The 55,186-nt window shown below is 63.8% G+C and carries 54 protein-coding genes, 4 pseudogenes and 1 riboswitch (1 of these 59 cut by a window edge); of the genes and pseudogenes, 39 read left to right on the top strand and 19 right to left on the bottom strand.

What is annotated here, in order from left to right; all coding sequences use genetic code 11:
• The 5 genes from lgt to YUO_RS0131195 form a co-directional block, all read left to right on the top strand.
• On the top strand, positions 1–831 hold the 3' portion of the coding sequence (gene lgt / locus YUO_RS0131215; RefSeq protein WP_028350752.1) for a prolipoprotein diacylglyceryl transferase. 30 nt of this gene lie to the left of the window's left edge; only the last 831 of its 861 coding nucleotides appear in the window; its start codon lies off the left edge, out of view; the stop codon is at positions 829–831.
• A gap of 8 nt (positions 832–839) precedes the next feature.
• A complete protein-coding gene (locus YUO_RS0131210; protein ID WP_028350751.1) occupies positions 840–1,961 on the top strand; it encodes a class I SAM-dependent methyltransferase in 1,122 nt (373 codons plus the stop codon).
• Positions 1,958–2,725, top strand: a complete 768-nt coding sequence (gene pgeF, locus YUO_RS0131205) for a peptidoglycan editing factor PgeF (protein WP_028350750.1) — start codon at positions 1,958–1,960, stop codon at positions 2,723–2,725. Before YUO_RS0131210 ends, pgeF begins: the two co-directional genes overlap by 4 nt.
• Before the next feature lie 245 nt (positions 2,726–2,970).
• Entirely contained in the window at positions 2,971–3,591 is a 621-nt protein-coding gene (locus YUO_RS0131200; protein WP_028350749.1) for a hypothetical protein, read from the top strand.
• Between the two features lie 172 nt (positions 3,592–3,763).
• Positions 3,764–4,717 carry a ribose-phosphate pyrophosphokinase gene (locus tag YUO_RS0131195; RefSeq protein ID WP_028350748.1) on the top strand — a complete coding sequence of 318 codons (954 nt, stop codon included), beginning with the start codon at positions 3,764–3,766 and terminating at the stop codon, positions 4,715–4,717.
• 135 nt (positions 4,718–4,852) lie between these two features.
• On the opposite strand, the gene YUO_RS0131190 is transcribed toward YUO_RS0131195, so the two are convergent.
• Positions 4,853–5,668 (bottom strand): SDR family NAD(P)-dependent oxidoreductase, encoded by an 816-nt coding sequence (locus YUO_RS0131190; RefSeq protein ID WP_028350747.1) that lies wholly within the window; start codon positions 5,666–5,668, stop codon positions 4,853–4,855.
• A 186-nt stretch (positions 5,669–5,854) separates the two neighbouring features.
• The gene (locus YUO_RS0131180) at positions 5,855–6,433 is read right to left on the bottom strand and encodes a 6,7-dimethyl-8-ribityllumazine synthase (RefSeq protein ID WP_028350745.1); all 579 of its coding nucleotides are present in this window, start codon (positions 6,431–6,433) and stop codon (positions 5,855–5,857) included.
• Positions 6,434–6,510: 77 nt separating this feature from the next.
• Positions 6,511–6,663, bottom strand: a riboswitch (FMN riboswitch).
• Positions 6,664–6,848: 185 nt separating this feature from the next.
• Here YUO_RS0131180 and YUO_RS49085 point away from each other — a divergent pair.
• The 4 genes and pseudogenes from YUO_RS49085 (at position 6,849) to proC (ending at position 11,477) form a co-directional block, all read left to right on the top strand.
• Positions 6,849–7,827, top strand: a pseudogene (locus tag YUO_RS49085) (Bug family tripartite tricarboxylate transporter substrate binding protein).
• Positions 7,828–7,960: 133 nt separating this feature from the next.
• Entirely contained in the window at positions 7,961–9,580 is a 1,620-nt protein-coding gene (locus YUO_RS42350) for a glycosyltransferase 87 family protein (RefSeq protein ID WP_235782893.1), read from the top strand.
• A gap of 337 nt (positions 9,581–9,917) precedes the next feature.
• Positions 9,918–10,418, top strand: coding sequence for a type III secretion system chaperone family protein (locus YUO_RS0131160; protein WP_028350744.1), 501 nt, complete (start codon positions 9,918–9,920; stop codon positions 10,416–10,418).
• A 240-nt stretch (positions 10,419–10,658) separates the two neighbouring features.
• Positions 10,659–11,477, top strand: coding sequence for a pyrroline-5-carboxylate reductase (gene proC, locus YUO_RS0131155; RefSeq protein WP_028350743.1), 819 nt, complete (start codon positions 10,659–10,661; stop codon positions 11,475–11,477).
• A gap of 100 nt (positions 11,478–11,577) precedes the next feature.
• On the opposite strand, the gene YUO_RS0131150 is transcribed toward proC, so the two are convergent.
• The 5 genes from YUO_RS0131150 to YUO_RS0131130 all read right to left on the bottom strand — a co-directional run bounded on the left by YUO_RS0131150 (position 11,578) and on the right by YUO_RS0131130 (position 16,066).
• Positions 11,578–11,973 carry a thioesterase family protein gene (locus YUO_RS0131150; RefSeq protein WP_028350742.1) on the bottom strand — a complete coding sequence of 132 codons (396 nt, stop codon included), beginning with the start codon at positions 11,971–11,973 and terminating at the stop codon, positions 11,578–11,580.
• A gap of 124 nt (positions 11,974–12,097) precedes the next feature.
• The gene (locus YUO_RS0131145) at positions 12,098–12,310 is read right to left on the bottom strand and encodes a tautomerase family protein (RefSeq protein WP_028350741.1); all 213 of its coding nucleotides are present in this window, start codon (positions 12,308–12,310) and stop codon (positions 12,098–12,100) included.
• Positions 12,311–12,424: 114 nt separating this feature from the next.
• On the bottom strand, positions 12,425–13,825 hold the full coding sequence (gene hisS / locus YUO_RS0131140) for a histidine--tRNA ligase (RefSeq protein ID WP_430649573.1): 1,401 nt from the start codon (positions 13,823–13,825) through the stop codon (positions 12,425–12,427).
• A 152-nt stretch (positions 13,826–13,977) separates the two neighbouring features.
• Positions 13,978–14,868, bottom strand: coding sequence for a branched-chain amino acid aminotransferase (locus YUO_RS0131135; protein WP_028350739.1), 891 nt, complete (start codon positions 14,866–14,868; stop codon positions 13,978–13,980).
• 121 nt (positions 14,869–14,989) lie between these two features.
• Entirely contained in the window at positions 14,990–16,066 is a 1,077-nt protein-coding gene (locus tag YUO_RS0131130) for a branched-chain amino acid aminotransferase (protein ID WP_028350738.1), read from the bottom strand.
• A 333-nt stretch (positions 16,067–16,399) separates the two neighbouring features.
• Here YUO_RS0131130 and YUO_RS0131125 point away from each other — a divergent pair, with 333 nt between their 5' ends.
• Genes YUO_RS0131125 through YUO_RS0131115 form a run of 3 tightly spaced genes read left to right on the top strand, consistent with a single transcriptional unit; the run spans position 16,400 to position 19,078 of the window.
• The gene (locus tag YUO_RS0131125) at positions 16,400–16,948 is read left to right on the top strand and encodes a MarR family winged helix-turn-helix transcriptional regulator (protein ID WP_028350737.1); all 549 of its coding nucleotides are present in this window, start codon (positions 16,400–16,402) and stop codon (positions 16,946–16,948) included.
• The gene (locus YUO_RS0131120) at positions 16,945–17,685 is read left to right on the top strand and encodes a response regulator transcription factor (protein ID WP_028350736.1); all 741 of its coding nucleotides are present in this window, start codon (positions 16,945–16,947) and stop codon (positions 17,683–17,685) included. Before YUO_RS0131125 ends, YUO_RS0131120 begins: the two co-directional genes overlap by 4 nt.
• A gap of 7 nt (positions 17,686–17,692) precedes the next feature.
• Complete coding sequence (locus YUO_RS0131115; RefSeq protein WP_028350735.1) at positions 17,693–19,078, top strand: ATP-binding protein; 1,386 nt, start codon at positions 17,693–17,695, stop codon at positions 19,076–19,078.
• 158 nt (positions 19,079–19,236) lie between these two features.
• On the opposite strand, the gene YUO_RS0131110 is transcribed toward YUO_RS0131115, so the two are convergent.
• Positions 19,237–19,767, bottom strand: a complete 531-nt coding sequence (locus tag YUO_RS0131110) for a DUF3617 domain-containing protein (protein WP_035728049.1) — start codon at positions 19,765–19,767, stop codon at positions 19,237–19,239.
• A gap of 102 nt (positions 19,768–19,869) precedes the next feature.
• Entirely contained in the window at positions 19,870–20,175 is a 306-nt protein-coding gene (locus tag YUO_RS0131105) for a hypothetical protein (RefSeq protein ID WP_028350733.1), read from the bottom strand.
• Positions 20,176–20,341: 166 nt separating this feature from the next.
• Here YUO_RS0131105 and YUO_RS0131100 point away from each other — a divergent pair, with 166 nt between their 5' ends.
• The 4 genes from YUO_RS0131100 to YUO_RS0131085 all read left to right on the top strand — a co-directional run bounded on the left by YUO_RS0131100 (position 20,342) and on the right by YUO_RS0131085 (position 23,247).
• On the top strand, positions 20,342–20,803 hold the full coding sequence (locus YUO_RS0131100; protein WP_028350732.1) for a hypothetical protein: 462 nt from the start codon (positions 20,342–20,344) through the stop codon (positions 20,801–20,803).
• Between the two features lie 113 nt (positions 20,804–20,916).
• Entirely contained in the window at positions 20,917–21,597 is a 681-nt protein-coding gene (locus YUO_RS0131095; RefSeq protein WP_028350731.1) for a ribonuclease T2 family protein, read from the top strand.
• A gap of 311 nt (positions 21,598–21,908) precedes the next feature.
• Positions 21,909–22,769, top strand: coding sequence for a 23S rRNA (adenine(2030)-N(6))-methyltransferase RlmJ (locus YUO_RS0131090; RefSeq protein ID WP_028350730.1), 861 nt, complete (start codon positions 21,909–21,911; stop codon positions 22,767–22,769).
• Positions 22,770–23,031: 262 nt separating this feature from the next.
• Entirely contained in the window at positions 23,032–23,247 is a 216-nt protein-coding gene (locus YUO_RS0131085) for a cold-shock protein (protein WP_028350729.1), read from the top strand.
• Positions 23,248–23,412: 165 nt separating this feature from the next.
• Here the strand turns inward: YUO_RS0131085 and YUO_RS0131080 are convergent, their stop codons facing one another.
• Positions 23,413–24,039, bottom strand: a complete 627-nt coding sequence (locus tag YUO_RS0131080) for an outer membrane protein (RefSeq protein ID WP_028350728.1) — start codon at positions 24,037–24,039, stop codon at positions 23,413–23,415.
• A 221-nt stretch (positions 24,040–24,260) separates the two neighbouring features.
• Here YUO_RS0131080 and uvrC point away from each other — a divergent pair, with 221 nt between their 5' ends.
• The 9 genes from uvrC to YUO_RS0131035 all read left to right on the top strand — a co-directional run bounded on the left by uvrC (position 24,261) and on the right by YUO_RS0131035 (position 33,377).
• Complete coding sequence (gene uvrC / locus YUO_RS0131075) at positions 24,261–26,321, top strand: excinuclease ABC subunit UvrC (RefSeq protein ID WP_028350727.1); 2,061 nt, start codon at positions 24,261–24,263, stop codon at positions 26,319–26,321.
• Positions 26,322–26,421: 100 nt separating this feature from the next.
• On the top strand, positions 26,422–27,036 hold the full coding sequence (gene pgsA, locus YUO_RS0131070; RefSeq protein ID WP_028350726.1) for a CDP-diacylglycerol--glycerol-3-phosphate 3-phosphatidyltransferase: 615 nt from the start codon (positions 26,422–26,424) through the stop codon (positions 27,034–27,036).
• Complete coding sequence (gene moaD, locus YUO_RS0131065; protein WP_028350725.1) at positions 27,033–27,284, top strand: molybdopterin converting factor subunit 1; 252 nt, start codon at positions 27,033–27,035, stop codon at positions 27,282–27,284. Before pgsA ends, moaD begins: the two co-directional genes overlap by 4 nt.
• Before the next feature lie 6 nt (positions 27,285–27,290).
• On the top strand, positions 27,291–27,758 hold the full coding sequence (locus tag YUO_RS0131060; RefSeq protein WP_028350724.1) for a molybdenum cofactor biosynthesis protein MoaE: 468 nt from the start codon (positions 27,291–27,293) through the stop codon (positions 27,756–27,758).
• Positions 27,758–28,723 carry a 50S ribosomal protein L3 N(5)-glutamine methyltransferase gene (gene prmB / locus YUO_RS0131055; protein WP_028350723.1) on the top strand — a complete coding sequence of 322 codons (966 nt, stop codon included), beginning with the start codon at positions 27,758–27,760 and terminating at the stop codon, positions 28,721–28,723. Before YUO_RS0131060 ends, prmB begins: the two co-directional genes overlap by 1 nt.
• 104 nt (positions 28,724–28,827) lie before the next feature.
• The gene (gene aptA, locus YUO_RS0131050) at positions 28,828–30,174 is read left to right on the top strand and encodes an omega-aminotransferase AptA (RefSeq protein ID WP_028350722.1); all 1,347 of its coding nucleotides are present in this window, start codon (positions 28,828–28,830) and stop codon (positions 30,172–30,174) included.
• Positions 30,175–30,275: 101 nt separating this feature from the next.
• Positions 30,276–30,857 (top strand): phage holin family protein, encoded by a 582-nt coding sequence (locus YUO_RS0131045; protein ID WP_028350721.1) that lies wholly within the window; start codon positions 30,276–30,278, stop codon positions 30,855–30,857.
• 189 nt (positions 30,858–31,046) lie between these two features.
• Positions 31,047–32,507, top strand: a complete 1,461-nt coding sequence (locus YUO_RS0131040; RefSeq protein ID WP_028350720.1) for an EAL domain-containing protein — start codon at positions 31,047–31,049, stop codon at positions 32,505–32,507.
• A gap of 15 nt (positions 32,508–32,522) precedes the next feature.
• A complete protein-coding gene (locus YUO_RS0131035; RefSeq protein ID WP_028350719.1) occupies positions 32,523–33,377 on the top strand; it encodes a TIGR01459 family HAD-type hydrolase in 855 nt (284 codons plus the stop codon).
• A gap of 168 nt (positions 33,378–33,545) precedes the next feature.
• Here the strand turns inward: YUO_RS0131035 and YUO_RS0131030 are convergent, their stop codons facing one another.
• Positions 33,546–33,941: a response regulator gene (locus YUO_RS0131030; RefSeq protein WP_028350718.1), complete on the bottom strand. Its 396-nt coding sequence runs from the start codon at positions 33,939–33,941 to the stop codon at positions 33,546–33,548.
• A 211-nt stretch (positions 33,942–34,152) separates the two neighbouring features.
• On the opposite strand from YUO_RS0131030, the gene YUO_RS0131025 reads away from it, so the two are divergent.
• From YUO_RS0131025 to arfB, 8 genes and pseudogenes are all read left to right on the top strand, one after another.
• Positions 34,153–35,124: a bifunctional riboflavin kinase/FAD synthetase gene (locus tag YUO_RS0131025; RefSeq protein WP_028350717.1), complete on the top strand. Its 972-nt coding sequence runs from the start codon at positions 34,153–34,155 to the stop codon at positions 35,122–35,124.
• Entirely contained in the window at positions 35,121–35,675 is a 555-nt protein-coding gene (locus tag YUO_RS0131020) for a sugar O-acetyltransferase (protein ID WP_028350716.1), read from the top strand. Before YUO_RS0131025 ends, YUO_RS0131020 begins: the two co-directional genes overlap by 4 nt.
• Positions 35,676–35,870: 195 nt before the next feature.
• Positions 35,871–38,888, top strand: a pseudogene (gene ileS, locus YUO_RS42345) (isoleucine--tRNA ligase); the annotation flags it as partial.
• A 534-nt stretch (positions 38,889–39,422) separates the two neighbouring features.
• Positions 39,423–39,920 carry a signal peptidase II gene (gene lspA, locus YUO_RS0131005; protein ID WP_028350715.1) on the top strand — a complete coding sequence of 166 codons (498 nt, stop codon included), beginning with the start codon at positions 39,423–39,425 and terminating at the stop codon, positions 39,918–39,920.
• 92 nt (positions 39,921–40,012) lie between these two features.
• The gene (locus tag YUO_RS0131000) at positions 40,013–40,729 is read left to right on the top strand and encodes a hypothetical protein (protein WP_028350714.1); all 717 of its coding nucleotides are present in this window, start codon (positions 40,013–40,015) and stop codon (positions 40,727–40,729) included.
• A gap of 165 nt (positions 40,730–40,894) precedes the next feature.
• Positions 40,895–42,283 carry a M16 family metallopeptidase gene (locus tag YUO_RS0130995; protein ID WP_035728057.1) on the top strand — a complete coding sequence of 463 codons (1,389 nt, stop codon included), beginning with the start codon at positions 40,895–40,897 and terminating at the stop codon, positions 42,281–42,283.
• On the top strand, positions 42,205–43,650 hold the full coding sequence (locus tag YUO_RS0130990; protein WP_083754791.1) for a M16 family metallopeptidase: 1,446 nt from the start codon (positions 42,205–42,207) through the stop codon (positions 43,648–43,650). The genes YUO_RS0130995 and YUO_RS0130990 overlap by 79 nt, the downstream gene beginning before the upstream one ends.
• A 228-nt stretch (positions 43,651–43,878) precedes the next feature.
• A complete protein-coding gene (arfB, locus tag YUO_RS0130985) occupies positions 43,879–44,295 on the top strand; it encodes an alternative ribosome rescue aminoacyl-tRNA hydrolase ArfB (RefSeq protein WP_028350711.1) in 417 nt (138 codons plus the stop codon).
• A gap of 18 nt (positions 44,296–44,313) precedes the next feature.
• On the opposite strand, the gene YUO_RS0130980 is transcribed toward arfB, so the two are convergent.
• The 3 genes from YUO_RS0130980 to YUO_RS0130970 all read right to left on the bottom strand — a co-directional run bounded on the left by YUO_RS0130980 (position 44,314) and on the right by YUO_RS0130970 (position 45,532).
• Positions 44,314–44,847, bottom strand: coding sequence for an RNA polymerase sigma factor (locus YUO_RS0130980; RefSeq protein ID WP_035728046.1), 534 nt, complete (start codon positions 44,845–44,847; stop codon positions 44,314–44,316).
• Positions 44,844–45,068 carry a YgaP family membrane protein gene (locus YUO_RS0130975; protein WP_028350709.1) on the bottom strand — a complete coding sequence of 75 codons (225 nt, stop codon included), beginning with the start codon at positions 45,066–45,068 and terminating at the stop codon, positions 44,844–44,846. Before YUO_RS0130975 ends, YUO_RS0130980 begins: the two co-directional genes overlap by 4 nt.
• A gap of 176 nt (positions 45,069–45,244) precedes the next feature.
• Complete coding sequence (locus YUO_RS0130970) at positions 45,245–45,532, bottom strand: hypothetical protein (protein ID WP_028350708.1); 288 nt, start codon at positions 45,530–45,532, stop codon at positions 45,245–45,247.
• A gap of 472 nt (positions 45,533–46,004) precedes the next feature.
• Between YUO_RS0130970 and YUO_RS0130965 the strand changes: the two genes are divergently transcribed.
• Genes YUO_RS0130965 through YUO_RS0130950 form a run of 4 tightly spaced genes read left to right on the top strand, consistent with a single transcriptional unit; the run spans position 46,005 to position 48,911 of the window.
• Positions 46,005–46,325 carry a c-type cytochrome gene (locus YUO_RS0130965; RefSeq protein ID WP_028350707.1) on the top strand — a complete coding sequence of 107 codons (321 nt, stop codon included), beginning with the start codon at positions 46,005–46,007 and terminating at the stop codon, positions 46,323–46,325.
• Positions 46,326–46,721, top strand: a complete 396-nt coding sequence (locus YUO_RS0130960) for a VOC family protein (protein ID WP_028350706.1) — start codon at positions 46,326–46,328, stop codon at positions 46,719–46,721.
• Positions 46,722–46,754: 33 nt separating this feature from the next.
• Positions 46,755–47,303, top strand: a complete 549-nt coding sequence (locus YUO_RS0130955; RefSeq protein ID WP_028350705.1) for a hypothetical protein — start codon at positions 46,755–46,757, stop codon at positions 47,301–47,303.
• 39 nt (positions 47,304–47,342) lie between these two features.
• The gene (locus YUO_RS0130950) at positions 47,343–48,911 is read left to right on the top strand and encodes a GMC family oxidoreductase (protein ID WP_028350704.1); all 1,569 of its coding nucleotides are present in this window, start codon (positions 47,343–47,345) and stop codon (positions 48,909–48,911) included.
• A gap of 70 nt (positions 48,912–48,981) precedes the next feature.
• Here the strand turns inward: YUO_RS0130950 and YUO_RS0130945 are convergent, their stop codons facing one another.
• Positions 48,982–49,302, bottom strand: coding sequence for a ribbon-helix-helix domain-containing protein (locus YUO_RS0130945; RefSeq protein ID WP_028350703.1), 321 nt, complete (start codon positions 49,300–49,302; stop codon positions 48,982–48,984).
• A 249-nt stretch (positions 49,303–49,551) separates the two neighbouring features.
• On the opposite strand from YUO_RS0130945, the gene mutL reads away from it, so the two are divergent.
• The gene (gene mutL, locus YUO_RS0130940; protein ID WP_028350702.1) at positions 49,552–51,357 is read left to right on the top strand and encodes a DNA mismatch repair endonuclease MutL; all 1,806 of its coding nucleotides are present in this window, start codon (positions 49,552–49,554) and stop codon (positions 51,355–51,357) included.
• Positions 51,358–51,524: 167 nt separating this feature from the next.
• Here the strand turns inward: mutL and rsmD are convergent, their stop codons facing one another.
• A complete protein-coding gene (gene rsmD, locus YUO_RS0130935; protein WP_028350701.1) occupies positions 51,525–52,079 on the bottom strand; it encodes a 16S rRNA (guanine(966)-N(2))-methyltransferase RsmD in 555 nt (184 codons plus the stop codon).
• 182 nt (positions 52,080–52,261) lie between these two features.
• On the bottom strand, positions 52,262–54,265 hold the full coding sequence (locus YUO_RS0130930; RefSeq protein WP_028350700.1) for a pseudouridine synthase: 2,004 nt from the start codon (positions 54,263–54,265) through the stop codon (positions 52,262–52,264).
• Between the two features lie 153 nt (positions 54,266–54,418).
• Here YUO_RS0130930 and YUO_RS0130925 point away from each other — a divergent pair, with 153 nt between their 5' ends.
• On the top strand, positions 54,419–54,877 hold the full coding sequence (locus YUO_RS0130925) for a nucleoside deaminase (protein WP_035728043.1): 459 nt from the start codon (positions 54,419–54,421) through the stop codon (positions 54,875–54,877).
• A 43-nt stretch (positions 54,878–54,920) separates the two neighbouring features.
• Here the strand turns inward: YUO_RS0130925 and YUO_RS42340 are convergent.
• Together YUO_RS42340 and YUO_RS49080 are read right to left on the bottom strand one after the other, a co-directional pair.
• A pseudogene (locus YUO_RS42340) lies at positions 54,921–55,106 on the bottom strand (IS3 family transposase); the annotation flags it as partial.
• A pseudogene (locus YUO_RS49080) lies at positions 55,088–55,186 on the bottom strand (integrase core domain-containing protein); the annotation flags it as partial. The pseudogenes YUO_RS42340 and YUO_RS49080, both read right to left, overlap by 19 nt.

Raw genomic sequence — 55,186 nt, 5'->3', positions numbered from 1 at the left:
ATCGATCCGGTCGCCATCTCGATCGGACCGTTCGCGATCCGATGGTATGCGCTGGCTTATATCTGCGGCATCGTGCTCGGATGGATCTATGCGCGCGCGCTGATCAGGAAAGAGAAATTGTGGGGCGGGCCGGCGCCGATCGCACCCGTGCAGCTCGACGACTTTATTCTCTGGGTTACGATCGGCATCATCGTCGGCGGCCGCACTGGCTATGTGCTGTTCTACAACCCGGCCTTCTTCATCCAGAATCCAGCCGCCATTCTCAAACTCTGGGAAGGCGGCATGTCCTTCCATGGCGGCTTTCTCGGCTGCGTCGCCGCGGTGATGCTGTTTGCGCTCAAGAACAAGATCTCCATCCTGTCGCTCGGCGACATCACGACCGCCGTCGCTCCGATCGGAATATTCCTCGGGCGGCTTGCCAATTTCATCAAGGGGGAGTTGTGGGGGCGTGAGGCGGATGCCAGCGTGCCCTGGAGAATGGTCTTTCCCGATGACCCGCTTCAACTTTTCCGCCATCCAAGCCAGCTCTACGAAGCGGCGCTTGAGGGTTTCCTGCTGTTCGCGGTACTGGCGGTGATGATCCGGATGGGCGCGCTGAAGCGGCCCGGCCTGATCCTCGGCAGCTTTATCGCGATTTACGGTCTTGCGCGCATTGCCAGCGAATTCTTCCGCGAGCCCGATCCCCAGCTCGGATTTTTGTGGGACCCCCAGCTCGGATCTTGGCTGACCATGGGTATGCTGCTGTCGGTACCGATGATCATTGCCGGAGCCGTCCTGATCATGACGGCATGGCGCCGCGAGACGCCGCAGCACATAGAGAAGTCGATTTAAGGCAGGCCGTGACCGAATTTTCGCCGTTACAGACGGAGATCCACAAGCTGATCAGATCGTCAGGCCCAATGCCGGTCTGGCGGTACATGGAACTGTGCCTGATGCATCCCGAGCACGGCTATTACGTGTCGCGCGATCCATTGGGCCGTGAGGGCGATTTCACCACTGCGCCCGAGGTCAGCCAGATGTTCGGCGAACTGCTCGGGCTATGGACGGCCTCGGTCTGGAAGGCGATCGGCTCGCCGCCGATGCTGCGGCTGGTCGAGCTCGGCCCCGGCCGCGGCACCATGATGGCGGACGCGCTCCGCGCGGTCCGGGTGCTGCCGCCACTCGATCAATCGATCCAGATCCATCTCGTCGAGATCAATCCGGTGCTGCGCGAGAAGCAGCAGGCAACGCTATCCGGCGCGCGCAACATCACCTGGCATGACAATATCGATGACGTGCCGGAGGGCCCCGCGGTCATCCTCGCCAACGAATATTTCGACGTGCTGCCGATCCATCAGGTGGTCAAGCGCGAAACCGGCTGGCACGAGCGCGTCGTCGAGCTCGACGCCAATGGCAAGCTGGTATTCGCCGCCGCGGATGACCCGATCCCGCGCTTCGAGGTGCTGCTGCCGCCGCTGGTGCGCGCGGCCCCGATCGGCGCCGTGTTCGAGTGGCGGCCGGATAGCGAGATGATGAAGATCGCGGCGCGGGTGCGCGACCAGGACGGCGCGGCGCTGATCATCGATTACGGCCATCTGCGCAGCGACGCCGGCGATACCTTCCAGGCGATCGCCCGGCACAGTTTTGCCGATCCCCTGAAAAATCCCGGACAGGCCGACGTCACCGCCCATGTCGATTTCCAGGCGCTGGCGCGCGCGGCGGAAGACGTCGGCGCGCGCGTTCATGGCCCGGTGACGCAGGGCGAATTCCTCAAGCGGCTCGGCATCGAGACCCGGGCCGCCACGCTGATGGCAAAAACCACGCCGGAAGTTTCCGCCGACATTTCCGCCGCGCTCAAGCGCCTGACCGACTCTGGCCGCGGCGGCATGGGATCGATGTTCAAGGTGCTTGCGGTGACCGAACCAAATCTCACCTCGGTCGCAGGCCTCAGCGACGAACCGCCGGGAGACGAAAAAGCATGATGTTCGGATCGTCGCTGCTCGCAGCCATTCCAGGGCTGCGCCACGCGTTCTTCACCCGCGAAGGCGGAGTATCAGGTGGAATTTACGAAGGCCTCAATGGCGGCCTCGGCTCCAATGACGATCCGGCCAATGTGGCGGAAAATCGCCGCCGGATGGCCGAGCAGATGGGGGTTACGCCCGAGCACTTGCTCAGCGTGCACCAAATCCATTCGCCCGACGCCGTGGTCGCGACCGGACCATGGCAGGGCGACAAGCCGCGCGCCGACGCGCTCGTCACCCGCACCGAAGGCATCGCGATCGGCGTCACCACGGCGGATTGCGGGCCGATCCTCTTCGCTGACCCCGCCGCGCGCGTGATCGGTGCCGCGCATGCCGGTTGGAAAGGCGCGCTGACGGGTGTTTTGGAATCCACCATCGACGCAATGGAAAAACTCGGCGCCGACCGCACTCGTATCGTTGCCGCCATCGGCCCGTTGATCCGCCAGCACTCCTATGAAGTCGGCAGTGAACTCGTCGAGCGCTTCATGGATGCCGATGCGGAGAATGGCGTGTTCTTCATCCCGTCAGTGCGTGCGGGTCATTCGATGTTTGATCTTCCCGGATTCATCCGCATGCGGCTGGAGAATGCCGGCATCCTGATGATCGACGACCTCGGCGTCGACACCTATTCCGACGAGCGCTTCTACAGCTATCGCCGCTCAGTGCACCGGAAGGAGCCGGACTACGGCCGCCACGTGCACGCGATCGCGCTGGCGAGCGAGTAATTCTACTTCACCCGCAGCACCACCTTGCCCCGCGCCCGGCCGGCTTCCAGGAGGTGAGCGCCGCCGGCAATTGCGCGAAGGTAAATTCGCGATCGAGGACAAGGGCTCGCATGGATGATCCTGCGGAGTTGACGAATTCTGGCAACAAGAAGGAGAGACGGGACAAGCCGGACGCAATCTTTTTGGCGAGCTTATCCACGCACTGCCCTAGACCTTAACACATTTTAACGATATCGCAGGGAGCAATGAGGAACACCTTGATTGCTTCGTGCCTGCAAACCCCGCGCGCCATGATTGCCGCGGCGCTGCTTGTCGTTTCTTGCGCGCTCGGTGGCTGTGCCGGCGGCGGCGCGGCCAGCGGCTCGTATGCGATGGCACCGAGCGCAGGCGGCGGTCCCACCTTGGCGTTCGAATCGATCGACGGTCCGCCGCCGCAGGTGTTCGACCGGATGGTCAGCGTGCTCGACAGCGAATCGAAGCTCCGAAACCTGTCGATCGTCTCACGCGAGGGCGGGGCATCCTACCGCGTGCGCAGCTATCTCTCGGCACAGGTGGTTCGCGGCAAGACCGTGATAGCCTGGGTCTGGGACGTCTACGACAACAACCAGCAGCGTGCGCTGCGGCTTTCCGGCGAAGAGCCCGCCGGCAAGGCTGGCCGCGACGCCTGGGCGGCGGCCGACGACCTCGTGTTGCGGAAAATCGCGCAGGCCGGCCTCAGCGGTCTGTCCGGCATGGTCAACGGAAGCCCGGATGCAGCGCCTGCGCCGGCCCCGGAGCCCCGCGGTCCCGCGGTCGCGAGTGCGGAAGAAACAGTACCCGCCCAGGATGCGGCCGGCGTCACGGCGCTCAGCTTCAGCGCCCAATAAACAGCCCTGTTAAAGTCCGGTATCGGCCGATTTTTGACCGGGAAAACGACATCAATGGGTTGCCAGCCGAGCCACCCGCCTGATATCTCCTCGCTCGTAAAAAGCGCCGGTTCCCGAGGACTTTCTCGATATGCTGAACGTCGTATCCAGCAAGGCGCGAGGAGAAGCGTTGATGGCGGCCAAGAACGGCTCGATCAAACTGGTCGCCGGCAATTCCAACCCCGCGCTGGCCCAGGAAATCGCGAACTGGCTGCACCTGCCGCTGACCAAGGCGACGGTCCGCCGGTTTGCGGACATGGAAATCTTCGTCGAAATTCAGGAAAACGTCCGCGGCTCCGACGCGTTCATCATCCAGTCGACCTCGTATCCGGCCAACGACCATCTGATGGAACTGTTGATCATCACCGATGCGCTGCGCCGGTCGTCCGCGCGCCGCATCACGGCGGTGATCCCGTATTTCGGCTATGCTAGGCAGGACCGCAAGGTCGGCTCGCGCGCGCCGATCTCGGCCAAGCTGGTCGCCAACATGATCACCCAGGCCGGCATCGACCGGGTCATGACACTCGACCTGCACGCCGGCCAGATCCAGGGCTTCTTCGACATCCCGACCGACAACCTCTTCGCCTCGCCGGTTATGGTGCGCGACATCAAGGAGCGCTTTGATCTTAGCAACCTCATGGTGGTGTCGCCCGACGTCGGCGGCGTGGTTCGCGCGCGCGGGCTTGCCAAGCGCATCAACACCCCGCTCGCCATCATCGACAAGCGGCGCGAGCGCGCCGGTGAATCCGAGGTCATGAACGTGATCGGCGACTGCGCCGGCTACACCTGCATCCTGATCGACGACATCGTCGATTCCGGCGGCACCCTGGTGAACGCGGCCGACGCCCTGATCGCCAACGGCGCCAAGGAAGTCTACGCCTATATCAGCCACGGCGTGCTCTCCGGCGGCGCTGCCGCCCGCATCGCCTCGTCGAAATTGAAAGAGCTCGTGATCACCGACTCGATCCTGCCGACGGAAGCGGTCAACAAGGCCGCCAATATCCGCACGCTGTCGATCGCGCCTCTGATCGCGGAGGCGATCAGCCGCACCGCCTCGGAAGAATCGGTATCGAGCCTGTTCGACTAGAAGACTTCGTAGGGTGGGCAAAGCGCAGCGTGCCCACCATGTCTCCTCGAACGTGAACCTGAATGGTGGGCACGCGGAGCCTGTCATCGGGCGCGCATTCGCGCGACCCGTTGGCTTTGCCCACCCTACGGCTTCTCATTCAAATCCCGGTCGCGGCACCAAATTCATCAACATATTGGCGTAGCCGCCATCGACCATGATCTCCTCGCCGTTGACATAGGACGCGCGGTCGCTGGCGAGAAACAAGATCGCATCGGCCATGTCCTGCGGCATGCCGACCCGCCGCAACGGCACGACTGCGGCGCGCCGCTCGGTGACGCCGGGCGTATCGTAGAACGCCTGGCTCATCGGCGTGATCACCATGCCGGGACTGACGACATTGCTGCGGATGCCGTGCGGCCCCCATTCATTGGCGAGCTGCCGCGACAGCATGATAACGCCGGCCTTGCTGACGCTGTAGGCGCCGCTCTGCCCCTGCGCGTTGCTGCCGGCGATTGACGCGACGTGAACCATACTGCCGCGGCCAAGCGCGCGCATCTGCCGGCCAAACACCTGCGCGCAGAGGAAGTAGCCGGTCAGGTTGACGGAGAGAACCGCGTTCCATTCGGCAAGCGTCAAGACGTCGAGCGCGCCGGGCCGCAGCACCGCGGCGGTGTTCACCAGCACGTTGCATGGCCCCAGCGATTTCTCGATCGTCGCGGCCGCAGTCGTGACGCTCTCGACATCCGTCGTGTCGCAGCGCGCTATCACATGATCGGCGCCGAGCTTGCCGAGCTCGGCGCGCGTTATCTCAAGGCCACGTTCATCGAGATCGATCGCGGCCACGCGGGCGCCGGCCTGGGCAAAACTGAGGGCAACGGCGCGGCCGATCCCGCCTCCCCCGCCCGTCACCACGCAGACGCGGCCTGACAAGCCGAGCCAATCGGAAGATTCCTGCGAGCTGTTGACCATCGATGACTCCAATCGAGAGTTCATTCGTCATTGCGAGCCACCGGGGTCGCGCGAATGCGCGCCTGATGACAGGCTCCGCGAAGCAATCCAACGAACCGCAAAGAAGGATGGATTGCTTCGTCACGGAGTTTATCATCGGGCCGGCCGAAGGCCGGACCCGGTGGTTCCTCGCAATGACGGGTTGAGCTACCCCCCAATCCCTGCCGCGACCTGACCGCGCAGCCGCTCCAGGCTGTGCAGCGTGTTGGCGCAGGCTTCCGCGACCTCGATGCCCTTGATGACGAAATGCTTGCGGAAGAATTCGTGGTGCACGGCGCTTTCATGGAATTGCTGCGGCGTCAGCACCGCCGAGAATACCGGCACCTCGGTCCTGAGTTGCACGTCCATCAGCGCCTTGATCACGGTGTCGGCGACGAATTCGTGGCGATAGATGCCGCCGTCGACGACGAGGCCGGCGGCCACGATCGCGGTGTAGCGCCGCGTCTTCGCGAGCAGTTGCGCATGCAGCGGTATTTCGAACGAGCCCGGCACCTCGAACAGATCGACCTGCGCACGCGTGATATGGCGCGCTTCGATCTCTTCAAGGAAGGCAATGCGGCATTCCTCGACCACGTCGCGGTGCCACGACGACTGCACGAACGCGATGCGCTGCGGCTTGACGAAACGCGGATGCACCAGCGCCGGCGGACGCTCGGGCACGTCAGGAACGTGATGGGCTTCGGCTGCTTGGGATTGGACTTCAGGCTCTTGCAACATCTGATTCATGGCTTTCCTCTTTCAGGACCAGAATCAGGGCATACGGAACGACGCCGGCCCACGCGCAAAGGTGCGAGGCCGCCGCAAACCGTTCTCTTTCATCCGGACTGTAACCGTCGGCTTCGGAATCACACCGAATCTGCTGACCCTTCTGCTCAGGCGAGAAGAAGGCGCTCGCGGGCTTGGGCTACGTCACCCTTACCGCCGGTGGGGATTTTCACCCCGCCCTGAGAACATCGGCCGCCCGGAATGGACGACCTGGCGAAGGATATGACCAAGGCCGGGGCGTCAGCAAGAGTCTTTGGCATGGGGAATCGGCATGTCCCCATGCTGCCGAAACAGGGCATGTGGCCTGCCGGATCGCTGCCTTTACTCAAACCGCGGCAATTGGGATAGGCTTGCTAAGAACAGGGGGACGCTCAACATGAAAATTCTTCGTCGGAATTTCCTCAAGCTGGCCGGCGCACTCATCGCCGCGCCTGCCTTGCCGCGACTGGCTTCCGCGCTCGATTATCCGACGCGGCCGACGAAGATCGTGGCCGGCTTCGCCGCCGGAGGCGGCGTCGATATTACGGCGCGGCTGATCGGCCAGTGGCTGGCCGACCATCTCAAGCAACCCTTCGTCGTCGAGAACCGCACCGGCGCCGGCGGCAATATCGGCACCGAGGCGGTCGTGAACGCGGCGCCTGACGGCTACACGCTATTGCTGGCGACGGTGCCGAACGCGGTCAACGCCTCGCTCTACGAAAAGCTCAGTTTCAATTTCGTCCGCGACATTGCGCCGGTGGCCGGCGTCATTCGTGTGCCGATGGTGGTGCTGGTGCACCCCGCGGTGCCGGCGCAGACCTTGGCCGAATTCATCGCTTACGCCAAAGCCAAACCCTGGAAAGGTTAACATGGCCTCCGCCGGCAGCGGCAGCGCGCCGCACATGGCGGGCGAGCTGTTCAAGATGATGACCGGCGTCGACATGGTCCACGTCCCCTATCGCGGCCAGGGGCCGGCGATGACGGATCTGATCAGCGGCCAGGTGCAAATCCTGTTTGCCGCCGCGCCCGGCACCGCCGATCACATCAAGACCGGCAAGCTGCGCGCGCTCGCGGTGACGACGGCCACGCGCATGGCGGAGCTGCCGGAGGTTCCGACGGAAGGCGATGTCGTAGCAGGCTACGAAGCCAGCCAGTGGTACGGCTTCGCGGCACCGAAGAACACGCCGGCCGAGATCATCGACAAGCTCAACAAAGAAATCAACGCGGCGGTCGCCGATCCCGGCATGAAGGCCCGGCTTGCCGCGATCGGCGGCGACCCGATGCCGGGCTCGCCTGCCGATTTCGGCAGACTGATCGCAGACGAGACCGAGAAGTGGGGCAAGGTAGTCCGCGCAGGTGGGCTAAAGCCGGAGTGAGCGCGCGCGATTTGCGAACGATCCGAGAGGCATCGATGCACGGCAAAACATTCACGAATCCTTAAAGCCGGCATCCTAGAGGTGTCTGACGTGCCCAACTCCAGATCGCCCGGGCGACGCACATGGAACAAGCGTGACACACGCCGCTGACGTTGCCGGCACGGATGCAGCAAGGCCCGCGCAGCGGGCCTGGCGAACGTCAATCCTTCAGACCAATGTCCTGGTGCCAATGGCCATCGCGCTCGGCTCGTTGCTGGCCGGCGCGTTCTACACCTGGTTTGCCGGCGAGGACGTCAACTGGGATTGGCAAAATTACCACGAGTATAATGTCTGGGCGGTCATCAACGGCCGCTACGGCATCGATGCCTTGCCGGCCGGCTTTCAGACCTACTTCAATCCGGCCGTCTATTTCCCGCTTTACTATCTGCGCCATCTGCTGCCGGCACCCTACGGCCTGATGATCATCGGCGCGATACACGGCCTTAATCTGCTGCTGATTTATTTTCTCGTCCGCGTCCTGCTGCGGGAAGCGGCGACGGCAAGCGCGATCGGCGCCGCGATCCTGATTGCGGCCGTCGGACCGATGACGCTTTCGGAAGTGGGCACGAGCTTCTCCGACATCCTCACCGCGCTTCCGATTGTTGCAGGCTGTATCCTGATCCTGTCGGCAAATGGATCGCATCACGGGCGGTACGTCCTCGCCGGGCTGTTGATCGGCGCGGCCGTCGGGCTGAAGTTGACCAACGTCGTCTATGCGCTCGGAGTGGCTGCCGCCGTGCTGCTTGCGGCGCGGCCGCTGCTTGCAACGCTCTGTCTCGGAGTCGGCGGACTGATCGGCGCGCTGGCGACCGGCGGCGCCTGGGGGCTGATGCTCTGGCGCGAGATGGGCAATCCGATTTTCCCGCTCTTCAATGCCGTGTTCCAGTCCAAAGAACTGGTCCCGACGAACATCATGGACTGGCAGTTCATGCCGCGCGGCCTGCTGGACGCGCTGGCCTATCCCTTCTTCTGGCTGGTCGGCGACCACAGGAGCTCTGAATATCCATTTCGTGACGCGCGGTTTGCGGTCGCGATGGTGTTGATCGTGCTCGGCATCGGCCGCTCGCTCGTCAACCGTGCCACGATCTTCACGCGCCGCGACGTTCAATTCCTGCTGTTCTTCGCCGTCTCCTATGCGACATGGCTCGCGCTGTTCGCGATTCAGCGTTACGCAATCGTGCTGGAGCTGTTATGCGCGCCGCTGGTCGTCCTGCTGATCGCGCGCTGTATGGCAGCGACGCCAGGAGCACCGTCAGGCCGCATCTCCGCAGTGCCTGTCAATTCCGTGATGGTCGCGACGGCGTTGTGCGTCGCGTTGTGGTCGCAACCGGGTGACTGGTTCCGCCGCCCCTGGTCCAATCCATTCAACCCCGCGATTCCCGAGCAGCTTCACCAGCCTGCAAACTATCTCATTATCGACAAGCCGATCGCCTATGTCGCCCCGCTGCTGCCGCCGCAGTCGCGGTTCTATCAGATCGCCGACATCGCCTTGCCCATCATGCCCGATGGCAGGTTCGACCGCCGTATTCGGGCCGGGCTGGCATCACCAATGCCGGGCGGCATATGGGAATTGCACATGCAGGGCAAGCCGATCCGCGAACAGTTGCTGGAGCGATATGGTTTGCGCATGGATCCTTCCAGGCCCTGCGTCGAAATCGAGGGCGCGCAGCTCGGGACTGCGATCGAGGCGTGTCCATTGGCTGCGCGCGAGTAGGCCGCGCCTTCTTCGAGGACCGGCAAACGCGAAGAGGCTTTTCTTTAACCGTCCGTTAACCATTGTGGCGGCAAGATTCCTTAATTCCGGAATCTGATTCCGGTTTGTTCTCAAGTTTGCATTTTGTAGCCCCGAACACCTGTGGACGACGCCGCTTTGGCCTGTGGACGGACTCAGGGGTGAGTTGCGCGGATTCCGCAAATCACATCACTTGATCTCGGCAGGCCCCGGGATGATCCGCGAACGGGGGATTGCAGTCGGCGGCGCCACATCGGTTCAACGCGTGCCGTCCCTTGCGTGCGTATCAGAAGAATTCAAGAAACAGGGTCGAGACGGCATGTCCCTCCTCGAAGGCATTATTGATTCCCGGAACAACCCGCTCGCGGCAGTCGAGGACATCGCCGCCGAAAACAATTGGGCGTTCGAGCGCTCCGGCGAAGACGAAGTCACGATCGTCTCCAAGGGGAACTGGACCGACTACCAGCTCTCCTTCACCTGGATGGCCGAGATCGAGGCGCTGCACCTCGCCTCCGCCTTCGACATGAAGATTCCTCCCGCACGCCGTGCCGAAGTGCAGCGGCTGATCGCGGCGATCAACGAACAATTATGGGTCGGCCATTTCGACATCTGGAACCACACCGGCATGATCATGTACCGGCAAGCGCTGCTGCTGCCGGGCGGGCTGACCGCCTCGACCGCGCAATGCGAGGTCATGCTGGCCGGCGCCATCCACGCCTGCGAGCGCTACTACCCCGCGTTCCAGTTTGTGGTTTGGGCGGGAAAGAGCGCCGCGGAAGCCATGAGCGCGGCGATGTTCGATACCGAGGGCGAGGCGTAGGTCTCCTAGTCGCCTCCACACGCATAATGTCGTCCCGGCGAACGCAGGGACCCACACTCCCGTGACCTCACGGCTCAAGCAAACTGCTTGTGGCCCCTTCTGAGCTTTACTAAAACCGCCGGTGGTTATGGGTCCCTGCGTGCCGCCTTCGCTAAAGCTTCGGCGAGCCCAACGCCAAGCCCCGGCGAAGCCTTGGCGAAGACGGGTCGCAGGGGCGACGGCAGAATTCATGGTGACACCGTGAGTAACAACACACTCCAAAACCTCCGCGGCACCATTGCGCTGGCTGGCGCCGGCAAGATGGGCGGCGCGATGCTGACCGGCTGGCTGGCCGGCGGGCTCGACGCAAGCGGCGTGATCGTGATCGAGCCGCAGCCATCCGCTGAGATCGGCGCGCTGGCGGCGCAAGGCATCCGCCTCAATCCGAAGGACGCTGGCACGGTCGACACGCTGGTGATGGCTGTGAAGCCGCAGACGTTCCGCGAAGCGGGGCCGGCGCTGAAGTCCTTCGTCGGAACGAACACGCTCGTCGTCTCGATCATGGCGGGCACGACGATCGCGGCACTTGAAGAAGTCTGCGGCGGCATGGTGGTTCGCGCCATGCCGAACACGCCGGCTTCGATCGGCCGCGGCATCACGGTCGCGGTCGCGGCGAAAAACGTCAGCGCCGCGCAACGCGCCACGGCCGACGCGCTGCTGCGCGCCACCGGCTCGGTCGAATGGGTCGACGACGAAAGCCTGATGGATGCGGTGACCGCCGTGTCCGGCTCCGGCCCGGCCTACGTGTTCCTGCTCGCCGAAGAGCTCGCGCGCGCCGGCGTCGAGGCCGGCCTGCCGGCCGAGCTTGCAACGAAGCTCGCGCGCGAAACCGTCGCCGGCTCCGGCGAATTGCTGCACCGCTCGGAGCTTGCCTCGGCCACGCTGCGCCAGAACGTCACCTCGCCCGGCGGCACTACGGCGGCCGCACTCGAAGTGCTGATGAGCAAGGACGGCCTGCAGCCGCTGATGATCCGCGCGATCGCCGCGGCGACGAAGCGCTCGAAGGAATTGGCTAAGTAGTGGAATCGTAGGGTGGGCAAAGCGCAAGCGTGCCCACCATTTCGAGCACGGTGCCAGATGGTGGGCACGGCGCGAAGTGCGCCTTTGCCCACCCTACGGGTCAGCGGCCTGCAAGCCTCTTCGTGAACGTCTCCACATTGACGAGCCCGCGGGCGTGGCGGCCGTCGCCTATTCTGCGCTCGCCTTCGAAGGCTTCGACCTCAAAGCGGATCACGCGGCGCTCGACTGCCACGACCTTTGCCGCGACGCGCACCGTCGCGCCGACCAGCGACGCGCCGAGATGGCGGATATCGACCTCGGTGCCAACCGTGATCCAGCCCGGCTGAAGATGGCCTCTGATGGCGTCGCTCGAGGCCATCTCCATTTCCAGGATCATCATCGGCGTCGCATAGACCATCGGCATGCCAGGGACGAAATGCCCGACCGTGCGTTCCGCCGGCACCACCAGCGTCCGCTCGGCGTTCATGCCGATCTTGATGAAGTCGCGTGCGTCCATGGATTTGCTCTGTCATTCCGGGGCGCGGGAAGCGCGAACCCGGAATCTCGAGATTCTCAGGTGCGCAATTGCGCACCATAGTTCGCGCTTCCCGCGCCCCGGAATGACGAGACTTATTTGCCCGCTACTTCTTCGCAGCCGCAGCCGCCGCGGCGCGCTCCACAAAGGTCTTGCCGCCCTTCATCTTGTGGGCCAATGGCGCTTCGTTGATCTGGATCACGACCGCATCGGCATCGACGCCGAGGTTTTTGACCAGCGCCTGCGTGATGTCGCGCATCATGCCGGCCTTCTGCTCGTCGGTGCGGCCGGCGGCCATGCTCACGGTGATCTCAGGCATTGGTAGTGCTCCCTTTGTTTTTGCTTACTCGCCAACCGTCATTGCCGGGCTTGAGACCCGGCAATCCATCATTTTGAAGATGGATACGCGGGTCAAGCCCGCGTATGACGAAAATCAGTTGCCCCACTTCACATCATGGCGCGTGAGCACCTCGCGCACTTTTGCGACGATCTCGCCCTCAGCGCACGAAAACTGCGCCGGACGAGTCTCGCGCCATTCCTGGTTGGAGGCGATGGCGGCCGCGGCTTTCGCGCCTTCGATCAGGTCCTTGATCTGGATTTCACCGCGCGCCTTTTCATCCGAACCCTGGATGATGACGCAAGGCGAGTTGCGACGGTCGGCATATTTGAGCTGGTTACCCATGTTCTTGGGATTACCGAGATAGAGCTCAGCGCGGATGTTCTCGTTGCGCAACTGCGCGACCATTTTCTGATAGTCGGCAACACGGTCGCGATCGAACACGGTGACCACGACGGGGCCGAAGTCGGGCCGCGTGTCGAGCTTGCCCAACATCGTCAGCGCCGCCTGCAAGCGCGACACGCCGATCGAAAAGCCCGTGGCCGGCACCGGTTCACCGCGGAAGCGCGAGACGAGGCCGTCATAGCGGCCACCGCCGCCGACGGAGCCGAAGCGCACGGGGCGGCCTTTTTCGTCCTTGGTATCTAGGAGGAGTTCTGTCTCGTAGACGGGGCCAGTGTAGTATTCGAGGCCGCGCACAACCGTCGGATCGATTCGAACGCGGTCGCCATAACCTGAGGCGGCGACGAGTCGTGCGATTGCGGCCAATTCGCCGATACCTTCTCGGCCAATCTCCGTTTCCCCACCTAACTTCGCAATTATTTCTTCATTGGTGCCTGTTTCCGGGCATGTGGCATTGAGCACTCGACGAGCATCATCGTCCTTCAGACCGGCGCCCTTCGTAAAATCACCGCTTTCATCCTTGCGGCCATCACCAAGTAATGCCCGAACGCCATCTTCACCCAGTCGGTCAAATTTATCGACCGCCCGCAGCACTGTGAGTCTGCGTCCTGCATTTTCATCGCCTGCAAGCCCGATGCTCTCCATCACCCCATCTAGCACCTTGCGGTTATTCACCTTCACGACATAGCTGCCGCGCGGAATGCCGAGCACTTCCATCGTGTCCGCCGCCATCATGCACATCTCGGCATCGGCGGCCGGCGAGGCGGAGCCCACCGTATCGGCATCGAACTGCATGAACTGGCGGAAGCGGCCGGGGCCTGGCTTCTCGTTGCGATAGACGTAACCCGCGCGGTAGCTGCGATACGGCTTCGGCAGCGCGTCGAAATTCTCCGCCACATAGCGCGCCAGCGGCGCGGTCAGATCGTAGCGCAACGAGATCCACTGCTCGTCATCGTCCTGGAACGAGAACACGCCTTCGTTCGGCCGGTCCTGGTCGGGCAGGAATTTGCCCAGCGCGTCGGTGAACTCCATTGCCGGCGTTTCCACCGGCTCGAAGCCGTAGCGCTCGTAGACCTCGCGGATTTTCTCGACCATCTGGCGGGTAGCCGCAATCGCGGCCGGACCACGGTCTTCGAGCCCGCGCGGCAGCCGCGCCTTCAGTTTCTGCGGTTTTTTGGGTTTTTCAGCCATGGCGGCTAGGTACCAGCCGAGGCGCGGCAGGGCAACCCGGGCCAAGCACGCTTATCTCACGCCGCCGCGGCCTTGCCCTTGGGCTGCACTTCGGCGCTGTAGTCCGCCATCAACTGCTCGGAGATCTTGCCGGGCGTGAACTTCCAGCTCGCGATCTCGGACACCGGCGTCACTTCGGCCGCCGTGCCGGTGATGAAGCACTCGGTGAAGCCATCAAGTTCCTCCGGCATGATACGGCGCTCGATCACCTCGATGCCGCGGTGCCTGGCGAGGTCGATCGCGATGGCGCGGGTGATGCCGGCGAGGAAGCAGTCGGCGATCGGCGTATGGATCTTGCCGTCCTTGATGAAAAAGATATTGGCGCCGGTGCATTCGGCCACCCGGCCCTGCCAGTCCAGCATCATGGCATCGGCATAGCCGGCACGCTCCGCTTTGTGCTTGCTGATGGTGCAGATCATGTAGAGGCCGGACGCCTTGGCCATCGCCGGGATCGTCGCCGGATCGGGCCGCCGGTATTCGGCCATGCACATCCGGATGCCCTTCAGCTTCTCCGCCGGATCGAAATAGCTCGGCCAATCCCAGGCGGCGATGGCGAGATGGATGGTGTTGGCCGGCGCCGACACACCCATCATCTCCGAACCACGCCAGGCAATCGGGCGCAGATAGGCATCGGGCAGATTGTTCTTGTCGATCACGAGCTGCTTGGCGGCGTCGATCTCGGCCACCGAATAGGGAATCTCGAAATCCAGAATACTGGCCGAATTCTTCAGCCGCTCGGAATGCTCGGTGCTCTTGAAGACCTTGCCGCCATAGGCGCGTTCGCCCTCGAACACGCAGCTCGCATAGTGCAGGCCATGGGTCAGGATGTGGATGTTGGCGTCGGCCCACGGCACCAGCCTGCCATCGTACCAGATGACGCCATCGATCTTGTCGAACGAAACTCCCATGGTCTCCTCCCGATTGGCGCTGTTGCATTGAGCCGCGCGTCAGCCTCGCGCGACTCGACGAGGCGCGCGCTACCAAGCGCTTAAAGTGATCTATAAGCGGCGGGCGTAATTTCGCCGCCGGTCACAGGACCTTTCTGATCCAATCGTGCGGGTCCGCCGCGCGACCGTACTGGATGTCGACGAGTTTCTTGCGCAGCCCCATGGCGATAGGGCCGGCGACGCCGCCATTGATCAGAAAATCACCGCTCGCCGAACACACCTTGCCGATCGGCGAGATGACGGCCGCGGTGCCGCAGGCGAACGCCTCTTTCAGCTTTCCGCTGGCGGCGTCCTTGCGCCACTGCTCGATGGTGTAGGCCTCCTCGCGCACGACCGTGCCGGAATCCTTCGCCAGCGCGATGATCGAATCGCGGGTGATGCCCGGCAGGATGGTGCCGAGCGGCGGTGTCGAGAGCGAGCCGTCGTCGAACACGAAGAAGACGTTCATGCCGCCGAGCTCCTCGATGTAGCGGCGTTCGATCGCGTCGAGAAAAACGACCTGATCGCAGCCGCGCTCGATGGCCTCGGCCTGCGCGCGCAGGCTCGCGGCGTAGTTGCCGCCGCATTTGACGGCCCCGGTGCCGCCGATCGCGGCACGCGTGTAATTCTCCGACACCCAGATCGACACCGGCGCAGGACCGCCCTTGAAATAGGAGCCGACCGGCGAGGCGATGACGGCGAAGATGTATTCCGCCGATGGCTTCACGCCGAGGAATATCTCGCTCGCGATCATGAAGGGCCGCAAATAGAGACTGCCCTCGCCGCCCGGAATCCAGGCGCTGTCGATGCGCACGATCTGCTCGACCGCTTCGATGAAGATAGCTTCGGGCAGCGGCGCCATGGCCATGCGCTCAGCCGAACTGTTGAAGCGCCTCGCGTTGGCATCGGGACGGAACAGGTTCACGCCGTTGTCGCGCTTGTAGGCCTTGAGGCCTTCGAAAATCTCCTGCGCGTAGTGCAGGACGGCCGTGGCCGGATCGAGCGGAAAATTCGCGCGAGCCTCGACCCGCGCGTCGTGCCAGCCGTTCGCCTGATTGTAGCGGACGATGGCCATGTGATCGGTGAAAATCCGGCCGAAGCCCGGGTCCACGAGCTTGGCTGCGCGCTCACTCTCAGGAGTTGGATTCGCCGCAGGCCGGATTTCGAATTTCAAACTCATTCCCCTTTGCCCTTGCTTCCCGCTATTGGAATTCGGCGCCCAAATCGGCGCCGGCATGCGTCCTTTCGGGCCTTCACAGGTCTGGACTTCACCATCACCGGCCTTGCGGCCGGCTTCCGTCGCCGTCATGTCGGTCGAGGACATGCTTTTGCGGGATGCCGAAGTCCAGTATGTTTGCCGAAATGCCGCTCGACAATCGCACGGTAATCCATTTGCGGCCGTTGCCGCCATCGCTGGCTTTTTCCGGCTGCCTGACACGTCACCAGGTTCGAAACGACCTAAAGTTTCGTCGTGGCTGGCAGTTTTGTAACATTGAACCCAAGATATGTCAACATGGCTGACATAAATTTCTCAAAGGGCTCCGTAGCCTCCGATTCGCAGGAGGCTGCCAGCCCTGGCCCGCGGGCTGGCGAATTTCGCTGGGACATAATCGAGCTGCTGTTTTTCGCCTATCGCGACTTCGTCGGCGACGCCGACAATGAGCTCGAGGCTTTCGGGTTCGGCCGCGCCCATCACCGCGTGATGCATTTCGTCTACCGCTACCCCGGCCTCAAGGTCGCCGACCTCCTGGACGTGCTGCGGATCACCAAGCAGTCGCTTGGCCGGGTGCTCAAGCAGTTGCTCGACGAGGGCTACATCATCCAGAAGACCGGCAATAACGACCGCCGGCAGCGCCTTCTTTATGCCACCCCGAAGGGCGAAGCCTTGGTGGCAAAGCTCGCAGGGCTGCAGACCGATCGCATCACCCGCGCGCTCCGGGACATCAATCCCGAGGGCGTCGCCGCGATCAGCGAGTTCCTGCGCGCGATGATCGATCGCGACGACCCCGACAAGGTGTTGGAGGCGATCTTCGGGATCGGCAGCAAGAAACCAAGGGAGTGATCGTGCCGCAAGGAGCAACCATCGCTGCAGCCACCACGCGCGCGCCGCGGCAACTGGCTGATGACGCCCCGCATCTGCTCTTGGTCGACGACGACCGCCGTATCCGCGATCTGCTGTCGCGGTTTCTGACCGGCGAGGGCTATCGCGTCACCACCGCCTCGAGCGCGAACGATGCGCGCGCAAAACTGCTCGGCCTGCATTTCGACCTCCTGATCCTCGACGTCATGATGCCCGGCGAAACCGGGTTCGACCTGGCGCGGTTCATTCGCACCTCCTCCTCGGTGCCGATCATCATGCTGACGGCGCGCCATGAGGCGGAGGCGCGGATCGAGGGTCTGCAGATCGGCGCCGACGATTATGTTGCGAAGCCGTTCGAGCCGCGCGAACTGATCTTGAGGATCGGCAATATCCTCAAGCGCTCTGCGCCGCCGCCGGTGGAGGCGCTGGAGCAGATCGCGTTCGGCCCTTACATTTTCCATCTCGATCGTGGCGAACTGCGCCTGGGCGAGGAGATCATTCACCTAACCGACCGCGAGCGCGAAATGCTGCGCATTCTGGCGGCTGCGCCCGGCGAAACGGTGCCGCGCGCGGCGCTGACCGGCGGCGGCACGGTGAACGAACGCGCGGTCGACGTGCAGATCAATCGCCTGCGGCGCAAGATCGAGCGCGATCCCGCCAATCCGCTGTTCCTGCAGGCGGCGCGCGGCATCGGCTATCGCCTGGTTGCGTCGCCCTGAGCAGTTCATGAGCACGCTCGACACCGGCCTGACGTTCATCCGCAACGCGTCGCAACGCGTCTCCAGGGCCAATGGCTGGATGGGCAATGCGTTCAAGAGCTGGATGCCGACCGGCCTCTACGCCCGCGCGCTCCTGATCATGATCGTCCCGATGGTGATCCTGCAAACGGTCGTGGCGTTCGTATTCATGGAACGCCACTGGAATACGGTGACGCGGCGCCTGTCGGCGGCCGTGGTCCAGGACATCGCCAGCCTGATCGACATCTACAAGGCATTTCCGCAGGACAAGGACCGTGCGCAGCTCCGCCGCATTGGACAACGGCTGCAATTGGTCGTCGATTTCTTGCCTGTCGACGACATGCCGCAGCCGGGGCCAAAGCCGTTTTTCTCGCTGCTCGACCAGACCCTATCGTCGCAGATCGGCCGCCAGATTCGCCGCCCGTTCTGGATCGACACCGTCGGCAAGTCCAATCTGGTTGAAATCCGCATCCAGCTCGACGATGCCGTGATGCGCGTGTTCGCGCAGCGCAGCGCCGCCTATGCCTCCAATTCGGAGATTTTCATCTTCTGGATGCTCGGCACATCCTCGATCCTGCTGATCGTCGCGGTGCTGTTCCTGCGCAACCAGATCAGGCCGATCCTGCGGCTGGCGGACGCCGCCGAGAGTTTTGGCAAGGGGCGCGAGGTGCCGAATTTCCGTCCGCGCGGCGCGCGGGAGGTGCGGCAAGCGGCACAGGCGTTCCTGGAGATGAAGGCCCGCGTCGAACGCTCGATCGATCAGCGCACCGCGATGCTGGCCGGCGTCAGCCACGATTTGCGTACCATCCTGACCCGCTTCAAGCTCGAGCTGGCGCTGATCGGCGACAGTCCCGAAGTCGACGGCATGCGCAAGGACGTCGACGAAATGTCCGGCATGCTCGAGGCCTATCTCGCCTTCGCGCGCGGCGACAGTGGCGAGATCGCGCAGCCGACCGATATGGCGATGGCGCTGGAGGAATTGCGCAGCGACGCCGAACGCCACGGCCATACCGCAACCGTGACGTTCCACGGCCTGCCGGTGGTGACGGTGAAGCCGGCCTCGTTCAAACGCTGCATCGCCAACCTGGTTTCCAACGCGGCTCGGTACGCCAAGACGGTCGCCATCACCGGCCACCGCGATCACCGCTATCTGACAGTGACGGTCGATGACGACGGGCCGGGCATTCCGGCCAACATGCGCGAGGAAGTGTTCAAGCCGTTCCTGCGGCTCGACGACGCCCGTAACCAGGACGAGGGCGGCACGGGCCTCGGCCTCGCCATTGCCCGAGACATCGCCCGCTCGCACGGCGGCGACATCACGCTGGGCGACAGCCCGATGGGCGGTCTGCGCGCGGCGGTAAGGGTGCCGGTGTAGGTGCCGGGCTACTGGTGCTGTCGAGAGATCTCGGCCTGCATCCTTCGAGACGCGCGAAGTCGCGCTCCTCAGGATGAGGGTCTATCTCCTCATGGTGAGGAGCGCAGCAAAGCTGCGCGTCTCGAACCATGTGGCCGGACTGTGACCGCGATGAACCGCTACTTCTTCGGGATCAGCGCCTTCAGCTTTTCCATGTCCTTGATATTCATCTTCATGCCGCCGGGCATGATGATGTCGCCTGGCTTCTGGTCCGCCTTGCAGGCGCCGACCCATTTGGCCTCGATCGTCGAGCTGTTGTCGCGCGGGGCGCCGGCCATGCCGCCCTCACTCTGCGAGGTCGATTTTACGGTGTAGGCGGAATTGAAGTCGCCGTTGATTTCGGCACGGGATTTGACCGTGATCCCAGCGACGCCGCAGACGGAATCAGTGACATAGCCGGTTGCGGTCTTCTGGATATCCTGCTTCGAGCAGATCTGCTTGGCCAACGGCGACATTGCAGTGCTCATGTCCTTGTCGGTGGTCTCGTCCGTGCACTGCTGCATCGTCATCTCGGGTGAGCCTGTGCTCACCACCTTCATCTCCCACAGGCCGGCCTTGCGCAACGGCAACTCCACGGCGACGGCGCCGCTTGCCGGCAACAGAGCAAGCACACCAACGGCCGTACTAGCTACAAGAAGCAGTCGTCTCATGCGTGGCTCCCGCTGAATTCTTCCAGAGATCGTCATCGCGAAGTGAACACACGCTCCGCGTGGCGAAAACATGTCCAGCCGGAAAACAAGTAGCGGCAGCGCTCAGTAAAGCGTGCGCAGCGGCCGCTCCGCGGCGCCATAGGGCACCCAGCGGCAGGCAAAGGAAACGTAGCCGCCGTAATTGGGCTGCACGCCGAGGAATTTCACCACCTTGCCGTAGCGGGCGCAGTGATCGACGGCGAGCTGGCGGGCGTCGGCCTGCATCGCGAGCGTATAGGCGATGATGCCGCCGGTGTCGTTGCCCTTGAACGCTGGCACCGTGTCGATATCCCACCACTGCGCCTGCGCCGGCGGCGCCGCCAGCATTCCGCCCATGGCAATCAGGCACGCGGCCACAATTCTTCGCATCGCAGACTCCATTTCGCTCGAACCGCACCATAGTGTGCGCCGATGGCCGTGAAAAGAATGGTTGCAGCACGAGGCGGACTTGGCTGTCAGGTGTTGCCGCGCTGCACTTGACCTTGTCAGGGCTTCGCGGCACCGTCCCATGCGTTGGCTTACCGGCGGATTCCCCATGCGCAATTTGTTGAAATCCTTGAGAGCACTCGGTCCGATAACGGCGGCGCTCGCTTTGCTGGCCTCCAGCCATGCCGCCCAGGCCGCCTATCCCTGGGAATTGAATTTCTGGCTGTCAGGCCCGCGCTATGACGGCCGCGTCGCCGAATGCGAGCGGGCGCTGTCGACCATCGCGTACCAATTCCGGGAGAAGGAGGGCAAGTTCTGGAATTCGGCGCTGACGATCACGGGCTTTGGCCGGATCCAGGAAACCGCATTCCGGCCCTGGCAGTCCGACAACATTCCGCGCCGCTTCTGCAGCGGCGACGTGATGCTGAGCGACGGCAAGATGCGCACCGTGCACTACTCGATCATCGAGGATGGTGGATTTGCCGGCTTCGACCAGGGCGTCGAATGGTGCGTGACCGGGCTCGATCGCAATTGGGCCTATAGCCCGGGCTGCAGGGCTGCCCGGCCCTGATCGCCGGCAAACGACCCGACTGGCTCGGGCCGATTCTGGGGTTAATCCAATTTTGTTCTTGAAATGTTCCGTCGCCCTGCTAGGCTCCCGGTAGTCGAGTAGAGGGGCATTCGATGCACCGGTCCATCATCATTTCGCGGCTTCTGATTTCGCTGGCTCTTGTTGTCGTCTTGGCCGGGACGGCGTCCGCACAGGACCGCCGGCAGAACGCGCCGGGCGAATTCGATTTTTATGTCCTGGCTCTTTCCTGGTCGCCCTCCTTCTGCGAGGCGGCGGCTGAGCGCGGCAATAGCGGGCGTTCACAGACCCAGTGCAGCCGCCCCTATTCCTTCGTGGTTCACGGCCTGTGGCCGCAATATGAGCGCGGCTTTCCCGAATATTGCCAGCGGCCCTCGCCGCGGCTCGATCGCAACATCATGACCTCGATGCTGGACCTGATGCCGGCGCCCGGCCTGATCTTCAATGAGTGGGACAAGCACGGCACCTGTTCGGGCCTTGGCGCGCGAGCCTATTTCGAGACCACGCGGAAAGCGCGCGCGGCGGTAAAGATTCCCGAGGAATTCCTGCAATTGTCGGAGCAGAAGACCATCGCCCCCGGCGATCTCGAAGAGGCCTTTATCAAGATCAACCCGGGCTTAAGCAGTTCGGCGATTTCGGTGACCTGCTCGAGCCGGCGCCTGAGCGAGGTGCGGGTCTGCCTGAGCAAGGACATGCAATTCCGCGCCTGCGACGAAATCGACCGCCGCGCCTGCCGGCGTGACGAGGTGGTGATGCCGCCGGTACGGGGCGGCTGAAGACCCGCTTACCGTCATGCCAGGGCATGGCGGCCCGCTTTGCGCAGACTGCTCGAGGTTGTCTGCGTTCCCGGTCATCCACGGCTTATCGTCATCTGCAAGACACGTGGATGGCCGGGACCTGTCTGTACCAAAACGTGGTCGGCATTTCGACCCCTGCCCGTGAGGCGTTTCGCGAAGCAGGACCCGTCTTCGCCAAGGCTTCGCCGGGTTTTCAGCCCTGGTCCTCTGAAGCGTTTCGCGAAGGAGGACAAGCCCGGCCCCGACGAGTAGAAGACGATACGTCCTCTCCAATTGGTCGGCCGACTGCCATGAACTACCGACACGCCTTTCACGCCGGCGGCTTTGCCGATGTCATCAAGCACATCGTGTTGGTACGCATGCTGACCTATCTGCAGGAAAAGCAGGCCCCGTTTCGCGTCATCGACACCCATGCCGGCGCCGGGCGCTATGATCTCACGGCTGAGGAGGCGCGCCGCGGCGGCGAATGGCTGACCGGCATTGCGAGGGTAGTGCAGGCGCGATTCTCGGACAGCGCGCTGCCGCTGGTGACCCCCTATCTCGATATCATCAGGGCATTCAACGCGCCGGGCCGGCTCGAGGCCTATCCCGGATCGCCCCTGATCGTCCGCGCTCTGCTGCGGCCGCAGGACCGCCTCACGGCCTGTGAAATCGAGCCCAACGCCCGCAGGCAATTGATCGATGCACTGCGTCGCGACAGCCAGGCGCGGGTGGTCGATCTCGACGGCTGGACGGCGTTGCCGGCCTTCGTGCCTCCCAACGAGCGGCGCGGCCTGGTGCTGATCGACCCCTCGTTCGAGCAAAAAGACGAATTCGAGCGGCTGGCCGGCGGATTCGCCGAAGCCTACGCGAAGTGGCCGACCGGCAGCTATCTGATCTGGTATCCGGTGAAGAGCCGGCGCGCCACCGACACGCTGGCACGGCTCGTCGCGGGCGCTGCCGCGGCCAGCAGGCCGGCCGGGAAATGTCTGCGGCTTGAATTCAGCGTAGCGCCGCAGGAGCCGGGCGGCCCCCTCGCCTCCACCGGCCTCCTGATCGTCAATCCGCCGTGGACGCTGGCCGGTGAGTTGAAGACAATTCTACCCGAGCTCGAAAAGCCGCTCGGCCAGGGCGGGGCCGGCCGGTTCAGGCTGGAAACGCCCAAGCCGTGAGCCTCGGCGCGGCCGGTGAAAAGTGCGAATCGCCGTAGGCAATTTACGCGAAACCGTATTATGCTCAGTCCGTTGGGACTGGCTTTACGTTCCGCTTCCGCGAATGGTTGCGGCGGAGTGATCGAGGCCGAATAAAAATCCGGGTCGAGCGGCGGCGTGAATCCGATCGGCTCAGGTGGCCAAGCTTCCGGCAGCGAATGTCCGGTCGGCCGATATGCGAGGTGCGCGTAACGGCAGAGCAATACGGGGGAGGAGTTTCCCGATGGCCATGACTGGAACAGTCAAGTTCTTCAATGGAGAACGCGGCTACGGCTTCATCAAGCCCGATGACGGCGGCCGCGATGTGTTCGTGCACATCACCGCTGTCGAGCGGGCCGGATTGAAGGATTTGACTGAAGGGCAGCGCATTACGTTCGAGGTCGAACCGGACAAGAAGGGCAAAGGCCCCAAGGCGGTCAACCTGGTGATTTCATCGTGAGCTGACGCTCACGTTGAACGCGGACTGAATTCTTGCTGCGAAGATTGCGCTGGGCATGGCGTCGCCGTCCACAGCGTTGAGATTTGCAATGCCTGCGGCCTGAAGGCAAAAAAATCCCGGCGACTTGCTGCCGCCGGGAGATGGTCGCCGACAGTTTCTTTGTTCTTAGAAGCGATAGTTTACGCCGGCCCGTATCAGGCCGAACCGGTAACCATTCGACGTGCCTGTAATGACGAAGTTGCTGTTGGCCAGATCGACATAGAGATATTCGATCTTGGCGCTCCAGTTCGGCGCAAGGCCCACCTCGGCGCCGGCGCCGAGCGTCCAGCCCACATTGGTATGGGATTCCGTCAGGCCAAAAGTGGTGGCGCGCAGTTCGCCGAAGGCGAGACCGCCGGTGCCGAAGAACAAGATGTTGTTGAACGCGTAGCCGGCGCGGCCGCGAATCGTGCCGAACCAGGGATTGGAAAATTTCCATGGGGCGAAGGTTTCTTCGGCGCCGGTCGCTTGGATGTCGCCTTCGAGACCGAACACCCACGGTCCGCCGTTCTGCCAATTATAGCCGGCCTGGACACCGCCGACGAAACCAGACGGCTTGGCCGGATTGTTTGCAACCGAACCCCAGGCATAGCCGATGTTGGCGCCAAGGTAGGGACCGGCCCAGCTATCGGGACTGAGCAGCGACCGGTTGACGGTATTGGGTGCGCGCGATCCGTAGAGGTCTGCTGCCTGCGCCGACATTGTCCAGCCAGCGGCGACCAGCGCCAGCGCGCCCGACACAACCCTGCTCATCACGCACCCCACGCAACTGCCGCAACCAAGCCCGGCGGGAGATCGGCCTGGTCACGGAACCCCACCTTTTCTGCTAAGATTTATCGAGAGTTTTAAGTTAAAGGGTTGTTAAGCCGGGTTACCCGCAACCCATCATTCTTAAGGATCCGTTACCGGCGCCCCTTCGGCAACGCGCGCCGCGAGCGCTGGCGATGCTGCCTCGCAGCGCTTAGTTTAGGGCCATGGATCACGATTCTACCGACCATCCGAAGCCTCCGAGCAGGGCGCGGCGGGGTTCCCAGCCGGATTTGCCGCCGCCGGACCCGACCGTAGCCGATGTCGATCCCGCAACTTCCGCCGCCGAGGAGGACGACGAGGCGCGCTTGCCGGAAGCGCCCGAGGAACCCACCGAAGCGATTGCCGAAGGCCCGCTGGCGGTCGGCCACGCAGCCATCGAAAACGCGGTGCGGCTGGCGCCGACCTCTCCCGGCGTCTACCGCATGCTCAATACCGCCAGCGACGTGCTCTACGTCGGCAAGGCGAAAAACGTTCGCAAGCGGCTTGCGTCCTACGCTCGTGTCAACGCGCCCCTGCCCGCGCGCATCCTGCGGATGATCGCGGCGACGGTCACGGTCGAGATCGTTTCCACCACGACCGAGACCGAAGCGCTGCTGCTGGAAGCCAACCTGATCAAGCAGCTACGGCCGCGCTTCAACGTGCAGCTACGCGACGACAAATCGTTTCCCTATATCCTGATCACAGGCGACCATTGGGCGCCGCAGATCCTCAAGCATCGCGGGGCCCAAACCAGGCCCGGACGATATTTCGGGCCGTTCGCATCCGCCGGCGCCGTCAACCGCACCATCACGGCGCTGCAGCGCGCGTTCCTGATCCGCTCCTGCACCGACGGTTTCTTCGAAAGCCGCACGCGGCCCTGCCTGCTCTACCAGATCCGCCGCTGCTCCGGGCCCTGCACCCGCGAGATCGACTTCCCCGGCTATAGCGAACTGGTGCGCGAGGCGACCGATTTCCTGTCCGGCCGCAGCCATGCGGTGAAGGAACTGCTCGCAGCCGAGATGGAGAAGGCATCGAACGAGCTCGAATTCGAGACCGCGGCGCTTTATCGCGATCGTCTCGCCGCGCTGTCGGCGATCCAGTCGCAGCAGGGCATCAATCCGCGCACCGTGGAAGAGGCCGACGTGTTCGCCATCCATCAGGAAGGCGGCTATTCCTGCGTCGAAGTGTTCTTCTTCCGCACCGGCCAGAACTGGGGCAACCGCGCCTATTTTCCGCGCGCGGAGAAGTCGTTCACGCCGCAAGAAGTGCTGGCATCCTTCCTCGCACAATTCTACGACGACAAGCCGCCGCCGAAACTCATCCTGCTGTCGCATGAGATCGAGGAATGCGCGCTGCTGGCCGACGCCCTGTGCGTGAAGGCTGGTTACAAGGTCGAAATCTCGGTACCGAAGCGCGGCGAGAAAAAAGAACTGGTCACGCATGCGCTGACCAATGCGCGCGAAGCGCTCGGCCGCAAGCTCGCCGATACCGCGACGCAGAGCCGGCTGTTGGAAGCGATGGCCGCCACGCTCGGGCTGCGGCAGATGCCGAAGCGCATCGAGGTCTACGACAACAGTCACATCCAGGGCACCAACGCGGTCGGCGCAATGATCGTGGCGGGACCGGATGGCTTTATCAAAAACCAATATCGCAAGTTCAACATCAAGTCCGAGGGACTGACGCCGGGCGACGACTACGCGATGATGCGCGAAGTGCTGGAACGGCGCTTCAAGCGGCTGTTGAAGCCGCCGGAGGGCGACGCGGCCAAGGCCGACGATGATTCGTTTCCGCAATGGCCCGACCTCGTCATCATCGATGGCGGCCGTGGGCAACTCAACGCCGTCAGGGAAATTTTCCAGGGTCTGGGACTAACGCAGGTCTCCCTGATGGCCGTGGCAAAAGGCCCGGACCGCGATGCCGGGCGCGAGACCCTCTTCATGCCTGACCGCGAAGCCATCAAGCTCGAACCACGCGATCCCGTGCTATATTTCATCCAGCGGCTGCGCGACGAGGCGCATCGCTTCGTGATCGGCTCGCACCGCAAACTGCGGAAAAAGGACATCCGGGAAGCGGGCTTGCAGGAAATCCCGGGCATCGGCCCGTCACGCAAACGTGCCTTGCTGCACCACTTCGGAACACTGAAGGAGATCGAGCGGGCCTCGATCGCGGACCTCGGCAAGGTTCCAGGCGTTAGCGCCGAAAGCGCCCGCAAGATCTTTGAATTTTTCCATGCACAGGCGGGTTAAGGGGACTTCGCGTCGAGGCATGTCATTTGGGCGTCGCCTGCGACAGATGATCTAAATCCGCACGGTTGACCTTCACGCTCCAGCGGTATTGGTAAGACGGATGAACATCGCGACAACTAGGGGACAGGCCAAGACCCTGTCCCTGCCGAATATTCTAACCTACGCCCGTATTGCCGCCATTCCGGTGGTAGTCGGCTGCGTTTTCGCCCAATCCATCCAGGACGGCCCGCTCTGGCTACGCTGGGTAGCGCTGGCGGTCTTCCTCGCCGCCGCCGTGACTGATTACCTCGATGGCTACTATGCGCGAATTTGGGACCAGCAATCCGCCTTTGGCCGGATGCTCGACCCGATCGCCGACAAGCTCCTGGTAGCGTCCTGCCTCTTGATGCTGGCAGCCGACAGCAGCATCCATGGCTGGACCCTGTGGGCCGCCATCGTGATCCTGTGCCGCGAGATCCTGGTCTCGGGCTTAAGGGAATATCTCGCGGCGTTGCGGGTCAGCGTACCCGTGACCAAGCTGGCCAAATGGAAGACCACGATCCAGTTGGTCGCGATCGGTTTCCTGATCGCGGGCGAGGCGGGCGAGCAGCTCCTGCCTGCGACCACGCTGATCGGGATCGTCCTGTTGTGGATGTCGGCGCTCTTCACGATCTACACCGGCTGGGACTATTTCCGCGCCGGCATCCATCACCTCATCAAGGAGGATGAGGGATGAGGGTCAAATATTTCGCCTGGGTGCGTGAGCGGGTCGGTGTGGCGGAAGAAACCGTCGAGCCGCCGGCCGACGTGCGCACGGTGAGCGATCTGATCGGCTGGCTTTCCAGCCGCGGCGAGACGTACGCCCATGCCTTCGAAAAGCCGAAGGTGATCCGGGCTGCGATCGACCAGGCCCATGTCAAGCCCGATGCAGTGATATCAGGCGCACGCGAGATTGCGTTCTTCCCACCGATGACCGGCGGCTGACCTACTATGTCCGTCACCGCGACCATTCGCATCCAGGAAGCGAATTTCGACGCTGCGCAGGAGATCGCGGCGCTCACCAGAGGCCGCACCGATATCGGCGCCGTCGTCACGTTCAGCGGCATCTGCCGTGGCAGCGAGAACGGCGAGCCGATCGCAGCCCTGACGCTCGAGCATTATCCCGGGATGGCCGAAGCCGAGATCGGGCGCCACGCCGACGAGGCGCTGTCGCGCTGGCCGTTGCAGGGCCTCACCATCATTCACCGGTTCGGCCGCATCGCGCCGGGCGAGAACATCGTGCTCGTGGTAACCGCCTCGCCGCATCGCCAGGCGGCCTTCGAAGCGGTGGAATTCCTGATGGATTATCTGAAGACCAACGCGCCGTTCTGGAAGCGCGAGGAAAGCGAAAAAGGCACAAGCTGGATCGAAGCGCGCGATCATGACGACGCCGCCGCCGCGCGCTGGACCAAGTCCTGATGGCCAAGCGCACGAAGCCGGCGGCGAAGCGCGGCCGAACCACACCAAAACTTCCCAAGGTCGGCGCGGGAGAATTGCTGACGCTGCTTGATTTCGCCCGCTATGCCGTCAGCCGCTTCGTCGAGGCCAAACTGGTGTTTGCGCACGGCACCACCGATCCGCTTGCCGAAGCCGCATTCCTGGTCTGTGAAGCGCTGCATCTGCACGCCGACCAGTTCGAGACGTTCGCGACCGCGCGCGTCACCGCCGCCGAAGGCAAGAAGATCCTCGATCTGGTCGCGCGCCGCGTCACCACGCGAAAGCCCGCCGCCTATCTCGTCAACAAAATCTACATGCGCGGCCTGCCCTTTTACGTCGACGAGCGGACCATCGTGCCGCGTTCCTTCATCGGCGAATTGCTGGACCAGCACTTCGGCCGCGACGGCGATGACGAGGCGGGCTCGCTGATCTCGGATCCTGACACGGTGGAAAGCGTGCTCGATCTCTGCACCGGCTCGGGCTGCCTCGCCATCCTGGCCAGCCGGAACTTTCCGAATGCGGCGATCGACGCCGTGGATATCTCCAAGGATGCGCTCGAAGTCGCCGCGCGCAATGTCGGCGACTACGGGCTTCAGGACAGGCTCACGCTGTACCGCGGCGATCTGTTCAAGCCGCTGGGGGATAAGCGCTACGACCTCATCATTTCCAATCCGCCTTATGTCGACGCGGAGGGCATGGCCGGCCTGCCGCGCGAATGCCGTGCCGAACCGAAACTCGCCTTCGATGGCGGCTTCGATGGGCTGGACATTGTCAGGCGCATCCTCGACGAGGCGGCCGCGCACCTGACGCCGCAGGGCGGACTGTTATGCGAGATCGGCCGCTGCCGCCCGCAACTGGAAGCCGCCTATCCGCAACTGCCGCTGCTCTGGCTCGACACCGAGGATTCCGAGGGCGAAGTATTCTGGATCGCGGCGGCCGATCTCTGAACTGTCCGATTACGCGAAAAATATCACGTCGTGGTGGCGTTCCCGTGTCGCGACGAAACTGATACCTTGGGGCAAATCCGACGTTCAAGCTGAAGAGGCCGCCCATGCTGGACAAGAGCCCCCGCCCCACCCCCGTCAACGTTCCAAACGATCTCGCTGCGCACTGGATGCCGTTCACCGCGAACCGGGCGTTCAAGAAGAACCCGCGGCTGCTCGCCGGCGCGAAAGACATGCATTACTTCACCGTCGACGGCCGCAAGATCATCGACGGTGCCTCGGGCATGTGGTGCACCAATGCCGGACACGGCCGCACCGAGATTTCGTCGGCGATCGTCAAGCAGGCCGAGGCGCTGGATTACGCGCCGCCGTTCCAGTTCGGCATCCCGCAGGCCTTCGAACTTGCGAGCCGCATCGCCGAGCTGGCGCCCGATGGGCTCGACCACGTGTTCTTCTGCAACTCCGGCTCGGAAGCGGCCGACACCGCGCTCAAGATCGCGTTGGCCTATCACCAGATCAACGGCCAGGGCAGCCGCATCCGCCTGATCGGCCGCGAGCGCGGCTATCACGGCGTCGGCTTCGGCGGCACCGCCGTCGGCGGCATCGTCGGCAACCGAAAACTGTTCGGCTCGCTGCTGACCGGCGTCGACCATCTGCCGGCGACCTATGACCGCGAGAAGCAGGCGTTCAGCAAGGGCGAGCCGGAATATGGCGCGCATTTCGCCGATGAACTCGAGCGGCTTGTCAACCTGCATGGCGCCAACACCATCGCCGCGGTGATCGTCGAGCCGATGGCCGGATCGACCGGCGTGCTGCCGGCGCCGAAGGGCTATCTCAAGCGGCTGCGCGAGATCACCCAGAAGCACGGCATCTTGCTGATCTTCGACGAGGTCATCACCGGCTATGGTCGGCTCGGCTTTGCCTTTGCCGCCGAACGCTATGGCGTGGTGCCCGACATGCTGACCTTCGCCAAGGGTGTCACCAATGGCGCCGCGCCGATGGGCGGCGTGCTGGTGCGCGACACCATCCATGACGCCTTCATGAGCGGCCCGGAACATGTGACCGAGCTGGCCCATGGCTACACCTATTCCGCGCACCCGCTGGCCTGCGCCGCGGCTCTTGCCACGCTCGACATCTATCGCGACGAAAAGCTGTTCGAGCGCGCGCGTGAGCTCGAGCCGAAATTCGCCGACGCCGTGATGTCGCTGCGCAACGAGCCGGGCGTCGTGGATATCCGCACCGTCGGCCTGACCGCCGGCATCGATCTCGCACCGGTTGCGGATGCGCCGGGCAAGCGCGGCTTTGCAGGGCTCAACAGCGCCTTCCACGACAATGACCTGATGCTGCGGGTGGCCGGCGATACGCTGGCGCTGACGCCGCCCCTGATCATTAGCGAAGACCAGATCGGCGAGATTATGGACAAGGTCGCCAAGGTGATCCGAGCGACGGCGTAAGCGCCAGCATCGGCTCCGACCGGCAGGAACATTCGAAACGACCCCGCGTTCATTACGTTTGGCGGAGGCGATCCTGCCTCCGCCGGCGGAGGGTTGCGGAAATGCTCGCGCCTTCGAGCGGCTTGCTGCGCGCCGCGATCGGACTGAAGCTGAATCAGGTCAAGCTGGCGACGCGGTCGTATTTGCGCGATCGGACCCATCAGGCGACCGGAACGATGACTTCCTATGCGATCGCCGCAGGCCTGTTCGCGGCAGCGGGCATTTTCCTGATCGCCGCCTGCCTGGTCGGCATGACCGCGCTGTTTCGCTGGATCGAGATCCATTACGGGCCGTTTTGGGCCTTCGGCGCGATCGGCGCATTGCTCGCGATAATCGCCGCGATTTGCGCCGGGCTCGCCGCCGCCAAACTCAGACAAAGGCCGCCGCAGTTTCCGTCGCTTACAAGCCGCCTGCGCGTGGCGATCAAGGCCAGTCCGATTGAACCGGACCAGATCGAAGCGACGCGGGACACCGCCAGGTCAATTCTGCAGGCACCCTCGGCAGCTCCCACGCGCAGCCGTGCTCGGCGCCGATCCCCAGGAAGGGACACCAGGCATCTGCAGGCCGGTCTAATCCTGATGGCGACATTACTAGGCCTGGCGGCAACGCGACGGCGATGGCATGCGCGGCACTCGGACGTTTGACGGCGCAACGGCGCTGGCTATTGCACCGCTTTGATCGCAGATTCCGACCGTGTTCAAATAACACTAGCTCTGCGAATCAACATTGATGCTAAGGTTGCGCCGCCGGGGAAAGCGCAAGTCAGACGATGCCTGAAATTTCCGTGTTTTCCCGGGGGAGCACAGTTCGGACCTCAAGGCGTAGCGCGCGACATGATTCGCATTTCGACGATTTTCATCGCCATCTGCATGGTGCTGGTTGCAGCCTCGCTCGGCCTCGTCCTGCATACGGTGGCGGGCTTCAACGGCACCGAATCCGCGATCGTGGCGCTCACCGCGCTGACCTTCCTGATCCTTTACAACGCCGTGTCGATGCGGCTGCGCGACCGCTCCGACGTCGGCGGCCAGATCGCCGATCTTTCCCGTGGCACCGCCGACCTCGCCCGTCAGGTCGCCGAATTCGGCCGCCGGCTCGCCGCCGTCGAGAGCCGCCTGGTCTCGGCGAACTCCGCAAGCTCCGACCGCATCCAGGCGGTGGTCGGCGAAATCAACGAGCTCGGCGTCCTGGTCAAGCAACTCGCCGTCTCGGTGGCGGGCCATGAGGACCTATTGGCCCAAGGTGCGGCGGCCGCGGCAAGCCGGCCGGATCCGGAACCTCCGAGCGAACCGGCGGTCGCCGCGGAGCAAGCCGCGCCGATCGTCGCCAGGCCCGCACCGGCTGCTGCCGCAAGGCCGGCAGCGGCAGCAATTGCCGCGGAAGCCGCGTCGCCCTCGCGCAACCAGCCGCAACTGCTTGCCGCGGTGAAAAACGCCGTCGAGGAAAACCGGCTCGACATCTATCTGCAACCGATGGTGACGCTGCCACAGCGCAAGGTGCGCTTCTACGAGGCGGTGACGCGGCTGCGCGACGACAGGGATCAGATCCTCGCCGCCGATGATTTCATTCCCATCGCCGAGGCCGGCGGGCTGATCGGCAAAATCGATCACATGGTGATGTTGCGCTGTATCCAGGTGTTGCGCCGCCTGATGGTGCGCAACAAGGATGTCGGCGTGTTCTGCAATGTCTCGGCGGCGACGCTCGGCAATGCCGCCAATTTCGCGCAATGCCTCGACTTCCTCGAGGCCAATCGGGCGCTGGCGCCCTCCTTCGTGCTCGAATTCAAGCAGGCGACGTTCCGCAATCTCCGCCCGACCGAAATCGAGAATCTCGCCGCGCTGTCGCAGCGTGGTTACCGCTTCTCGATCGACCACGTCACCGACTTGCGGATCGAGCCGCGCGACCTCGCCGATCGCGGCGTCCGTTTCATCAAGGTGCCCGCGGCATTGCTGCTCGACCCCAAGCAGAGCTCGACCTCGGACATCCATCCTTCCGATCTTTCCGACCTGCTCGGCCGTTTCGGCATCGACCTGATCGCCGAGAAGATCGAGGGCGAGCGCGCGGTGGTTGACCTGCTCGACTACGACGTGCGGTTTGGACAGGGCTTTCTGTTTGCACCGCCGCGGCCGTTGCGGCCCGAGGGTGCATCTGCTACCGGCGGGGCGACACCGAACAAGGAATCCGGCAGCCCCAATGGCCCCAGCAACCCCGTCCCCATGGCCAGCCAGGCCGCGGAGCCCCCGATGCGCGCGACCGGCAATGCCGCGTTGGCGCGCCGTGCCGCGGGACCGGGCTAACAGGCTTCCGACATCATGACCTCACTGCGCTTCGTCGAGCGGCTGCGCGACCTCGTGGACGGCGTCGAGGTCATCCTGTCCGACATCTGGGGCGTGGTGCACAATGGGCTGGAGTCCTTCCCCGAAGCCTGCGAAGCGCTGCACACCTATCGCCAGCGTGGCGGCACCGTCATCCTGATCACCAACGCGCCGCGGCCCGCCGATTCCGTGCAGCGGCAATTACGCAAGCTCGGCGTCGCCGACGAAACCTATGACGCCATTGTCTCTTCCGGCGACCTGACCCGGCACTTCGTCGCCGATCACCCCGGCAAGAAGATATTCTGGGTCGGCCCGGAACGTGATTCTTCGATCCACCGCGGGCTCGACGCCGTGCTGGGGCCGCTGGAGCAGGCCGACTACATCATCTGCACCGGCCTGTTCGACGACGAAACCGAATCGGCGGAAGACTATCGCGCGATGCTGCTGCAGGCGCGCGAGCACAAGCTGCCGCTGATTTGCGCCAATCCCGACATCGTCGTCGAACGCGGCGACCGGTTGATCTATTGTGCGGGCGCGATCGCCGAGCTTTACCGCGAGCTCGGCGGCGAGGCGATCTTCTACGGCAAGCCGCACCGGCCGATTTATGAACGCGCCATGGCGCTCGCCGCCGAGCGCCGCGGCCATTCGGCACCGCTCGACCGCGTGCTAGCCATCGGGGATTCGGTGCGGACCGATCTCACCGGCGCGCACGGCTTCGGAATCGATTGTCTTTTCCTCACCCGCGGCATCCATTCGGAAGAATTCGAGGGCATCGACCAGCTCGATCCAGCCTCGGTGAAGGAGCTGTTCGGACATCCACCCCGCGCGCTGATGCGGGAGCTGCGGTGGTAGGTACATCGCTGCACCCGGACTCAAAATTGCGAAAACGACCCCATGCAAAGTAGGAATGGGCCTTACATCATCCGAAAACGCAAGACCTGGTAGGGTTCATGAGAACGCAGCATGCCCGGGATTGGGCCGGGCATCACGAGAATTGGAGCGAGCTGGAAACCAGGCGCCTTACGCCGTCGCCATGTCCGGGAAGACCGCTTCGATCTTGGTCTTCAGCGTCGCCGCATTGAACGGCTTGACGATGTAATTGTTCACGCCGGCCTTCTTGGCGGCGATCACGTTCTCGGTCTTGGATTCCGCCGTGATCATGATGAAGGGGGTGGTGGCGAGATTGGGGTCGGCGCGGACTTCCTTGAGCAGGTCGTAGCCGGTCATCGGCTCCATGTTCCAGTCCGAGATCACCAGTCCGTATTTCTTGCTGCGCATCTTGTTCAGCGCGGCCGAGCCGTCGCTGGCGTCGTCGATGTTGTCGAAGCCGAGCTGCTTCAAAAGATTTCGGATGATGCGGATCATGGTGCTGTAGTCATCAACCACCAGAACCGGCATGGACAAATCAACCGCCATCTTTCCCCCCACTCGACGCTTTACGCCACAAAAAATCGACAGGCCTGCGGGACCCGCAGTCCTCCCCCCACCTGTAGCATCAGCCGTTAAACAGCCCGTTAACCCGACGACACCGGATTGCATCCGTTTTGACCCGCCGCGCCCGGCTTGACTTCGACGGCGGCGCCGCGTCACCGTCCGGCCGCCTTCACCGAGACCAAGAATCCCTGAAATGACAACTGGTTTTACCGTTATCCGAGACTCCACCCCTGCCGCCGACATCCCCCGCGGGGCGGTGGTCGCGATGGGCAATTTCGACGGCGTCCATCTTGGCCACCGGGCCGTGATTGACGCGGCCTTGCGGATGGGCCGCGCCCACGGCAAGCCGGCCTTTGCCGTCACTTTCGAGCCGCATCCGCGCAGCTTTTTCAGCCCGAACAGCCCCCAGTTCCGGCTCTCCGACGAGACCAACAAGCTGCGGCTGCTGGCCGGAACGGGGCTTGACGGCGCGGTCGTGATGACCTTCGACAAGACCCGCGCCGGAACCTCGGCGCAAGATTTCATTCACCATGACCTGATCGGGCGGCTCGGCGTCAGCGGCATTGCCGTCGGCTACGACTTTCATTTCGGCAAGGGCCGGGCCGGCTCGCCGAGCCTGTTGGTCAGCGAGGGGCCGCGGCTCGGCATCGAGGTCGACGTCCAGGCCCATGTCGACATCGAGGAGCGGCCGGTGTCCTCCAGCGCGATCCGCATGGCGCTGGCGGAGGGCCAGATCGACGAAGCCACCGCCATGCTGGGCGGGCCGTGGTTCGTCAGCGGCGCGGTGATCCATGGCGACAAGCGCGGCCGTGATCTCGGATATCCCACCGCCAACATCCGCCTCGACAAGAATTGCAGCCTGAAACACGGCATCTATGCGGTGCGGGTCGGCCGCGGAGCCGAGCGCTTCGACGCCGTCGCAAGCTTCGGCCGCCGCCCGACTTTCGACAACGGCGCACCGCTGTTGGAAGTGTTCCTGTTCGATTTCAAGGGCGACCTCTATGGCGCGGTGCTCGATGTCGCCTTTATCGGCTTCATCCGCGACGAACTTAAATTCGACTCGATCGACGCGTTGATCCGGCAGATGAACGACGACAGCGTGCGCGCCCGCGCGCGGCTGGCCGCAGCCCCCGATGCGTTTCCGAAGCTCGGAGTGATCGATTGAGCAAGACCGAAAAAGAAAAGATGCTGGCCGGCGAGCTCTATCGCCCCGGTGACACCGAACTGCAGGCGGATGCCGCCGCCAACAAGGCCTGGCTCGCGCGCTACAATGCGGCGCTGGCTGCGCCTGTGTCCGAGCGGCATGCGCTGCTATCGGCCCATTTCGGCCGTGTCGGCACCGGCGCTGTGATCCGTCCGCCGTTCTTTTGCGACTATGGCTACAATATCCGGCTCGGCGACGAAGTGTTTCTCAACTTCAACTGCGTCATCCTCGACGTGGTCGAAGTCACGATCGGCGACCGCACCCAGATTGGACCCGCGACGCAAATCTACGCCGCCGATCACCCGCGCGACCCCGAGACGCGGCGAACCGGCCTCGAATTCGGCCGCCGGGTGCGGATCGGCAGCGACGTCTGGATCGGCGGTGGCGCCATCATCCTGCCCGGTGTCACGATCGGTGACGGCGCCGTAATCGGCGCCGGCAGCGTGGTCACGCGCGATGTCGCAGCGGGCCAGACCGCGGCCGGCAACCCTGCCCGGCCGCGTCCGGGGTAAACCTGTCCTGCATGCCGCCGCCCCTTTGCGATTTCCGCGGTTGGCTGCTATGGAAAGCCCATGTTTGCGCGGCGCACCATCAGCATTAGCGGCCCGGCTTCCGCCTGAGCTTTGGCTCGGCGCAAGACCGGGATTTCCCTGTTCACCCCGCGATATCCGCTTTTCAGCGCCGTCTTCGAGCCAACCAGAGCATTCATGTCCCAACAGCCGCAAAAGTCCGACGTATCAGATTATTCGAAAACCCTGTTCCTGCCGCAGACGGAATTTCCGATGCGCGCCGGCCTGCCGCAGCGCGAGCCGGAGATCCTCAAATACTGGAACGAGATCGACCTCTACGGAAAGCTGCGCGAGAGCGCGCAGGGCCGCGCCAAATTCGTGCTGCACGACGGGCCGCCCTATGCCAACGGCAACATCCATATCGGCCACGCGCTGAACAAGATCCTCAAGGACGTCGTGACCAAGAGCCAGCAGATGCTCGGCTTCGATTCCAACTACGTGCCGGGCTGGGACTGTCACGGCCTGCCGATCGAATGGAAGATAGAGGAAGAGAACTACCGCTCCAAGGGCAAGCCGAAGCCGGACTTCCGCGACTCCACCGCGATGGTGGCGTTCCGCAAGGAGTGCCGCGCCTATGCGACGCACTGGCTCAACGTGCAGCGTGAGGAGTTCAAGCGGCTTGGCATCATCGGCGATTGGGGCCACCCCTACGCCACCATGAGCTATCCGGCCGAAGCCCAGATCGCGCGCGAATTGATGAAGTTCGTCGCCAACGGCACGCTCTATCGCGGCTCCAAGCCCGTGATGTGGAGCGTGGTCGAGAAGACCGCGCTGGCCGAAGCCGAGGTCGAGTACGAGGACTATACCTCCGACATGGTCTGGGTGAAATTTCCGGTCACCTCGCCGGCGCATGGCGCGCTGGCCGAGGCTTCCGTGGTGATCTGGACCACCACGCCGTGGACGCTGCCCGGCAACCGCGCCGTCTCGTTCTCGCCGAAGATCGCCTACGGCCTCTACAAGGTCACCGATGCGCCTGCCGACAATTGGGCGAAGACCGGCGATCTCCTGATCCTCGCCGATGCGCTCGCAGCAGACGTATTCAAGCAGGCGCGCGTCACCGCCTATGAGAAGGTGCGCGACCTGCCCGGCGATACGCTGGACGCCGTGGAATGCGCCCATCCGTTGAAGGGACTTGGCGGTGGCTACGAGTTCATGGTGCCGCTGTTGCCCGGCGACCATGTCACCGACGACACCGGTACCGGCTTCGTCCATACCGCGCCGGGCCATGGCCGCGAAGACTTCGACGTCTGGACGGCAAATGCGCGTGAGCTCGATCAACGTGGCATCAACACCGCCATCCCCTACACCGTCGACGAGAACGGTGCTTTCACCGATCACGCTCCTGGCTTCACCGGCAGGCGCGTCATCAACGACAAGGGCGAGAAGGGCGACGCCAATGATGCCGTCATCAAGGCGCTGGTCGAGGCCGGCAAGCTCCTGGCGCGCGGCCGGCTCAAGCATCAATATCCGCATTCCTGGCGCTCGAAGAAGCCGGTGATCTTCCGCAACACGCCGCAATGGTTCATCGCGATGGATAAACCAATCACTCCAAACAAGCTGGTTTGGGGCGGCGGTGTGAATACCCCCATGACGCTGGCCGGCGATGACACTTTGCGGAACCGGGCTCTCAAATCGATCTCGGTGACTCAGTGGGTGCCGCCCGCCGGCCAGAACCGCATCAACGGCATGATCGCGGGCCGCCCCGACTGGGTGATCTCGCGCCAGCGCGCCTGGGGCGTGCCGATCGCGGTGTTCGTGCGCGAGAAGGGCGACGGCTCCGCCGAAATCCTGCAGGACGACATCGTCAACCAGCGCATCGTCGAAGCCTTCATGGAGGAAGGCGCCGACGCCTGGTACATGGACGGCGCACGTGAACGGTTCCTGGGCGAACGCGCCGGCGAAGACTGGAAAAAGATCGACGACATCCTCGACGTCTGGTTCGACTCCGGCTCGACGCACGCCTTCGTGCTGGAGGACCGCCAGAATTTTCCAACCCTCGGCAACATTGTCCGCAAGGTCGATGGCGGCGAGGATACCGTGATGTATCTCGAAGGCAGCGACCAGCATCGCGGCTGGTTTCATTCCTCGCTCTTGGAAAGCGCGGGCACCCGCGGCCGCGCGCCCTATGACGTGGTGCTGACTCACGGCTTCACGCTGGACGAGAACGGCCGCAAGATGTCGAAATCGCTCGGCAACACCGTCGAGCCGCAAAAGGTGATGAAGGATTCGGGCGCCGATATCCTGCGGCTGTGGGTCGCCGCCACCGACTATGCCGACGACCAGCGCATCGGGCCCGAAATCCTCAAGAACACCATCGAGACCTACCGCAAACTGCGCAACTCGATCCGCTGGATGCTCGGCACGCTGCACCATTTTGATCCGGCCGACGCGGTCGCCCACAGCGATATGCCCGAGCTGGAACGCCTGATGCTGCACGAACTGGCGAAACGCGCGACAACCGTGCGCCAGGCCTATGCCGAGTTCGACTACAAGACGGTGGTCGCGACGCTGGCGGCGTTCATGAACAGCGAATTGTCGGCGTTCTACTTCGATATCCGCAAGGACACGCTCTATTGCGATCCGCCGTCCTCGGTCGCGCGCAAGGCGGCGCTGACCGCGATCGACATCATCTGCGATGCGATCCTGCGCTGGCTGGCGCCGGTGCTCAGCTTCACGACCGAAGAGGCGTGGCGGATGTACAAGCCGGACGCGGAAGCCTCGGTGCACCTGACGCTGTTCCCGGAAGGTTTTGACCAATTCCGCGATGATGCGCTTGCCGCCAAGTGGGAGACCATTCGCGATGTCCGCCGTGTCGTCACCGGCGCGCTCGAAGTCGAACGCGCGGCCAAGAATATCGGCTCGTCGCTCGAGGCCTCGCCGCTGGTCTTTGTGTCGGACAAGAACATCTTCAACACGCTGCTCGACATCGATCTGGCCGAGGTCTGCATCACTTCGAACGCGATGGTGACGAATGACGATGCGCCGGCCAGCGCGTTCAGCCTCGCCGACGTGCCCGGCGTCGCTGTCGTGGTCGAAAGGGCCGTGGGCACCAAATGCGCGCGGTCGTGGAAGATCCTGCCCACGGTCGGCGAAGACGCCGAGTATCCCGACGTCTCCCCGCGCGACGCGCAGGCGTTGCGTGAATGGAAGGCGCTTGCCGAAGGCCATAAGCCGGCCGATGCGGCCGTAGCGGCTGCCAAGCCTGTCGCGTTGGTCGAACAGCAACCTGTAGAACACCCGCAACAAGCGGAGAAAGCGCCGGAGCAGGCCGGTTCAGGAAAGGTGACGGCGGACACGACTGCCAAGAAGGCCAGAGCCAGGAAGACTTTGGAAACCGCGGCGGCCGAGCAAGCCAAGAGCGAGGCGAAAGCCAAGAGCGCCCCCGACCTCAAGGCCGAAGTTAAGAAAGCAGAACCCAAGAAGGCTGCAGCCAAGAAAGCTCCAACGAAGAAAGCCAAGGCCAACAAAGCCAAAGCCAAGAAAGCGAAGGCCAAGAAAGCAAAGGTCGGGAAAGCCGCCAAATCCAAAAAAGCAGCTTCGGCAACGAAGGCGGCCAAGAAGGGAGCTAAGAAGAAAGCGGTAAAGAAGGCGGACAAAAGGACTGCCAAGAAGGCGGGAAGAAAGTCGTCTGCGACGGCGTCGAAAAAGAAGAAAAAGAAGGCGAGATAAGTGTCCGGCAAAGAGCGCTTCGTGACCCCTCACCTTCGCGCCGGCGCGGTTGCCGCGGTCGCGACGCTGGTGATCGACCAGGCCTCGAAGCTTTGGCTGCTCTACGTGTTTGACCTCGCCAATCGCGGCGCGGTCAGGGTCACGCCGTTCTTCGACCTTGTGCTGGCCTGGAACGTCGGGATCAGCTTTGGCTGGTTCCAGAGCGATAATCAGTTCGCCCAGCTCGCGCTGATGGCGATCAAGGCGATTGCGGTGATCGTGCTGGGGATCTGGATGGCACGCTCCAGCACGCTTCTGGCGACGCTGGCACTGGGCCTGATCATCGGCGGCGCGGTCGGCAACGGCATCGACCGATTCGTGCACGGCGCGGTGGTCGATTTCGCCCTGTTCCACATCGAGATCGGGGGAAAAACCTTCAATTGGTACGTGTTTAACCTTGCGGATGTGGCCATTGTTGCCGGGATAGCGGGCCTATTGTATGACTCGTTCCTGGGGGTACCCGCCGCAAAAGCGCCCTGATCCCGGCCGATACGACCCCTGCGGTCTGGAGCCGTTAGGCCCCTTAAGCACGGCCCCCGCGTGTTGCAGAAATTGTGAATGGGAACAGCGCGATGCGCGAGACCGAGCCCCGCTTCTTCTGGATGATGCAGACCAGCTCGCTGACCCGGGCGCTGCGGTTCGCCGCCATCGCCCTCGGCATAGGTCTCGTGATGGCCGCTGGCCCCGTCCACGCGGCTGACGACGAGGACGAAGACGACAAGACCTTCGAGGAAAAAATCATCGAAGGCATCATGCGCGGCCTCGGCGGCACCAACATGGAAAATCGCGGCATCGAATACCGCGAGCGTTCCCCGCTGGTCGTTCCACCCAAGCTCGATTTGCCGCCGCCGGCTGCGGCCGCGGCCGACGCGAAGGCGCCGAACTGGCCAAAGGATCCCGACGAGCAGCGCCGCAAGGCGGCGATTGCGGCACGCAAGAAAGAGAACAAGGACCCGCGTGAAGCGTCCCGCATCCTGACGCCGGCCGAACTGGCGGTGGGCAAGACCGGGGCACCCTCCCGCAAGGACAACGATCCGGTGCAGCCCGGCACCACGAACTACAACCCGATCCTGAGCCCGTCGCAGCTCGGCTATAATGGCGGCTTCAGCGGCCTGTTCGGCGGCAGCAAGACAGAGACGGCGCCGTTCAAGGGTGAGCCGACGCGGGAATCGCTGACCCAGCCTCCGCCCGGCTACCAGACGCCGTCATCAAATTATGCTTACGGCACGGGACCAAAGGAATCGCTGAACAAGGAATATAATCCGGCCGCCGGCAAATATGGCGAATAGTTAAGCCGATCTCTCGCCATCGTGACGATGGCCGGAACCGGCGCGGTGTACGATGCCGCGGCTTTGATCCCGAGCGGTTTTGTCGGGTTACTTCTAACATTTGCGCGGATTCGTTTCGCAGGGCCGGTAACCAGCTTTGCGAATTTTAGCGCCAGATAGGTCATGATGTTCTCACACCGTCTTGCCGTTTCTCTCGCTATAGCCCTCATCTCGACGTTTGCTTTCTTCGCCGGCAGCGCACTCGCCCAGACCACGGTCACGTCGGAACGTCCAGCCAGCTTCACCCTCGACAACGGCCTGCAAGTCGTGGTGATCCCGGATCACCGCACGCCCGTCGTCACGCAGATGATCTGGTACAAGGTCGGCTCCGCCGACGAGACGCCAGGCAAATCCGGACTGGCGCACTTCCTCGAACATCTGATGTTCAAGGGGACCGCGAAACATCCCGCCGGCGAATTTTCGCAGACCGTGCTGCGGATCGGCGGCAACGAGAACGCCTTCACCTCGCTCGATTACACCGGCTATTTCCAGCGCGTGCCGCGCGAGCAGTTGGCGAAAATGATGGAATTCGAGGCCGACCGCATGACCGGCCTCATCCTCAAGGATGAGAACGTGCTTCCCGAGCGCGATGTCGTGCTCGAGGAATTCAACATGCGGGTCGCCAACAATCCGGACGCCCGGCTCACCGAGCAGATCATGGCGGCGCTGTATCTCAACCATCCCTATGGCCGCCCGGTGATCGGCTGGCGCCAGGAGATCGAGAAGCTCGACCGCGAGGATGTGCTGGCGTTCTACAAGCGCTTCTACGCACCGAACAACGCCATTCTGGTGATCGCGGGCGACGTCGATGCCAAGGAAGTCCGAGCGATGGTCGAGAAGGCGTATGGCGGCATCCCGGCGCAGCCGGCCATTGCCGCGCAACGAATCCGCCCGCAGGAGCCGGTGCCGGCGGCACCGCGCACGGTGACGCTGTCGGACCCGCGCGTCGAACAGACCAGCCTGCGGCGCTATTATCTCGTCCCCTCTTCCACGACCGCTGCGGCCGGCGAAAGCCCGGCGCTCGACGTGCTCGCGCAACTGATGGGCGGCGGCTCCAACTCATATCTTTATCGCGCACTGGTAATCGACCGCCAGCTCGCGATCAGCGCCGGTGCCGGTTACCAGGGCACCGCGCTGGATCCCTCGCAATTCTCGATCTCGGTTTCGCCGAAGCCCGGCGTGGAATTTTCGCAGATCGAGCAGGTGATCGACGGCGTGATCGCGGAGGTCATCCAGAACCCGGCCCGCGCCGAGGATCTCGAGCGGGTCAAGACCCAGTTGATTGCGGAAGCGATCTACGCCCAGGACAACCAGGCCACGCTGGCGCGCTGGTATGGCGGCGCACTGACCACGGGACTTTCTATCGATGATATCAGGAGCTGGCCGGACCGGATTCGCGCCGTCACCGCCGAGCAGGTCCGTGACGCCGCGCAGAAATGGCTCGACAAGAAACGCTCGGTGACTGGCTATCTGATCAAGGATACCGCGCAAAAACGCGAGGAGAAGCGCTCGTGATCCGTTTTTCGATTCCCGCGCAACGCCTCGCATCCGCCCTGATCGCTGGCGCCGTACTGCTGTCGCTGGCGGCGAGCCCGTCGCACGCCGCAGCCAAGATCCAGCGGCTGGTCTCGCCTGGCGGCATCGAGGCCTGGTTCGTGCAGGATGCCACCGTGCCTCTCATTGCGATGGAATATGCCTTCGCCGGCGGCGCCGCCCAGGATCCGGCCGGCAAGTCCGGCGTCGGCAACATGGTCGCCAGCCTGCTCGATGAAGGCTCCGGCGATCTCGATTCCAAAACCTTCCACGAGCGCCTCGAGCGCCGTGCCATCGAGCTGAGCTTTTCGTCGACCCGGGATTATTTCCGCGGCTCGCTTCGAATGCTCAAGGACAATAAGGACGAGGCTTTCGGCCTGCTCCATCTGGCGCTGACCTCGCCGCATTTCGACGCCGTCGACGTCGAGCGCATTCGCGCGCAGGTGCTCTCCGGGCTGCGCCGCGACACCACCAGCCCGACCTCGCTGGCGAGCCGTAAATTCCTGGAAGTCGCCTTTGGCGATCATCCCTACGGCCGACAGGCCAACGGCACGCTCGACAGCGTGCCGAAAATCGATGTCGTCGACATGAAGGACTACGTCCGCCGCGTGATTGCAAAGGATAACTTGCGGATCGCCGTGGTTGGCGACGTCGATGCCGACACGCTCGGCAAGCTCCTGGACAAGACGTTTGGCGGACTGCCGGCCAAGGCCAGCCTCACGCCGATCGCCGAGGTCGAGGCGACCAAGCCGCCGCAGCGCGCGTTCGTGCCGCTCGACGTGCCGCAGACCGTGGTGACGTTCGGCGGCCCCGGCATTCGCCGCCACGATCCGAATTTCATGGCCGCCTATGTGGTGAACCACATCCTCGGCGGAGGCGGGTTGTCATCGCGGCTCTACAGGGAGGTGCGCGAAAAGCGCGGTCTCGCCTATTCCGTTTATCAATCCCTGCTCTGGATGGATCGCTCCGCACTGTTCATCGGCAATACCGGCACCCGTGCCGACCGCGCAGGCGAGACGGTGGACGCGATCGAAAGGGAAATCCGCCGCATCGCTGAGGAGGGCCCGACCCAAAAGGAACTGGACGAGGCCAAGTCGTACCTCAAGGGCTCGCAGATGCTCGCGCTCGACACCTCTTCGAAGCTGGCGCAGGCACTGCTGCAATACCAACTCGACAAGCTGCCGATCGACTACATCGAGAAGCGCAATGCGCTCGTCGACGCCGTCACGCTGGACGACGCCAAAAAGGCGGCGCAGAAGCTGTGGGGCCAGGGCCTGCTCACCGTGATCGTCGGCCGCGCCCCGCAGGCCGCCGTGCAGCCCGCCGCGGCGCCGCCGAAGGCGAACTAGACTTCCCACTTGAGTCGAGGAAGTGGTGCCCCATGGCACCCTGTGCTCCCTCCCCCCTTGCGGGGGAGGGCTGGGGAGAGGGGTAAGCCACAAGCACTGCCGTTGCCGCTACCCCTCTCCCTAACCCTCTCCCGCAAGGGGAGAGGGAACGGAGAAAGCACGGCAGAGCAACCTCAACGCAAAGCCGCTATGGTGCTCGGCGATTCTTCCTACGCTCCGGTGAACGCCATGCTGCGGGTTTCCCGCGACCTCACGATTGACGAAAACGACATCGAGATCGGCTTCGTCCGCGCCTCCGGCCCGGGCGGCCAGAATGTCAACAAGCTCGCGACCGCAGCGCAGCTCCGTTTCGACACACGCAAGATCACGCTGCCGGAGGATGCGGCCGCACGGCTGGTGCGGCTCGCCGGCCAGCGCATGACCAAGGAGGGCGTCATCGTGATCCACGCCCAGCGCTTCCGTACCCAGGAGCGCAACCGGGCCGACGCCATCGATCGCCTGCTCGAATTGTTGCGCGAGGCCCTGATCCGCCCGACGCCGCGCCGGCCGACCAAGCCGACCTTCGGCTCGAAGCAGCGGCGGCTGGAAGGCAAGAAGCGGCGCAGCGACGTCAAGGCGAAGCGCACCGCGCGCTTTGACGATTGAACCGCCGATCACGACGTCTCAATCGCGGATCAGATATTCCCGGATCATCAATCGCGCGCGGTGGATGCGCGCTTTGACGCTTTCGCGTGTCAGCCCAAGAACACCAGCGATCTCGTCGATCGACAATTCCTCGATATCGCGCAGCAGGATCACCTCGCGATAGTGGTCGGGCAGCGACTGGATGGCGCGGGAAAGATCGATGCGAATGTCTTCCGTCGCAAGATGCGCCAGGCGCGCCTCCGCGTCGTCGGCCGGCGCCGCCGGTGTTCCCATCGCCCGGCGCAGCAAGCGAAGGCAGGCGCGGCGCGCCACCGCAAACAGCCACGCCGAAAGCGACGTCACCGCGCGCAACGTGCCGACCCGCCGGTACAACAGCAACAGCGTTTCCTGAACCGCATCGTCGATATCGGCCGCGCGGCAATTGCGTGCGGCATAGCGGCGGATATCCGGCTGAGCTAGCGCGATCAGCGACACCAGCGCCTCGGTGTCGCCGCCGCGGGCGGCCTCGATCAGCGAGGGGCTGCAGCGCCCCGCTCGGGCCAACGTGCTCATGATGAGGGAAGCCTGCGGCCGACCATGGCGCACATCGGACAAAAGCCGAAAAATCCGGTCACGATTGCGACCGCGCCGGTAGCCGCAATCAGGTAGCCGGCCGTGGTGCCGGGCATGCTGAGCAGCCCGGGCATGCCGAAAAGCCCATAGGCGATCATCACAACGCCCCCGATCGTCCGCATCGCCCGCTCCCCACCCGGCAAATTCTTGCGATAGAACATAACAGCTCCCTTCAATTGCGCGAAAGAACGTCAGCGCGTTCTCGTCAGATAGAGCCGCCGGGCCGAGCTTTCGGTTCGCGGATCGCCGGTCGAGGCACAAAAAAACTCCGGCCGCCGCACGGCCGGAGTTCTGTTGGAGAGCAACCCGTCGGAGGAGGCGGGTTTCCTCCAGGCACTTAGCGGCTACTTGCTGGAGGGGTCGCCGCTCCGCCCGTGGCCTTGGGCGGCGCTGCACTACCGCCCGCTCCGACGGTGCCCTTCGCACCCGGCTTGGTGCCTGCCCTCTGGCCCGCGGCGCCCGCCGGCGCGTCTTCGTCCATGCTGCCCGACGCGCCGCCCTGCATCTGGGTGCCCTTTGCTCCGCCGCGGATCTGGGTGTCGGATGAGGCGCCTTGCGCCAGTACCGGACCGGCAAGCAGAGCCGAGATTGCAACCGCGATCGCCGAGGTTTTCACTAGCTTCATCCATTTCTCCAAGGTTTTGTCGACGACAAACAGTTCGGCTTCTTCAGGCACCGTTCACAACCCGAACATGTTCATCGCCGGATCAGTCGTTATCCGCGAACGGTGCGCTCGCCATGCAAGCCGCGCGATGTGGTGATCGTGTAGGGATTTCGAGGTCATTTTGCGAATCCTTGGCCACGGACCAACCGCATATGCGGCGCTTCGGCAGCTCCAGAAAAGTTCCGTAAAAATATTTTGATCCACATGCTCCCGCCCACGCCAACCAACGTAGGCGGTCAGGCGGCCCGTCCCGCCTGAAGCGCGGCCGCTTTTGTTCTGTCCTGAAACAGCCCGCTACTACCACCGCCTATTTTCGGCGACCTACAGTCTGCGCACGCTAACGGTGATGCATATGAAAAGGCTGCGCACGACACGGGTAATCGGGGTGGGATTTTGCGCCACGCTCCTCGTCGTGACCATGGCCGGCGCGCAGATGCCATTACCCGAAGCAAAGCCGCCGGACGGCGCGACGCTGTTCAAGCAGCAATGTGCGACCTGCCACACCACGAACCTGTCCGACGCGGTCCGCCAGGGACCGTCGCTGTTTGGGATCGTCGGCAAGTCCGCGGGCAAGGCGGACGGCTTTCGCTATTCCACCGGCTTCGCCAAGGCCGACTTTGTCTGGGACGAAGCCAGCCTTGACGCCTATCTCGCCAACCCGCAGGCGACGATTCCAGGCTCCATCATGGCCTATCGCCAGCCCAAGGCGGAGACCCGCGCCGCCATCATCGCCTATCTGAAGGAGCTGAACTGAATGGCAAAGCCCGTTCACTCGATGATCCGCGTATTCGACGAGGCGAAATCGCTGGACTTCTATGCACGCGCTTTCGGACTCGAGGTTGCCGACCATCTCAAATTTCCGGAATTCGCGCTGATCTATCTGCGTCATCCCTCCTCGCCCTTCGAAGTCGAACTGACCGTCAACTTCGATCGCAAGGAGCCCTACTGGCTGGGCGACGGCTACGGGCATCTCGCTGTGGTGGTCGATGATGTCGACGCCGAGCACGCGAGATTCGCGCGCGAAAATCTCGCGCCCGGGCCGCTGCGCGACTTCAAGCACGACGGCAGGACGCTGGCGCGCTTCTTCTTCGTCACCGATCCCGACGGCTACAAGATCGAGGTGATCCAGCGCGGCGGCCGTTTCGGTTAATTGCAATCAACAAAACATTCCAGGAGGAAGCCCATGAGAGAAGTCGATCGTCGCAGCAAGTACGACCGCCGCGTCTTCCTGAAGGGCGCGGCCACCACGGTGCCGGCGGTTGCGATCGCAACCAGCACCGGGCTCAGTGTCAGCGACGCCTGGGCCGACGATGCGACCACCCTGACGCCGGCGACGCTGAAGACGCTGGTGAAGATGGCACGCGATATCTATCCGCACGATTTCCTCGGAGACAGCTACTACATCACTGCGGTCAGGCCGTGGGACGGCAAGGCGGCGAAGGATCCAGCCGTAAAGTCGCTTATCAATGACGGCGTGGCCGGGCTCGATCAGGCAGCGAAGGACCGTCACAAGCTTCCCTACGCCCAGGTGCAATGGGAGAGCGAACGCGTCGCGCTGCTGCAGATGATCGAGCAGACCCCGTTCTTCCAGAAGATCTGCGGTGACCTCGTTGTCTCGCTCTATAACCAGAAAGAGGTATGGCCAAAGTTCGGCTACGAGGGCTCCTCCGCCGAGCATGGCGGCTACATCAAGCGCGGCTTCGCCGACATCGACTGGCTCCCGAAGGCTTAATGCGCCTTTAGGTAGCGAACAGTCAGGGAGGAAATCAACATGGCAAAATTCGATCTGAATGACAGCGGCGTGGTCGTGATCGTTGGCTCCGGTGCGGGGGGCGGAACGCTCGGCAATGAGCTTGCGCAAAAAGGCGTCAAGGTCGTGATCCTCGAAGCCGGCTCGCGCATCGAGATGCAAGATTTCGTCAACGACGAATGGGAGAGCTTTACCCAGCTCGCATGGTCCGACATGCGCACCACGTCGGGAAGCTGGCGCGTCGCCAAGGATTTTCCGAACCTTCCGGCATGGATCGTGAAGGCGGTCGGCGGTTCGACAACGCATTGGGCCGGTGCCTCGCTGCGTTTTGCTGAGCATGAATTCAAGGTCAAGAGCACCTATGGCGACATAGCCGGCGCCAATCTGTTGGATTGGCCGATCGCGCTCGCCGAGATGGAGCCGTGGTACGCCAAGGCTGAGGACAAGATGGGCGTGACCCGCACCAACGGCATTGCCGGCCTGCCCGGCAACAATAATTTCAAGGTGATGGAAGCCGGCGCGAAGAAGCTCGGCTACAAGTCCGTGCACACCGGCAACATGGCGATCAACAGCGACCCGCGCGACGGGCGCGGCGCCTGCCAGCAGATCGGCTTCTGCTTCCAGGGCTGCAAGTCGGGTGCGAAATGGTCGACGCTCTATACCGAAATCCCCAAGGGCGAGGCCACCGGAAATCTCGAAGTGCGCCCCAACAGCATGGCGATCAAGATCGAGCACGACGCATCAGGCAAGGTCACGGGCGTAGTCTACGCCGACGAGAGCGGCGCGATGCAGCGCCAGAAGGCGCGGGTTGTGGCGGTCGCAGGCAATTCGATCGAGAGCCCGCGGCTACTGCTCAACAGCGCCTCGAACATGTTCCCGAACGGCCTCGCCAACTCGTCCGGTCAGGTCGGCCGCAACTATATGCGGCACATGACCGGCAGCGTGTACGCGACGTTCGAGAAATCGGTGCACATGTATCGCGGCACCACCATGGCCGGCATCATCCGCGACGAAGCGAAGAACGACCCTAAGCGCGGCTTCGTCGGCGGCTATGAGATGGAGACACTGTCGATCGGCGTGCCGTTCATGGCGGCGTTTCTGAATCCCGGCGCGTGGGGGCGCTCCTTCACGTCAGCGATGGAGTCCTATCCACGCATGGCCGGCATGTGGCTGGTCGGCGAGGACATGCCGCAGGAAACCAACCGCATCACGCTGGATCCGAAGGCCAAGGACAAGTTCGGCATGCCGGTGGCGAGCGTGCATTTCGACGACCATCCCAACGACGTCGCGATGCGCAATCACGCCTACAAGCAGGGCGCCGCCGTCTACGAGGCCGTCGGCGCCACCGTGACCTATCCGACGCCACCCTACCCGAGCACGCATAATCTCGGCACCAACAGGATGAGCGAGAAGCCGAGGGATGGCGTGGTGAACAAGTTTGGTCAGACCCACGACGTCAAGAACCTGTTCATCTCCGATGGCAGCCAGTTCACCAGCGGCGCCGCCTGCAATCCGACGCTGACGATCGTCTCGCTGGCAATCCGGCAGGCGGACCACATCGCCGGCGCGATGCAGCGCAAGGAGATCTAGTTCCGGCAAAACAAAGGCGTTTCGGTCCATCCCGGACCGAGCCGCTTTTCTTTTTCTGATTGGACGGAACCTATTCGGCGGCGTCGAGAATGGCCGCGGCGGCGCTGCCACGAAATTCCGGCACGACGACCGCACTCCTGGCGCGATAGATCAGGCAGGAGCAGCGCAACAGCGAGGCAAAATTCTTGACCTCGCCATGGTGGTCGAGAACTTCGTCGTGCAACGTGGTAAGAAACTTGGCGAGGCTCATTCCCTCTTTCGCCGCGATCTCCTCCAGCGTGTCCCAGAACGACATTTCCAGCCGGATCGAGGTGCTATGGCCGCCCATCCGCAGCGATCGGGTCTGCGATTCATAGTCGCGTTGGGGCTGGTGCGCGAATAGGTGGCACATGGGGTTCCTCCAAGTAGATTATAATTTTTCTAAACGATATACCTGACCACACGACCTCACAATCCCGGGCCCAATCTCAAGTCCAATCTCAGGCCATGTCGACCAGCCGAGAACGAACCTCAGCATCTTCAAGGCGATAGTCCACCTTCATCCCCAGCCGGGTATTGTTTCGGCCTCTTCCCATGCAATTGCCGCCACGGACGCCTAGAATGGCGGTTCAACCTCGAATCGACGTTTAAGCCCGACCTCATGCCCGTCCGCCAACTCCCCGAACAGGTCGTCAATCGCATCGCCGCCGGCGAAGTGGTCGAACGTCCCGCGAGCGTGGTGAAGGAACTCGTCGAAAACGCCATCGACGCCGGCGCCAGCCGCGTCGACATTTTCACCGATGGCGGCGGCAGACGACGGATCGGCATCACCGACGACGGCAGCGGAATGACCCATGGCGATCTCGCGCTCGCCGTCGACCGCCACGCCACCTCCAAGCTCGATGATGAGGATCTGTTACGCATTCGCACGCTGGGCTTTCGCGGCGAGGCCCTGCCCTCGATCGGCGCCGTGGCGAAGCTCGGTATCACCACGCGCCACGCCAGCGAACCTCACGCCTGGTCGCTGTCGGTCGAAGGCGGCCTGAAATCGCAGATCATGCCGGCCGCGCTGTCGCAAGGCACCCGCGTCGAGGTCAGCGATCTCTTTTATGCAACACCCGCCCGGCTGAAATTTCTCAAGACCGACCGCACCGAGGCCGAGGCGATCCGCGAAGTGGTGCGGCGCCTCGCAATGGCGCGGCCCGACATCGCTTTCACCTTGGCCGGCGAGGAACGCGCGCCGGTGACCTGGGCCGCGGCGCTGCCGGGTGCTGCGGGTCGGCTGACGCGGCTCGGCGACATCTTAGGTCACGATTTCCGCTCTTGCGCCATCGAAGTGCGCTCCGAGCGCGAAGGCGTAATCGTCGAGGGTTTTGCTGCCGCCCCCTCGCTGACCCGCGCCAATGCGCTCGGGCAATATCTGTTCGTCAACGGCCGCCCGGTCCGCGACAAGCTCATCCTCGGCGCGGTGCGCGCGGCCTATTCCGACTATCTGCCGCGTGATCGTCATCCGGTCGTCGCGCTGTTCGTGACGCTGGCGCCGCAGGAAGTCGACGCCAATGTGCACCCGGCCAAGACCGAGGTGCGGTTTCGCAACGCCGGGCTTGTTCGTGCGCTGATCGTGCATGCGCTCAAGGACGGCCTCGCCCGCGAGGGCCGGCGCACCGCTGCCAATACCGACGGTGCGGCGCTGTCGGCGTTTCGTCCGTCCTTTGCGCCGCGCCCGACCAACTGGGACTGGCGGAGTTCGCCGGCCTATCCGGTCAGGCCCTCGTTCGAAGGCGCGGCGGCAACGGCGCTCGCCGAAGCCGGACAAGCCGCGTTCGATGTCGGCGCGCCAACCGCCGACGTACGCTTCGAGGCGCAGCCCTCTGCCGACCTGCTCGACCGGCCACTCGGCGCGGCGCGCACCCAAATCCACGAGACCTATATCGTCTCGCAAACCCGCGACGGCCTGATCGTCGTGGATCAGCACGCCGCCCATGAGCGCATTGTCTACGAGAAGCTGAAGGCGTCGCTGGCGAAGAACGGCGTGCAGCGGCAGATTCTTCTGATCCCCGAAATCGTCGAACTCGATGAGGCTACCGTCGAGAAGCTGCTGGCGCGCGCCGAGGAACTCGCCTCCTTCGGACTTGCGATCGAATCCTTTGGCCCCGGCGCGGTGGCGGTGCGCGAGACGCCGTCGCTGCTCGGCAAGGCGAATGCAGTAGGGTTGCTGCGCGATCTCGCCGAGCACATGGCCGAATGGGACGAGGCGCTGCCGCTGGAGCGCCGCCTGATGCATGTCGCGGCCACCATGGCCTGCCACGGTTCTGTCCGTGCCGGGAGACGCCTCAAGCCGGAAGAGATGAACGCGCTTCTGCGCGAGATGGAAGACACGCCGAATTCCGGCCAGTGCAACCATGGCCGTCCGACCTATGTGGAATTGAAGCTCGCCGATATCGAGAAGCTGTTCGGGCGGAGGTAGTCGACTCCCACACACTCACTTGTCGTCACCCGCGAAGGCGGGTGATCCAGTATTCCAGAGACATTAGCGGTTGAACCGATAGGCCGCGGCGTACTGGATCGCCCGGTCCTAGTGCGCAATTGCGCACAAGGCCGGGCGACGACAGTAGTGGTTGCGGAAGCAGCGCGTCATCTGCTCCGCAAAAACACAAACTCCGTATCGTCATACGCGCGCCGCTCCAGCTCCTCGAATCCCCTGGGCACCGCAAACCCCGCCGCCTTCGCTTCCTCCACCACCACGAGCGCCCCCGCCGTCAGCCAGCCGCCATCGCGCAGCGAGACCAGCGCCTTCTCCGCGAGGCCTTTGCCGTAAGGCGGATCGAGGAACACCAGCGAGAACGGCTCGACCGGATGCGCCGGGCCGAGATTGGTGGCGTCGCGGCGATAGACTTTTGTCACGCCGCCGAGGCCCAGCGCCTCGACATTGTTGCGCAACAACGCGCGCGCTTCGGCGCCGTTGTCGACGAACAGCGTGAAGCTGGCGCCGCGCGACACCGCTTCGATGCCGAGCGCACCGGTACCGGCGAACAGGTCGAGCACGCGCGCGCCTTCGATCGGGTTGTCGTAAGCGTGGATCAGGATGTTGAACACGGACTCGCGCAAGCGATCCGCCGTCGGGCGAATGTCCCGCGACGAAGGCGATGCCAGGTTACGGCCCTTCAATCGTCCGCCGACGACACGCATCAACGTGCGGCCCGGCTGTGCTCCCTTCCCCCTTGCGGGGAAGGGTTGGGGAAGGGGGTGCCACACGGGCAGACTTCTCGTGGGATACCCCTCTCCCTAGCCCTCCCCCGCAAGGGGGGAGGGAACGCAGTATGCGCCGGGGCAGAGACCACAGAAGGAAGCGCGACACTCATCTGGCGTCCCTACTCGTCCCGCGGCTTCAGATCGCGCTTGCCGTGATAGCCGCGTCGCGGGCGGCGCGGCGGGCCGTAGCCACTGGCCTCGTCCTCGTTGCGCGCGCGGGCTTCCTCGCTGCCGGTGCGCTGCACCAGCACGCGGCGGCCCTTGCGGTCGGCGATCAGCGCGCTCTTGCCCGCCGGCTTGAACGGCTTCTTGCCGCGCGCTGCGTCGTCCTCACTATCGGATTTCTCGCCCGGCATCGGCCGGTTGAAATCCGCGCCCGCGAGTGCGGCGATCTTCTCGCCGAGCTGCTCGCGCAGCACACGGGTCTTGACCTCCTCGACCTGGCCCTCGGCCAGCTCGCCGAGCTGGAACGGTCCGTAGGAGACGCGGATCAGGCGGTTCACCTCGAGGCCGAGATGCGCCATGACGTTGCGGACCTCGCGGTTCTTGCCTTCGCGGATCGCGAACACCAGCCAGACGTTGGCGCCCTGGTCGCGCTCCAGCGTTGCATCGATCGAACCATATTTGATGCCGTCGACCTCGACGCCCTTTTTCAGTTCATCGAGCTGCGCCTGCGTGACCTCGCCGTGGGCGCGCACGCGATAACGCCTGAGCCAGCCGGTGTCGGGCAGTTCGAGCGCACGCGCGAGCCCGCCGTCGTTGGTCAGCAGCAATAACCCCTCGGTGTTGAAATCGAGCCGGCCGACCGAGATCAGCCGCGGGAGGCCTTCCGGCAGATTGTCGAATACGGTCGGCCGTCCCTCGGGATCGGCATGCGTGGTCATCAGCCCGCGCGGCTTGTGATACATGAACAGTCGCGTGCGCTCGCGCGGCGGCAACACCTTGCCGTCGACGGCGATCACGTCATTAGCGGTGACGTCGAGCGCCGGCGAATTGATGACGCGGCCGTTGACGGTGACGCGGCCCTGCGTGATCCATTCCTCGGCATCGCGGCGCGAGGCCAGGCCTGCGCGGGCCACCACCTTGGCGATGCGCTCGCCGGCCTTCTTAGGCTTCGGCTCCGCGCGCGGCGCGCGCTTGTCGAAATCGGTCGGGCGCTCGCGATACGCGCCACGGCCGCCGAAGGCCGGGCGCTTTGCGAAGATCTTGGCGTCGTCCTCGTTGTCGCGGCGCGGCCGGTCGCGAAAACGTCCCTCGCTGCGCGGATGCTCCTGCCACTCGGTGCGGCCTGCCGGCCGCCCCCTGTCATAGTCTCGATCTCCGCGCTCGCGCGGACGATCGAACTTCGGCCGGTCCTCGCGCGAGCGCGAAAACCGTGGACGTTCGCCGCCACCACGATCATCACGCCTTTGCCACGGCTTGTCCTCACCCCGCTCGGGACGATCGCCAAAATCTCGGCGCGGCCCGCGCGAAAATCGCTTCTCGCCGTCGCGCGGCGGACGATCACCATAGGGCCGATCGCCACGCGGACGGTCGCCGTCTTTGCGGAAACCCTCTCCGCGTGGCGTGTAAGGCCGCTTGTCGCCGAATTTCCTGTCCTGAAAACGCCCGGCCGGACGGCCCTCTTCGCGCTCACGACGCGCGGGACGCTCGTCGCGATCATAACTCGGCCGGTCGCCACGCGGCTTGAACGAACGCTTGTCGCCATCGCGATCGTCCCGCGCGCGAAAATCCTTGCGCGGACCCCGCTCGGGACGACCTCCGCCGGAACGATCCTCCCGGTCAAATCTTGCCCGAGGCCGATCGCCAAAATCCCGGCGCGGCGGCCGATCATCGTCGCGGCGGAACGAAGCACCTTCCCGCTTGCCGGCGTAAGGCTTCTTGCCGAACGATTTTGCTCCCTCGGACTTCCCGGCATAGGGACGCCGCTCACCGCCGCGCTCGTCGCCATCCCTGGCGCCAAAGCCGCGCTTGGCAAACTTCTTCTCAGGCCCCCTCGCCGCTCCCGAGCGGCCCTTGCCACCGCCGGCGCGGCCCTTGACTCCGCTGGCGCGGCCCTGGCCGCCCCCGGGACGGTCCCGCCGGCCGCGGGAATCGTTGTTTTTGTCATTGTCGCGGGGCATGAATGTTCTCTTGGGTCCGAATAAAATGGCCATCAGGCGGATCAGGATGGGCTGTCATAGCGATAACGCGCGCGCACTTCGCTCAGGGCGCATTCTCACGCAAAACCGGCATCCACGTTTGCTGAGGGCGGCCCTCATAGCAGGTTTATTCCAATGATACGAGGCATGACTGCCCCTTCTTTCATGGATTTGGCGCTGAAAACGGCCGAAAACGCCGGAAAGGCCGGCGAAGTTCCGATCGGCTGCGTAATCGTGCGGGATTACGAGGTGATCGCCACCGCCGGCAACCGGACGCTGACCGACCGCGATCCGACCGCGCACGCTGAAATATTGGCGATCCGGCAGGCGGCCGAGGCCATCGGCACCGAGCGGCTGGTCGATTGCGACCTCTACGTCACGCTGGAGCCCTGCACGATGTGCGCCGGCGCGATCTCGTTTGCGCGGATCCGGCGGCTCTATTACGGCGCCGCCGATCCCAAGGGCGGCGCAGTGGATTCCGGCGTGCGATTCTTCGCCCAGCCGACCTGCCACCACGTGCCGGAGGTTTATTCGGCGGTCGGCGAGAGCCAGGCCGCGGCACTGCTGCGGGACTTTTTCAGGGAACGGCGGTAGGCGGTGCAGCCACACACACCGCCGTCATTGCTGTCGATGTTCACTAATTCGCTGATTGGATCGCGGTGGTCTTGGTGGCTGCAAAGGCCTTCGGGGTGAGCCCTGCAAGGGCCTGATGAGGCCTGTGGTTATTGTAGTAGATCAGGTACTCGAACAGCTCTTTGGTGAAATGGTCGAGATTGTCGAAGGTTGCGCCCTCGATGACGTCCTCTTCGAGGGTTCGCCAGAAGCGCTCGACCTTGCCATTGGTTTGCGGCCGGTAGGGTCTGGTGTAGCGATGCTTGATGCCGAGTTCGAGCAGCATGGCCT

This window comes from Bradyrhizobium murdochi (genome assembly GCF_000472965.1).
Lineage (GTDB): Bacteria > Pseudomonadota > Alphaproteobacteria > Rhizobiales > Xanthobacteraceae > Bradyrhizobium > Bradyrhizobium murdochi.
Note: the sequence above shows the minus strand (reverse complement) of the source record. Positions and strands in the feature narration are given on the sequence as shown.

What these genes read in the sequence shown, in the direction of transcription:
- pgeF (WP_028350750.1), top strand. Translation starts at nt 1,958, where the DNA reads ATGATGTTCGGATCGTCGCTGCTCGCAGCCATTCCAGGGCTGCGCCAC.
- YUO_RS0131200 (WP_028350749.1), top strand. Translation starts at nt 2,971, where the DNA reads ATGAGGAACACCTTGATTGCTTCGTGCCTGCAAACCCCGCGCGCCATG.
- YUO_RS0131195 (WP_028350748.1), top strand. Translation starts at nt 3,764, where the DNA reads ATGGCGGCCAAGAACGGCTCGATCAAACTGGTCGCCGGCAATTCCAAC.
- YUO_RS0131190 (WP_028350747.1), bottom strand. Translation starts at nt 5,668, where the DNA reads ATGGTCAACAGCTCGCAGGAATCTTCCGATTGGCTCGGCTTGTCAGGC.
- YUO_RS0131180 (WP_028350745.1), bottom strand. Translation starts at nt 6,433, where the DNA reads ATGAATCAGATGTTGCAAGAGCCTGAAGTCCAATCCCAAGCAGCCGAA.
- YUO_RS0131160 (WP_028350744.1), top strand. Translation starts at nt 9,918, where the DNA reads ATGTCCCTCCTCGAAGGCATTATTGATTCCCGGAACAACCCGCTCGCG.
- YUO_RS0131150 (WP_028350742.1), bottom strand. Translation starts at nt 11,973, where the DNA reads ATGGACGCACGCGACTTCATCAAGATCGGCATGAACGCCGAGCGGACG.
- YUO_RS0131145 (WP_028350741.1), bottom strand. Translation starts at nt 12,310, where the DNA reads ATGCCTGAGATCACCGTGAGCATGGCCGCCGGCCGCACCGACGAGCAG.
- hisS (WP_430649573.1), bottom strand. Translation starts at nt 13,825, where the DNA reads ATGGTCGAGAAAATCCGCGAGGTCTACGAGCGCTACGGCTTCGAGCCG.
- YUO_RS0131135 (WP_028350739.1), bottom strand. Translation starts at nt 14,868, where the DNA reads ATGGGAGTTTCGTTCGACAAGATCGATGGCGTCATCTGGTACGATGGC.
- YUO_RS0131130 (WP_028350738.1), bottom strand. Translation starts at nt 16,066, where the DNA reads ATGAGTTTGAAATTCGAAATCCGGCCTGCGGCGAATCCAACTCCTGAG.
- YUO_RS0131125 (WP_028350737.1), top strand. Translation starts at nt 16,400, where the DNA reads ATGGCTGACATAAATTTCTCAAAGGGCTCCGTAGCCTCCGATTCGCAG.
- YUO_RS0131115 (WP_028350735.1), top strand. Translation starts at nt 17,693, where the DNA reads ATGAGCACGCTCGACACCGGCCTGACGTTCATCCGCAACGCGTCGCAA.
- YUO_RS0131110 (WP_035728049.1), bottom strand. Translation starts at nt 19,767, where the DNA reads ATGAGACGACTGCTTCTTGTAGCTAGTACGGCCGTTGGTGTGCTTGCT.
- YUO_RS0131105 (WP_028350733.1), bottom strand. Translation starts at nt 20,175, where the DNA reads ATGCGAAGAATTGTGGCCGCGTGCCTGATTGCCATGGGCGGAATGCTG.
- YUO_RS0131100 (WP_028350732.1), top strand. Translation starts at nt 20,342, where the DNA reads ATGCGCAATTTGTTGAAATCCTTGAGAGCACTCGGTCCGATAACGGCG.
- YUO_RS0131095 (WP_028350731.1), top strand. Translation starts at nt 20,917, where the DNA reads ATGCACCGGTCCATCATCATTTCGCGGCTTCTGATTTCGCTGGCTCTT.
- YUO_RS0131090 (WP_028350730.1), top strand. Translation starts at nt 21,909, where the DNA reads ATGAACTACCGACACGCCTTTCACGCCGGCGGCTTTGCCGATGTCATC.
- YUO_RS0131085 (WP_028350729.1), top strand. Translation starts at nt 23,032, where the DNA reads ATGGCCATGACTGGAACAGTCAAGTTCTTCAATGGAGAACGCGGCTAC.
- YUO_RS0131080 (WP_028350728.1), bottom strand. Translation starts at nt 24,039, where the DNA reads ATGAGCAGGGTTGTGTCGGGCGCGCTGGCGCTGGTCGCCGCTGGCTGG.
- uvrC (WP_028350727.1), top strand. Translation starts at nt 24,261, where the DNA reads ATGGATCACGATTCTACCGACCATCCGAAGCCTCCGAGCAGGGCGCGG.
- pgsA (WP_028350726.1), top strand. Translation starts at nt 26,422, where the DNA reads ATGAACATCGCGACAACTAGGGGACAGGCCAAGACCCTGTCCCTGCCG.
- moaD (WP_028350725.1), top strand. Translation starts at nt 27,033, where the DNA reads ATGAGGGTCAAATATTTCGCCTGGGTGCGTGAGCGGGTCGGTGTGGCG.
- YUO_RS0131060 (WP_028350724.1), top strand. Translation starts at nt 27,291, where the DNA reads ATGTCCGTCACCGCGACCATTCGCATCCAGGAAGCGAATTTCGACGCT.
- prmB (WP_028350723.1), top strand. Translation starts at nt 27,758, where the DNA reads ATGGCCAAGCGCACGAAGCCGGCGGCGAAGCGCGGCCGAACCACACCA.
- aptA (WP_028350722.1), top strand. Translation starts at nt 28,828, where the DNA reads ATGCTGGACAAGAGCCCCCGCCCCACCCCCGTCAACGTTCCAAACGAT.
- YUO_RS0131045 (WP_028350721.1), top strand. Translation starts at nt 30,276, where the DNA reads ATGCTCGCGCCTTCGAGCGGCTTGCTGCGCGCCGCGATCGGACTGAAG.
- YUO_RS0131040 (WP_028350720.1), top strand. Translation starts at nt 31,047, where the DNA reads ATGATTCGCATTTCGACGATTTTCATCGCCATCTGCATGGTGCTGGTT.
- YUO_RS0131035 (WP_028350719.1), top strand. Translation starts at nt 32,523, where the DNA reads ATGACCTCACTGCGCTTCGTCGAGCGGCTGCGCGACCTCGTGGACGGC.
- YUO_RS0131030 (WP_028350718.1), bottom strand. Translation starts at nt 33,941, where the DNA reads ATGGCGGTTGATTTGTCCATGCCGGTTCTGGTGGTTGATGACTACAGC.
- YUO_RS0131025 (WP_028350717.1), top strand. Translation starts at nt 34,153, where the DNA reads ATGACAACTGGTTTTACCGTTATCCGAGACTCCACCCCTGCCGCCGAC.
- YUO_RS0131000 (WP_028350714.1), top strand. Translation starts at nt 40,013, where the DNA reads ATGCGCGAGACCGAGCCCCGCTTCTTCTGGATGATGCAGACCAGCTCG.
- YUO_RS0130995 (WP_035728057.1), top strand. Translation starts at nt 40,895, where the DNA reads ATGTTCTCACACCGTCTTGCCGTTTCTCTCGCTATAGCCCTCATCTCG.
- YUO_RS0130990 (WP_083754791.1), top strand. Translation starts at nt 42,205, where the DNA reads ATGGCTCGACAAGAAACGCTCGGTGACTGGCTATCTGATCAAGGATAC.
- arfB (WP_028350711.1), top strand. Translation starts at nt 43,879, where the DNA reads ATGCTGCGGGTTTCCCGCGACCTCACGATTGACGAAAACGACATCGAG.
- YUO_RS0130980 (WP_035728046.1), bottom strand. Translation starts at nt 44,847, where the DNA reads ATGAGCACGTTGGCCCGAGCGGGGCGCTGCAGCCCCTCGCTGATCGAG.
- YUO_RS0130975 (WP_028350709.1), bottom strand. Translation starts at nt 45,068, where the DNA reads ATGTTCTATCGCAAGAATTTGCCGGGTGGGGAGCGGGCGATGCGGACG.
- YUO_RS0130970 (WP_028350708.1), bottom strand. Translation starts at nt 45,532, where the DNA reads ATGAAGCTAGTGAAAACCTCGGCGATCGCGGTTGCAATCTCGGCTCTG.
- YUO_RS0130965 (WP_028350707.1), top strand. Translation starts at nt 46,005, where the DNA reads ATGCCATTACCCGAAGCAAAGCCGCCGGACGGCGCGACGCTGTTCAAG.
- YUO_RS0130960 (WP_028350706.1), top strand. Translation starts at nt 46,326, where the DNA reads ATGGCAAAGCCCGTTCACTCGATGATCCGCGTATTCGACGAGGCGAAA.
- YUO_RS0130955 (WP_028350705.1), top strand. Translation starts at nt 46,755, where the DNA reads ATGAGAGAAGTCGATCGTCGCAGCAAGTACGACCGCCGCGTCTTCCTG.
- YUO_RS0130950 (WP_028350704.1), top strand. Translation starts at nt 47,343, where the DNA reads ATGGCAAAATTCGATCTGAATGACAGCGGCGTGGTCGTGATCGTTGGC.
- YUO_RS0130945 (WP_028350703.1), bottom strand. Translation starts at nt 49,302, where the DNA reads ATGTGCCACCTATTCGCGCACCAGCCCCAACGCGACTATGAATCGCAG.
- mutL (WP_028350702.1), top strand. Translation starts at nt 49,552, where the DNA reads ATGCCCGTCCGCCAACTCCCCGAACAGGTCGTCAATCGCATCGCCGCC.
- rsmD (WP_028350701.1), bottom strand. Translation starts at nt 52,079, where the DNA reads ATGCGTGTCGTCGGCGGACGATTGAAGGGCCGTAACCTGGCATCGCCT.
- YUO_RS0130930 (WP_028350700.1), bottom strand. Translation starts at nt 54,265, where the DNA reads ATGCCCCGCGACAATGACAAAAACAACGATTCCCGCGGCCGGCGGGAC.
- YUO_RS0130925 (WP_035728043.1), top strand. Translation starts at nt 54,419, where the DNA reads ATGATACGAGGCATGACTGCCCCTTCTTTCATGGATTTGGCGCTGAAA.